45 protein-coding genes (1 of these 45 running past the window's edge) are annotated in these 57,671 nt (G+C 61.5%); 29 read left to right on the forward strand and 16 right to left on the reverse strand.

Annotation, left to right across the window (positions count from 1 at the left end):
• Positions 1-86: 86 nt before the first annotated feature.
• Positions 87-1,034, reverse strand: coding sequence for an alpha/beta hydrolase (locus ABI_RS21585; protein ID WP_040309830.1), 948 nt, complete (start codon positions 1,032-1,034; stop codon positions 87-89).
• A gap of 522 nt (positions 1,035-1,556) precedes the next feature.
• On the opposite strand from ABI_RS21585, the gene ABI_RS21590 reads away from it, so the two are divergent.
• From ABI_RS21590 to ABI_RS21615, 6 genes are all read left to right on the forward strand, one after another.
• On the forward strand, positions 1,557-2,582 hold the full coding sequence (locus tag ABI_RS21590) for an alpha/beta hydrolase (protein WP_006275201.1): 1,026 nt from the start codon (positions 1,557-1,559) through the stop codon (positions 2,580-2,582).
• Positions 2,579-3,112, forward strand: coding sequence for a DUF3237 domain-containing protein (locus tag ABI_RS21595; RefSeq protein WP_006275202.1), 534 nt, complete (start codon positions 2,579-2,581; stop codon positions 3,110-3,112). The genes ABI_RS21590 and ABI_RS21595 overlap by 4 nt, the downstream gene beginning before the upstream one ends.
• A gap of 123 nt (positions 3,113-3,235) precedes the next feature.
• Positions 3,236-4,792, forward strand: a complete 1,557-nt coding sequence (locus ABI_RS21600; RefSeq protein ID WP_006275203.1) for an alpha-N-arabinofuranosidase — start codon at positions 3,236-3,238, stop codon at positions 4,790-4,792.
• Positions 4,793-4,892: 100 nt separating this feature from the next.
• On the forward strand, positions 4,893-6,989 hold the full coding sequence (locus ABI_RS21605) for an alpha-L-arabinofuranosidase family protein (protein WP_006275204.1): 2,097 nt from the start codon (positions 4,893-4,895) through the stop codon (positions 6,987-6,989).
• Positions 6,990-6,998: 9 nt separating this feature from the next.
• Positions 6,999-9,650, forward strand: coding sequence for a glycoside hydrolase family 3 protein (locus ABI_RS21610; protein WP_006275205.1), 2,652 nt, complete (start codon positions 6,999-7,001; stop codon positions 9,648-9,650).
• A 3-nt stretch (positions 9,651-9,653) separates the two neighbouring features.
• The gene (locus ABI_RS21615; protein WP_006275206.1) at positions 9,654-10,535 is read left to right on the forward strand and encodes an alpha/beta hydrolase; all 882 of its coding nucleotides are present in this window, start codon (positions 9,654-9,656) and stop codon (positions 10,533-10,535) included.
• 24 nt (positions 10,536-10,559) lie between these two features.
• Here ABI_RS21615 and ABI_RS21620 read toward each other — a convergent pair whose 3' ends face one another.
• Positions 10,560-13,211: a glycoside hydrolase family 31 protein gene (locus ABI_RS21620; RefSeq protein ID WP_006275207.1), complete on the reverse strand. Its 2,652-nt coding sequence runs from the start codon at positions 13,209-13,211 to the stop codon at positions 10,560-10,562.
• A gap of 130 nt (positions 13,212-13,341) precedes the next feature.
• On the opposite strand from ABI_RS21620, the gene ABI_RS21625 reads away from it, so the two are divergent.
• The 8 genes from ABI_RS21625 to ABI_RS21660 all read left to right on the forward strand — a co-directional run bounded on the left by ABI_RS21625 (position 13,342) and on the right by ABI_RS21660 (position 27,771).
• Positions 13,342-14,352, forward strand: coding sequence for a zinc-binding alcohol dehydrogenase family protein (locus tag ABI_RS21625; RefSeq protein ID WP_040309832.1), 1,011 nt, complete (start codon positions 13,342-13,344; stop codon positions 14,350-14,352).
• A 17-nt stretch (positions 14,353-14,369) separates the two neighbouring features.
• Positions 14,370-16,241 (forward strand): glycoside hydrolase family 97 protein, encoded by a 1,872-nt coding sequence (locus tag ABI_RS21630; protein WP_006275209.1) that lies wholly within the window; start codon positions 14,370-14,372, stop codon positions 16,239-16,241.
• 598 nt (positions 16,242-16,839) lie between these two features.
• A complete protein-coding gene (locus tag ABI_RS21635) occupies positions 16,840-20,259 on the forward strand; it encodes a TonB-dependent receptor (protein WP_006275210.1) in 3,420 nt (1,139 codons plus the stop codon).
• 207 nt (positions 20,260-20,466) lie between these two features.
• On the forward strand, positions 20,467-21,102 hold the full coding sequence (locus ABI_RS21640; RefSeq protein WP_006275211.1) for a CC0125/CC1285 family lipoprotein: 636 nt from the start codon (positions 20,467-20,469) through the stop codon (positions 21,100-21,102).
• Between the two features lie 559 nt (positions 21,103-21,661).
• Entirely contained in the window at positions 21,662-23,203 is a 1,542-nt protein-coding gene (locus tag ABI_RS21645) for a tryptophan halogenase family protein (protein ID WP_040309833.1), read from the forward strand.
• A 3-nt stretch (positions 23,204-23,206) separates the two neighbouring features.
• Positions 23,207-24,691, forward strand: coding sequence for a tryptophan 7-halogenase (locus ABI_RS21650; protein WP_083811599.1), 1,485 nt, complete (start codon positions 23,207-23,209; stop codon positions 24,689-24,691).
• 3 nt (positions 24,692-24,694) lie between these two features.
• On the forward strand, positions 24,695-26,200 hold the full coding sequence (locus tag ABI_RS21655; RefSeq protein WP_006275214.1) for a tryptophan halogenase family protein: 1,506 nt from the start codon (positions 24,695-24,697) through the stop codon (positions 26,198-26,200).
• Between the two features lie 29 nt (positions 26,201-26,229).
• A complete protein-coding gene (locus tag ABI_RS21660; RefSeq protein WP_006275215.1) occupies positions 26,230-27,771 on the forward strand; it encodes a tryptophan halogenase family protein in 1,542 nt (513 codons plus the stop codon).
• 22 nt (positions 27,772-27,793) lie between these two features.
• Here the strand turns inward: ABI_RS21660 and ABI_RS21665 are convergent, their stop codons facing one another.
• Positions 27,794-28,573 carry an IclR family transcriptional regulator gene (locus ABI_RS21665; RefSeq protein ID WP_006275216.1) on the reverse strand — a complete coding sequence of 260 codons (780 nt, stop codon included), beginning with the start codon at positions 28,571-28,573 and terminating at the stop codon, positions 27,794-27,796.
• A 424-nt stretch (positions 28,574-28,997) separates the two neighbouring features.
• Here ABI_RS21665 and ABI_RS21670 point away from each other — a divergent pair, with 424 nt between their 5' ends.
• A complete protein-coding gene (locus ABI_RS21670) occupies positions 28,998-30,281 on the forward strand; it encodes an MgtC/SapB family protein (RefSeq protein WP_006275217.1) in 1,284 nt (427 codons plus the stop codon).
• 48 nt (positions 30,282-30,329) lie between these two features.
• Here ABI_RS21670 and ABI_RS21675 read toward each other — a convergent pair whose 3' ends face one another.
• The 5 genes from ABI_RS21675 to ABI_RS21695 form a co-directional block, all read right to left on the reverse strand.
• The gene (locus tag ABI_RS21675; protein WP_006275218.1) at positions 30,330-31,097 is read right to left on the reverse strand and encodes an SDR family NAD(P)-dependent oxidoreductase; all 768 of its coding nucleotides are present in this window, start codon (positions 31,095-31,097) and stop codon (positions 30,330-30,332) included.
• Positions 31,098-31,180: 83 nt separating this feature from the next.
• The gene (locus ABI_RS21680; protein ID WP_006275219.1) at positions 31,181-31,486 is read right to left on the reverse strand and encodes an ArsR/SmtB family transcription factor; all 306 of its coding nucleotides are present in this window, start codon (positions 31,484-31,486) and stop codon (positions 31,181-31,183) included.
• A complete protein-coding gene (locus tag ABI_RS21685) occupies positions 31,476-34,742 on the reverse strand; it encodes an efflux RND transporter permease subunit (RefSeq protein ID WP_040309834.1) in 3,267 nt (1,088 codons plus the stop codon). The genes ABI_RS21680 and ABI_RS21685 overlap by 11 nt, the downstream gene beginning before the upstream one ends.
• On the reverse strand, positions 34,742-35,755 hold the full coding sequence (locus ABI_RS21690) for an efflux RND transporter periplasmic adaptor subunit (protein ID WP_006275221.1): 1,014 nt from the start codon (positions 35,753-35,755) through the stop codon (positions 34,742-34,744). Before ABI_RS21690 ends, ABI_RS21685 begins: the two co-directional genes overlap by 1 nt.
• Before the next feature lie 16 nt (positions 35,756-35,771).
• The gene (locus ABI_RS21695; protein WP_006275222.1) at positions 35,772-36,104 is read right to left on the reverse strand and encodes a rhodanese-like domain-containing protein; all 333 of its coding nucleotides are present in this window, start codon (positions 36,102-36,104) and stop codon (positions 35,772-35,774) included.
• 270 nt (positions 36,105-36,374) lie between these two features.
• On the opposite strand from ABI_RS21695, the gene ABI_RS21700 reads away from it, so the two are divergent.
• From ABI_RS21700 to ABI_RS21710, 3 genes are read left to right on the forward strand one after another with little or no spacing between them, the layout of a single operon-like run.
• The gene (locus ABI_RS21700) at positions 36,375-36,512 is read left to right on the forward strand and encodes a YgaP family membrane protein (RefSeq protein ID WP_006275223.1); all 138 of its coding nucleotides are present in this window, start codon (positions 36,375-36,377) and stop codon (positions 36,510-36,512) included.
• Between the two features lie 7 nt (positions 36,513-36,519).
• Entirely contained in the window at positions 36,520-36,876 is a 357-nt protein-coding gene (locus ABI_RS21705; protein WP_006275224.1) for a carboxymuconolactone decarboxylase family protein, read from the forward strand.
• 60 nt (positions 36,877-36,936) lie between these two features.
• Positions 36,937-37,827, forward strand: a complete 891-nt coding sequence (locus ABI_RS21710; RefSeq protein WP_006275225.1) for a universal stress protein — start codon at positions 36,937-36,939, stop codon at positions 37,825-37,827.
• A 20-nt stretch (positions 37,828-37,847) separates the two neighbouring features.
• Here the strand turns inward: ABI_RS21710 and ABI_RS21715 are convergent, their stop codons facing one another.
• The 4 genes from ABI_RS21715 to ABI_RS21730 form a co-directional block, all read right to left on the reverse strand.
• The gene (locus ABI_RS21715; RefSeq protein WP_040309835.1) at positions 37,848-38,288 is read right to left on the reverse strand and encodes a hypothetical protein; all 441 of its coding nucleotides are present in this window, start codon (positions 38,286-38,288) and stop codon (positions 37,848-37,850) included.
• Positions 38,289-38,338: 50 nt separating this feature from the next.
• Complete coding sequence (locus ABI_RS21720; protein WP_006275227.1) at positions 38,339-39,475, reverse strand: acetate/propionate family kinase; 1,137 nt, start codon at positions 39,473-39,475, stop codon at positions 38,339-38,341.
• On the reverse strand, positions 39,472-40,413 hold the full coding sequence (locus ABI_RS21725; RefSeq protein ID WP_006275228.1) for a bifunctional enoyl-CoA hydratase/phosphate acetyltransferase: 942 nt from the start codon (positions 40,411-40,413) through the stop codon (positions 39,472-39,474). The genes ABI_RS21720 and ABI_RS21725 overlap by 4 nt, the downstream gene beginning before the upstream one ends.
• 70 nt (positions 40,414-40,483) lie before the next feature.
• Positions 40,484-43,006 carry a cation-translocating P-type ATPase gene (locus tag ABI_RS21730; protein ID WP_040309836.1) on the reverse strand — a complete coding sequence of 841 codons (2,523 nt, stop codon included), beginning with the start codon at positions 43,004-43,006 and terminating at the stop codon, positions 40,484-40,486.
• A gap of 272 nt (positions 43,007-43,278) precedes the next feature.
• Between ABI_RS21730 and ABI_RS21735 the strand changes: the two genes are divergently transcribed.
• From ABI_RS21735 to ABI_RS24000, 10 genes are all read left to right on the forward strand, one after another.
• Positions 43,279-43,935 (forward strand): sulfite exporter TauE/SafE family protein, encoded by a 657-nt coding sequence (locus tag ABI_RS21735; protein ID WP_157139048.1) that lies wholly within the window; start codon positions 43,279-43,281, stop codon positions 43,933-43,935.
• Positions 43,936-43,953: 18 nt separating this feature from the next.
• Positions 43,954-45,435, forward strand: a complete 1,482-nt coding sequence (ccoN, locus tag ABI_RS21740; RefSeq protein ID WP_006275231.1) for a cytochrome-c oxidase, cbb3-type subunit I — start codon at positions 43,954-43,956, stop codon at positions 45,433-45,435.
• 9 nt (positions 45,436-45,444) lie between these two features.
• Entirely contained in the window at positions 45,445-46,203 is a 759-nt protein-coding gene (ccoO, locus tag ABI_RS21745; protein WP_006275232.1) for a cytochrome-c oxidase, cbb3-type subunit II, read from the forward strand.
• A complete protein-coding gene (locus ABI_RS24650; RefSeq protein WP_006275233.1) occupies positions 46,200-46,349 on the forward strand; it encodes a cbb3-type cytochrome c oxidase subunit 3 in 150 nt (49 codons plus the stop codon). Before ccoO ends, ABI_RS24650 begins: the two co-directional genes overlap by 4 nt.
• Positions 46,342-47,232: a cytochrome-c oxidase, cbb3-type subunit III gene (gene ccoP / locus ABI_RS21750; protein WP_006275234.1), complete on the forward strand. Its 891-nt coding sequence runs from the start codon at positions 46,342-46,344 to the stop codon at positions 47,230-47,232. The genes ABI_RS24650 and ccoP overlap by 8 nt, the downstream gene beginning before the upstream one ends.
• A gap of 80 nt (positions 47,233-47,312) precedes the next feature.
• The gene (gene ccoG, locus ABI_RS21755; RefSeq protein WP_006275235.1) at positions 47,313-48,725 is read left to right on the forward strand and encodes a cytochrome c oxidase accessory protein CcoG; all 1,413 of its coding nucleotides are present in this window, start codon (positions 47,313-47,315) and stop codon (positions 48,723-48,725) included.
• Positions 48,700-49,203, forward strand: coding sequence for a FixH family protein (locus ABI_RS21760; RefSeq protein ID WP_006275236.1), 504 nt, complete (start codon positions 48,700-48,702; stop codon positions 49,201-49,203). The genes ccoG and ABI_RS21760 overlap by 26 nt, the downstream gene beginning before the upstream one ends.
• Position 49,204: 1 nt before the next feature.
• Complete coding sequence (gene ccoS / locus ABI_RS21765) at positions 49,205-49,354, forward strand: cbb3-type cytochrome oxidase assembly protein CcoS (protein WP_006275237.1); 150 nt, start codon at positions 49,205-49,207, stop codon at positions 49,352-49,354.
• Positions 49,351-51,528 carry a heavy metal translocating P-type ATPase gene (locus tag ABI_RS21770; protein ID WP_006275238.1) on the forward strand — a complete coding sequence of 726 codons (2,178 nt, stop codon included), beginning with the start codon at positions 49,351-49,353 and terminating at the stop codon, positions 51,526-51,528. The genes ccoS and ABI_RS21770 overlap by 4 nt, the downstream gene beginning before the upstream one ends.
• Before the next feature lie 57 nt (positions 51,529-51,585).
• A complete protein-coding gene (locus tag ABI_RS24000; protein WP_006275239.1) occupies positions 51,586-52,473 on the forward strand; it encodes a universal stress protein in 888 nt (295 codons plus the stop codon).
• Between the two features lie 215 nt (positions 52,474-52,688).
• Here ABI_RS24000 and ABI_RS21780 read toward each other — a convergent pair whose 3' ends face one another.
• The 4 genes from ABI_RS21780 to ABI_RS21795 form a co-directional block, all read right to left on the reverse strand.
• Positions 52,689-53,348 carry a helix-turn-helix domain-containing protein gene (locus ABI_RS21780; protein WP_006275240.1) on the reverse strand — a complete coding sequence of 220 codons (660 nt, stop codon included), beginning with the start codon at positions 53,346-53,348 and terminating at the stop codon, positions 52,689-52,691.
• A 91-nt stretch (positions 53,349-53,439) separates the two neighbouring features.
• Positions 53,440-53,778 (reverse strand): hypothetical protein, encoded by a 339-nt coding sequence (locus tag ABI_RS21785; protein ID WP_157139049.1) that lies wholly within the window; start codon positions 53,776-53,778, stop codon positions 53,440-53,442.
• A 45-nt stretch (positions 53,779-53,823) separates the two neighbouring features.
• Positions 53,824-54,438, reverse strand: coding sequence for a response regulator FixJ (gene fixJ / locus ABI_RS21790; RefSeq protein ID WP_006275242.1), 615 nt, complete (start codon positions 54,436-54,438; stop codon positions 53,824-53,826).
• Positions 54,438-55,934: a PAS domain-containing sensor histidine kinase gene (locus tag ABI_RS21795; protein WP_006275243.1), complete on the reverse strand. Its 1,497-nt coding sequence runs from the start codon at positions 55,932-55,934 to the stop codon at positions 54,438-54,440. The genes fixJ and ABI_RS21795 overlap by 1 nt, the downstream gene beginning before the upstream one ends.
• A 557-nt stretch (positions 55,935-56,491) precedes the next feature.
• On the opposite strand from ABI_RS21795, the gene ABI_RS21800 reads away from it, so the two are divergent.
• On the forward strand, positions 56,492-57,671 hold the 5' portion of the coding sequence (locus tag ABI_RS21800) for a CocE/NonD family hydrolase (protein ID WP_006275244.1). 572 nt of this gene lie beyond the right edge of the window; only the first 1,180 of its 1,752 coding nucleotides appear in the window; it begins with the start codon at positions 56,492-56,494; the stop codon falls past the right edge of the window.

The raw sequence follows: 57,671 nt of genomic DNA on the forward strand, positions 1-57,671 counted from the left end.
ACGTCAGTTTCCGTCGTCTTGTATGTCAAAAAAATCGGTGGCATGGCGGGCGTTACAACCGCCACGCCACCGCGCTACGGGGCTATTCAGCCCTTGGGCTTCATGTAGCCGTGCATGGTCATCCAACTCGCAAAGGCCTCAAACCAGCCGGTGCTGGTCGTTGTCTTCGGATACATGCCGAAACCGTGGCCGCCCTGTTCGTACAGGTGGAACTCGACCGGGCGCTTGGCCGCCTTCCAGCTATCGATCAGGCCGTAACCGGCATTGGCGAAGAAGGGGTCATCAGCCGCCAGAGCGATGAACAGGGGCGGTGCGTCAGCGGGAACGGTGACGGGCATCAGAGGGCCATAGATGTCGCCGATAAAGGCCGGCTTGGCGTCCTCGCCGTACAGCGCGGTCGATAGGGTCAGCATGGCGCCGGCGGAAAAACCGACCATGCCGATACGATCGGGATCGATGTGCCATTCCTTGGAGCGCGAACGCACCAGGGCGAACGCGGCACGGGAATCGGCGATCTGCGGCGCCAGCATCTTGGCAGGATCCTGCTGACCCGGAGGCGCTGGCGGACGGGCGCCAGGGGTGAACATCTGCTTCATCGACTCTTCGAACGCCACCGGGTCGGCCGGCGTCGGGTTGAGGCGGTATTTCAGTACGAAAGCGGCAATGCCCCGGTCAGCGAGCGCCTGGGCCACGTCCCAGCCTTCGTTTTCCATCGACAGGGTGCGGAAACCGCCGCCGGGCGCGACGATGACGGCAGCGCCGGTAGCCTTGGCTGGATCGGGCAGGAATGGGGTGAGGGTCGCCACCGTGACGTTACGGGCGAAGACGCTGCCGTACTGGCTGTGCCAGGCTTCGGGCGCCGTGGCGCCGGGCAGAGGACCGGTGTTCAGGACGATGGCGGTTGGTTGCGCCGGGATGGCGATCGGTGTCATTTTGTCGTCCTGGGCGCTGACGGGTGACGCCATCGCACAGATCAGGGCGATCGCGCCGGCGGCGACGCCGGCCTTCAACTGACGGAAAATGTTCGGTTTCATGGCATTTCCTCTCGTTTATTGTTTTTGGGTACTGCTTTCAGGCTCGGCACGGTGGTCGGAAGCCTGAGTCGTTGCGTACGCCTAACACTCGAAAAAAAAAAGGGCGCATCCGGAAATGCGCCCTGTGCTGTGCCCTGGAGAAGGGGCAGCAAGATCAGGAGCTAGAGGTACGAAAACACCTTGCTCTCTCGGGAGGAGCAAGAACATCGCCAACATATGTTAGCGGTCACACAGGCTAATATATCAGACAATTCTCGTCAATTGCCGTGGGGACGGTATATTGAAAAAAATCTCACGCAGCCAAGTGTGGTGCGATCGAAATGCGCCCAAAAGTAGTTTAACTTATTGAAAAATAAGATATAATAATGTATTATTGTCACGCCAAAAATTTTGCTAATGAAAGGGGGTGTCTCAAAAACGCCATTGCGTGCTTCAAAGTTGCGTTACGATCTAATTCCGCACTTGATTTCGCTTTGATATTGTCAGAGGAATTAAAAAACGAATAATTATAAGGGAGAACTAATGCGCCAGGTGCTTTTTGGCCTCTGCGCCGCGCTCATTGTCGGCGCGGCGGGCCCTGCCATGGCCCAGTCGGTACGCGTGGACCGGATCACGGTTCACAGCCAGGCCCTGGACGGGAATCTTGAAGGTAACACGGCAGAGCGCAGTGTCACCGTCTATCTGCCGCCGGACTATGACTCCAACAGCCAGAAGCGGTACCCGGTGCTCTACGCGCTGCACGGCTATTCGATCAACAATGACATCTGGTCCAAGGAGATCAAGGCGCCGGAGACAATCGACAGCGCCTATGCCGCCGGCGTTAAGGGCATGATCGTGGTGCTGCCCAATTCGCAGACCCGGCACAATGGCTCCATGTACTCCAGTTCCGCCACGACAGGTGACTTTGAGGGCTTCATCGCCACCGACCTGGTCGCCTATATCGACAGCCACTACCGCACCCTGGCGCAGCGTGAAAGCCGCGGCCTGGCCGGCCATTCCATGGGGGGGTACGGAACGGTTCGCATCGGCATGAAGCATCCCGAGGTGTTCAGCGCGCTCTACGCCATGAGCCCGTGCTGCCTGTCGGCCCGCGGCGCACCGTCACCCGAGGAAGGGCTGAAGCTGGAAGCCCTGAAAACGCCGGAAGAGGCGCAGGCCCTTGGCTTTTTCGTTCGTGCCACATTGGCCGTGTCGTCGGCCTGGTCGCCGAACCCCAACAAACCACCGTTTTATCTCGACCTGCCGACAAAGGATGGCGTGGCCCAACCCGATGTCCTGGCGCGCTGGGCCGCCAATGCGCCGCTGTCCATGGTGCATCAGTATATTCCGAACATGCGCCGCTATACCGCCATCGCCTTTGATGTTGGTGACCGCGACGGCCTGAAGACCGATACCGAGGCGCTGAGTGCTGCGTTGACGACCTATAAGGTTGCCAATAGCTTCGAACTTTATGACGGCGACCATGTCAGCGGCGTCGCTGACCGGTTCCAGAACCATGTCCTGCCCTTCTTCGCCAAGCACCTGGCCTTTGTTCCGGTCGGGCAATGAAGCGCGTCTTTAGGCCTTTACTGGCGGGTCTGGCTCTGGCCGGTGCCGTGTGGTCAGCACCGGCCTTGGCGCAAACGGATCCGCTGTCTCCGCGCCTGGAGTTCGCCTTCGAAGAAGTTGTGTTGCTGGGCGCAGGCGAAAATCCCGGCAAGACCCCCATGGGCGAGCGCTACATCATCCCCATTACCGGCGGGACATTTGACGGCCCCGGTGACGGTGGTGGGTTCAAGGGCATTGTTCGGGCCGGCGGTTGGGACTGGCAGTTGAAACGCGCCGACGGGTGCGTGTGGGCGACGGCGGATTATATGTTGCAGACCGACGACGGCGCCGTCATCAACGTGCGCAACCAGGGGCCAATGTGTCCGCCGAAGGAAGGGCAGGAAGGTGGCCAGATCTTTTTGACACCCGTCTTCGAAGCGCCGCTGGGCCGTTACGAATGGCTGAACCAGGCGGCCTTTGTGGCGCGCCTGGAGATCGTCACCCACGAAGGCAAGCCCGCCGTCCGCATTCGTTTCTACCGGGTGCGCTGAATGCCGCGAGACTCAACTATACTGTATCCGGCCCGCCGCATCTGGTAACGCTAACATCAGGCTGGCAGCAGCCGAAACGAAAAAGGCGCCGCTAAGCCGGTGCCGCAAACCTTGGGAGGTACTATGAAGTCCATTCTGTTGATGGCTGCCGTGTCGCTGGTGGCTTTGTCACTGCCGGCTCAGGCTCAGGACAGCGTAACGGTCACGGTTGACGCCGCCAAGCCGGGCGCCAAGATCGACCGGCGCATCTTCGGCCAGTTCGCCGAACACCTGGGCAGCGGCATCTATGAAGGCATCTGGGTCGGCAAGGACTCGGCCATCCCCAACACCCGCGGCATCCGCAATGACGTGGTCGCGGCGCTGAAGGCGATCAAGGTTCCGGTGGTGCGCTGGCCCGGCGGCTGTTTCGCCGACGAATATCACTGGCGTCGCGGCATTGGTCCGGAACGCAAGGCCATGATGAACGCCAACTGGGGCGGCGTGATCGAACCCAATACCTTTGGCACCGACGAGTTCATGGATTTTGCCAATCAGGTCGGCGCCGAAGCCTATCTCTCGGTCAATGTCGGCTCGGGCACCGTCGGCGAAGCCGCCGAATGGCTGGAATACATGACGGCCAATACGAAAGACGCCATGGGCGCCGAACGCGCCGCCAATGGTCATCCTGAACCCTACAAGGTGCCCTTTGTCGGCCTCGGCAACGAAAGCTGGGACTGCGGCGGCGGGATGACGGCGGACTTCTACACCAGCCAGATGAAGATGCATTCGCGCTTCGTCCGCAACTACAACCCGGCCGCGCCGATGCAGCGCATAGCGGTAGGGCCCAATGGCGGAAACACCGAATATACCGAAGCGGTGATGAAGGCCTATGCCGGCCGAAGCTGGGCGTGGAGCATCGAAGGCCTGTCGCTGCACCAGTACACCACCGGCGGTGGTTTCCCTGTGTCCCAACCGGCCACAGGCTTCACCGAAAAACAATACGCCGTCATCCTCAAGGACACTCTTGGGATGGAGGACCTGGTCAAAACGCACTCGGCGATCATGGACAAGTATGATCCGGAGAAGAAGGTCTCCCTGGTCGTCGACGAATGGGGCGCCTGGTACGTCGCCACCGCCGGCACCGATCCCGGCTTCCTGATGCAGCAGAATACCCAACGCGACGCCGTTCTGGCCGCGCTGAACATCAACATCTTCGCCCGCCACTCGGATCGCGTCCGCATGGCCAATATCGCCCAGATGATCAATGTCCTGCAGGCCATGATCCTGACCGATAAGGACAAGATGTTGCTCACGCCGACCTATCACGTCTTCAAGATGTACGTGCCGTTCCAGGACGCCACCTATATTCCGGTGACCTTCGATGCCGGGACCTACACCTACGAGGGCATCACGCTGCCGCGTGTCGACGCTGTGGCCGCCAAGGGCGCGGACGGTAAGCTCTATGTCTCGCTGACCAACCTCGATCCGAACAAGCCCGTCGATATCGACACCGCCTTCCTGGGCGTCAAGGCCAAGTCGGTCTCGGGCGAGACCCTGGCAGCGCCGAAGTTCGACTCCTACAACGACTTCGCCGCGCCCAACACGGTTGCGCCGAAACCGGTCTCGGTGAAGCTGAAGGACGGCAAGGCCGTGGTGCGGCTGGCCCCGGCCTCCGTCACCGTCCTCACGATCACCATGTAAGTGCAACGCCCCCGGTCGCCCGGGGCACCTTCCTCTATCCCTGTTTTCACGGACTTGCCGCGCCGAAAGCCGGCCTGTGTCCGAAATCGCGAGGTTATCCATGCCCCAAGATCCCATGCCCCAAGACAAGAATTCCTCCCTGTCCAGGCGCCAGGCCCTGATGACCGGCGCCGTCGCCGCCGCCTTCGCGGGTTTCCCCGCAATGGCTCAGTCCGGGGGCATCGCCTCGACCATCCAGGCTGGCCGCGAAGGCCCGGCCCTCAACCCGTTCCTGTATGGCGGCTTCCTCGAACACATCGGCAACCTGATTAATCACAGCCTGTGGAGCGAGGTGCTCGACGATCGGAAGTTCTTCCAGCCCATCAACTCGCAGCCGTCACCCAAGGCCGACGGCCCGGCGTCGCGCCGGCGCGACATGTTGAAATGGGTGCCGGTCGGCCCTGACAGCGCCGTGACCATGGACAAGACAGCGCCCTATGTCGGCGAACAGTCGCCGGTGGTGGCCCTGGCCGGCGCCGAACCTCGCGGTATCGCCCAGTCGGGCCTGAGCCTGGCGAAGAAAGACTATACCGGTCGCGTCGTCATCTCCGCTGACGGTTTGGCCGAACTCTCCGCCACCCTGGTCTGGGGCAGTGGGCCGGGTGACCGCCAGACCGTCAAGCTTGCGGCCGGCAACGCGTGGAGCACGGTGCCGCTGCGATTTTCCTCCCAAGCCGATACCGAGGAAGCGCGCCTCGAAATCACCGGCACCGGTACCGGAACATTCTGCATCGGCGCCGTCTCGCTGATGCCGGCGGACAATATCAAGGGCTTCCGCGCCGACACCATCGCCCTGATGAAGGAAGTTGATTGCAAGATTCTGCGCATCCCGGGCGGCAACTTCATCTCCGCCTACGACTGGAAGAACACCATCGGCTATCCGGACAAGCGCCCGCCGATCCTCGATCCGGTGTGGAACTTCGCCCAGCCGAACGATGTCGGCGTCGATGAACTGCTGCAGATGTGCCAACTGATCAACGCCGAACCCAGCTGGTGCGTCAGCACCGGCTTCGACGGCCCGCGCTCCGGCGCCGAACAGGTCGAATATGTCAACGGCGCCGCCGACACCGAATGGGGCGCCAAGCGCGCGGCCAATGGCCACCCGGAGCCTTATCGCGTCAAATACTGGAACATCGGCAACGAGATGTACGGCCACTGGCAGATGGGCCACATCCCGATGAAGCAGTACTTCGTCAAGCACAACATGTTCGCCGACGCCATGCGCAAGGTCGATCCGTCGATCTATATCATCGCGCCCGGTGGTTTCGCCGACGAGATGACGACGGGGCAGGGGATCTTCATCGAAGGCCAGCCCCAGGTCGAATTCGGTTCAGACCGCGACTGGGCTCACGGTATGCTCGCCAATTCCTGGGGCAAGTTCGACGCCCTGGCCACCCACGCCTATCCGCCGGAAAACAAGAAGTTCGACGTCAAGACCGGCAAGCTGTTTGACGTCGAACGGCCCCTGGTCGAATGGGCGCGCCAGCCCGCCAACCGCGTCCTCACCATGGTCGAATGCTGGGAGGAGTATAAACGCCGCTTCCCGGCGCTCAACGACGGCAAGGTCAAGGTCTATTTCGACGAATATGCCTACAGCTTCCGCCAGACCCTGAAGACCTGCCTGGCCATGGGTATGTGCCTGCACGAATTCTTCCGTCATACGGATTTCATCGACATGGCCGGCTACACCATGGCCACTGGCTGGATCGACGTCGATCGCACCCGGTCGGTCATCAGCGCCACCGGCCGAATGTACCAGATGTACAACCAGCATTTCGGCACCATACCCGTAGCCGTGACCGGCAATTCGCCGGTGCCGGCGCCGCAATATCCGGCCGGCGGCGACCAGCCGCGCGTCAATGCCGGTAGCGCCACCTATCCGCTGGACCTGTCCGCCGCCCTGACCGCCGACCGCAAGGCCCTGATCGTCGCCGTGGTCAATGCCACGGAGCAGGCCCAAAGCCTCAACCTGACTTTGGACGGCTTCAAGGCGCGCAAGACCGGACGATGCTGGAAGCTGACCGGCCACGGCGTCGAAGCGCAAAACCAGGTCGGCAAGGCGCCACAAGTGGTGATTGCCGAAAACACCTTCACCACCGCATCGGCGATCAAGGTCGCGCCGATCAGCGTCGAACTCTACGAATTTGCCCGCGCTTAGGGGAGCACCATGAAACGAAATCTTACGCACTACAGCCTGAACGCATCGGTCCTGGCTTTGCTCGTCTGCCTCTCGGCGCCCACCGCTCAGGCGCAGAATCCACTGGAGAGCCCGGCTTATCAGGACACCACCAAAACAGCGGAGCAACGCGCCGCCGACCTGGTGTCACGCATGAGCCTGGAAGAAAAGGCGGCGCAACTGATCAACGACGCACCGGCTATCCCGCGGCTTGGGGTGCGTGAATATAACTGGTGGAACGAAGGCCTGCACGGCGTCGCCGCCCATGGCTACGCCACCGTCTTCCCGCAGGCGGTCGGTATGGCCGCGACCTTCGACGAGCCCCTGATCCATAGGGTTGCCGACACGATCAGCGTCGAATTCCGCGCCAAATACGTCGCCAGCCGCCACCGTTTCGGCGGTTCCGACTGGTTCCGCGGCCTGACGGTGTGGTCACCGAACATCAACATCTTCCGCGACCCGCGCTGGGGCCGCGGCCAGGAAACCTATGGCGAAGATCCCTACCTGACGGCGCGCATCGGCGTCGCCTTCGTTAAGGGTCTGCAAGGCGAGGACCCGGTCTATTACCGCACCATTGCCACGCCCAAGCATTACGCCGTCCACAGCGGTCCCGAAGCCAGCCGTCACCGCGACAATATCAACCCGTCGCGCTACGACCTGGAAGACACCTACCTGCCGGCCTTTCGGGCAACGATCGTCGAAGGCAAGGCCGTGTCGATCATGTGCGCCTACAACGCCATCGATGGCCAACCGGCCTGCGCCAATGACGACCTTCTGGTCAAACACCTGCGCCAGGACTGGGGCTTCAAGGGCTTTGTGGTGTCCGACTGCGATGCCGTCGGCGACATCTATTACAAGACCTCGCACCATTACCGCCCGACCCCGGAAGAGGGCGTCACCGTGGCCTATCAGGCCGGCACCGACCTGATCTGCGGCAACGCCAATGAAGCCGACCACGTCGCCAGCGCCGTGCGCAAGGGCATTCTGCCGGAAAGCCTTGTCGATACGGCGCTCGTGAGGCTGTTCTCGGCGCGCTTCAAACTCGGCCAGTTCGATCCGCCCGCCCAGGTCTTCCCGGCGATCACCGCCGACGATTACGACACCCAGGCCAATCGTGACTTCTCGCAGCACGTGGCGGAATCCGCCATGGTCCTGCTGAAGAACGACGGCCTACTACCCCTGAAGTCTGAGCCGCGCACCATTGCGGTCATCGGTCCCAATGCCGATACAATGGACTCTCTGGTCGGCAACTATAACGGCGACCCGTCCCATCCGGTGACCGTGCTGGCGGGCATCAAGGCCCGCTTCCCCAACGCCACGGTGCGCTATGCGCAAGGGTCTGGCCTGATCGATCCGGTCATGACCGCCGTGCCCGACGACAGCTTTTGCCGCGACAAGGACTGCGCTGCCAAAGGCGTGACCGCCAGCCACTTCGCCTCGCCCGAAATGTCGGGTACGGCGCAAAAATCGGCTGCCGAAGCCGGTATTCACCAGGCCTGGAAGGGCGAACAACGCAGCGGCGCCGTGCGTTATGACGGCTACCTGACCGCGCCGGAAAGCGGCGAATATCGCTTCCGCTATGACGCCAACGGCGGCTATCGCATCTGGGTCAACGACAAGCTGGTCGTCGACGCCTGGCGCGTCGACTGGCGGCCGTCGATTGCGACCGGCGCTGTCCGGCTGGAGGCCGGCAGCCGCAACGCCATCCGTGTCGAATCCTTCCAGCGCCAGGCCGCCGGCGACGAAAAACTGGTCTGGAGCCTGCCGTCCGATACCGGCGCCCAGGAAGCTGTCGCCGCCGCGAAAGAGTCGGATCTGGTGATCTTTGTCGCCGGCCTGTCTCAGCGGGTCGAGGGCGAGGAGATGCGCGTCGAGACCCCGGGCTTCTCCGGCGGCGACCGTACCAGCCTGGACCTGCCGCCCGTCCAGCAGAAGGTGCTGGAACAGGTTTCTGCCACCGGTAAGCCCGTCGTACTGGTCCTGATCAACGGCAGTGCGCTCAGCGTCAACTGGGCCGATAAAAACGTCCCCGCCATTGTCGAAGCCTGGTATCCGGGCGGGCAGGGTGGGGCGGCCGTCGCGCGCCTGATCGCTGGCGACTTCAGCCCGGCCGGCCGTTTGCCCGTGACCTTCTACCGCTCGGCCGACCAGATCCCAGCCTTCACCGACTACACAATGAAAGGGCGGACCTACCGCTACTTCAAGGGGGAGGCGCTTTATCCCTTCGGCTACGGCCTGTCCTACACCAAATTCAGCTATGCCCCGGCGAAACTGTCGGCCGCCAAGGTGGCTGGCAATGGCGAGGTCACCGTCTCCGTCGACGTCACCAACTCCGGCGCCAGGGACGGCGATGAGGTTGTGCAACTCTACCTCAGCCATCCCGGCCAGAAGGACACGCCGATCCGCGCTCTGGCCCGGTTCGACCGCATCCACCTCAAGGCCGGCGAAACCAAGACGGTCACCTTTACCCTCGACAGCCGGGCGCTCAGCACGGTGAACGCCGACGGCTCGCGCTCGGTCAAGCCGGGCAAGGTCAATCTCTGGCTGGGCGGCGGACAGCCGGACCAACGCCCTGGCCTGGCCAAGGCGCCGGGTATCGCCACCACGCTTACCGTAACCTCCGCCCAGACCCTGGAGCCCTGAACCATGATTACCACCCTGAAAAGTACACTGATGATCGCGCTGGCCGCAGCCGGCATGGCCGGTCACGCCGCCGCGGAGTCCGGTCCCTATAAGGTCGTCGTCGAAGAAGACCCGACCCTGCCCGAACATGTAGTATACCGTCCCGCCGATATAAACGGCGTGAAGTCCGGCGCCTTGCCCGTCTATGTCTTTGGCAACGGCGCCTGCAGCCATGACGGCACCAGTTCGCGCAATCACCTGGCGGAAATCGCCTCGCACGGCTATCTGGTGGTCGCCCCGGGCATCATCCCGGCAAACCACCCGGCGCCAGCCGAGGAACAGCGCCAGCCGGGTCAGCTCAAGGCGTCGAATTCCGCGGAATCCCTGACCCAGGCCATCGACTGGGCGCTCAAGGAAAACGGCCGCAGCGACAGCCGCTACTATGGTCGGGTGGCGGCGGACAAGGTTGCTGCATCGGGTTTTAGCTGCGGCGGCTTACAGGCGATATCCGTCGCCAGGGACCCGCGCATTTCAACGGTTGTCGTTATGAACAGCGGGGTCTTCAATGACGGCAATCCCATTGCGGGCATTAATGTCAGCAAGGCCATGCTGGCCGATCTGCATGGATCGGTCATCTATGTTCTGGGCGGTCCAACCGACATTGCTTACAACAACGGCCGTGACGACTATAAGCGGATCAACCATATTCCCGCGGCCTATGTTGACATTCCCGTCGGCCATGGCGGCACCTATATGGAACCGAACGGTGGCATCGGAGCGGAAATCGTCACCGCCTGGCTGGACTGGAAGCTGAAGGGCGACGCGTCGGCGGCCGATAAATTCAGCGGCGAGAGCTGTGGCTACTGCGTCGACAAACGCATCATTTATGAAAAGAAGAACTTCTGACAGCACCCGCCTCTGGCCGAAAGATCAGAGAGTGATCGTCGTTCGGCGGCCGGTGTAGATGATCTCCACACCCTCACTCACGTCGAGCGGAGGTTGATCCGGTGAGACAAGATGGAGGCGGAAATGCCGTCGATCCGGCATGCCATCGAACCGGCCCGCGCGGGCGCCAATGGTCAGTTCTCTGCTGCTATCCTTCCAATTTATTGGAATTGTGCTGCACGCGCCGCTTTCGTAGCCATAGGTCAGGCCGTCGTCTTCATAGAGCGCGAACGTGCCGTCGCGGCCGGGGAAGACCAGGATATCGAGGACCTGACCGGTGATCTCCGCGGTGGACTGGACCGTCGGCCCCAGCGGCAGAACGGTTCCGGCGCGCACGTGAACGGGAATTTGCGCCAGAGGCGAGGGGACCTGATGGGTTTCACCGCCGCTGCGATGGGCGCCACTCCACAGGTCGTACCAGCCGCCGGGCGATGGGGGAAGATAGACCGGCCATTGTGTGGCGCCCGGTTCCAGCACAGGCGCCACCAGCAGTCCGGGGCCGAACATGTAGCTGTGTTTCTGGTCCAGGGCCTGCGTATCCGTGCGGAAGTCGAAGACCAGCGGGCGGATAAGCGGCATGCCCTGGCGGTGGGCGACCGCCGCCAGGCTGTAGATGTAAGGAAAAAGCCGGTAGCGCAGGTTCAGGTAGTCGCGCGCCACGCCTTCGACCGTCTCGCCGTAGCGCCAGAATTCCGTGTCGGTCATATAGCCATGCACGCGTTGCAACGGCAGGAAGGTGGCGTACTGGAACCAGCGGATGAAGCGCTCGTGATAGGCTGTGTCGGTGTATTGCGACGGTCCCGGCCGGAAGAAGCCACCGGCATCGACCGTCCAGTAGGGATAGCCGGCCGCCGCCATGTTCAATCCGGCGGGGATCTGCCGCTTCAGCGTCTCCCAGTCGTTGCCGATGTCGCCCGACCATGTGGCCGCCGCATACTGCTGCTGGCCCAGGAAGGCGGACCGCGTCAGGGTAAAGACCCGCCGGTCGGGATAGTCGCGGCGCTGGCCGTCAAAGACCGTCCGTGACACCTGCAACGGATAGGTCAGCCGGACGTGCTCGCCCTTGCCGACATGCGTCTGACGACCGACCAGGTCGTCGTTTTCCGGCTCGGTCGCATCCTGCCACCAGGCATCGATACCCAGGGCAGCCAGACGGGTGCTCTGGTTTTGCCAGTAGAAAGCTGACGCCTGCGGATTGAAAAAATCGATCCAGTCCGAGTCGGGGATATAGAAGCCGCGCGCCGCCATGGCCTGGCCCAGTTCCGCCTTGCGATCGACCTTCGACCATACCGACAGCATCAGCCGCATATCCATGCCGTGCAGGTCTTTCACCAGGCCGGCCGGGTCGGGATAATGGTCTTCATCGAAGCGCATGGCGTTCCAGCCATGCTTGCCCCAATATTGCCAGTCCTGCACCATGACGTCGACGGGCAGCTTGCGGCGGCGAAATTCCCGGGCATTGTCGAGGATTTCCTGGGACGATTTGAAGCGTTCGCGGCAATGGATGTAGCCATAAGCCCATTTGGGCATCAGCGGCGTTTCCCCGGTCAGTTGGCGATAGGTCGCCATGATCTGTTCGGCGTCGGGACCGGCGATGACGACGTAATCGATCGCTTGCGCCACATCGGACCGCCATACCGTCTGGTCGCGCACTGCGCCAAACGCCAGGGACGGCGTGTCGTCGGCATTGGCGATGACGCGGACCTTATGGCGGCCGGCGTCCAGGTTGGCCAGGAAGCTGGTGGTGGGCGGCAGCCATAGATTGGTCAGGTCGCTATAGACCTTGCCGTCGATCTCGACATAGTGGCGCGAGGCCATCTTGCGTCCCGTGTCGAGCTGGAAGGCAAAGCGGCCCGCGGTATCCAATTCGAATTCCTGCTCGAACACGGCCTCGGTTCGGGCGATGGTCGCATTGCCGGCGCCGGTGGTGACATTGACGACCTGTCCCTGGGCGTCGACCTCGACTCGGCTGAGTCGAACCTGACGGGACAACGGATTGAGGTCGCTCTTTCCGCCGTTGAGCCACAGGAGGCCATAGCCGCGGCTCGACAGGATGACCGGCAGGCTGATCTGGGTATTGACCTGGGTCAGACGGCGCGGCAGGTGGCGTAGATCGAGCGCGCCATCCTGGAAACAGCCGGTGCCGTAGATATGCTCGCCGGGTGGCGAATCAAACGCCTGCTCAGCGATGAAGACGTCTTCGTCGCCCAGCTTCGAGGGTGTGAGCCGCCGACCGCCTGGCGTTTCGTTGAGCAGAAGGTTGCCGTCCCGGTCGTAGAACCGCGGGCCGGCGGCGTCGATTTCGCACGCTATCGCCGGCAGTTGCAGGCGAATCCTTTCACCGGAGGTCTTTTGCCGGACTTTCGGGCGCCGCCGTTGCGGCAGAATCAGGGTGTCTGGAGCTGCGAGCGACCCTAGCCCAGGCCCGTCCCTGGGCCCGTCCTTGGGAACAAATCGCACGCGGAAGGCCGCATCGGTCAGGGCAAAGATCTGCAGAGTGCCGTCCGGCGTCACGGTGATGTGGTCAGGACCGCGGTCTTTCGGGCTTGACGCGTGGGCGCTGGTCGCTGCGACACCGAGGAGGGCAGCACCGCCCATCAGGACGTGGCGGCGCGCCGGCATACCGGAAAGTTTCATGTTTCACCCATAGTTTCAAGGCATTAGTAGTCAATAGGGACGTCGGTCCAGCATCATCGCAAGCCGGGTCTTGGCAATCTGCATTTTTCCTATATAAAAGTAAATTCCATATGGGTAAATGAATCGTCACATGCTGACCATCTCCTGCAATAAGCCTTTCGACCTTTCTCTGGCCGAACGTCCGGTTCCTGTCCGGCGCGACGGGGACGTTCTGGTGCGCATCCGCCGCATCGGTATGTGCGGCACGGATTTCCACATTTTTTCCGGCAATCAGCCCTACCTGTCCTATCCGCGCGTCATGGGCCACGAGTTGTCCGGTGAGGTCCTGGATGCCGACCCCGGCTCTCCTATCCGCATCGGGTCCACGGTGACGATCAACCCGTATTTGCGGTGCAAGACCTGCCATGCTTGCCGGCGCGACAAGCCGAACTGCTGCATGAACATCCGCGTGATGGGCGTCCATATCGACGGCGGCATGGCCGAATATGTGACGGTTCCGGAAGAGGCGATCGTTGACGTTGAGGGCCTCAGCTTTGACCAGGCCGCCATGGTCGAATTCCTGGCCATCGGCATGCACGCCGTCCGCCGTGGCGCTGTCACCTCGGCCGACCGGGTGTTGGTCGTTGGCGCCGGTGCGATTGGCGTCGGCGTGGCCTTGTTTGCCAAGATGACCGGTGCGGATGTGGTCGTAATCGACACCAATGGCGGCCGCCTGAAACGCGCCCGGTCGGTTTGTGCCGGTATCAAGACGACGTTAGCCGATGCCGAAGCCGACGCCTGGCTGAAGGAAGTGACCAATGGCGATTTCTTCGACGTCGTGTTTGACGCATCGGGCAATGCCGGCGCCATGCAAAAGGGTTTCGCTTACGTCGCCCACGGCGGACGCTATGTCCTGGTCAGCGTCGTCAGCAAGGATATCACCTTTTCCGATCCCGAGTTTCACAAGCGCGAAATGCAACTGATCGGCAGCCGCAACGCCACGAAGCATGACTTCCAGATGGTCATCGACATGATTCGCGACGGCGCCATCCCCACCGACAAGCTGCACACCCACTCATTGAACGCGGTCGACCTGCCTAGCCAGGTGCCGGAACTTCTCAAGACGCCCGACGACCTGCTCAAGGCCATCGTCACCATATAAAAAACGGAACAGGGAAGATGTTTGCATTCCTGGCGGTTGCCGCGGCAACCCAGATTGTCCTGTCGTCTCCGGACGGCAAGGTAGAATTGCGGATGGCGGCAGATGGTTCCGCCTTTACAGCCGCGCGAAACAGCGAAGAGGTGGCCTCCGGACATCCCGGCCTGCAACTGGCCGGGGCGCCGGAATTTTCAGATCTGGTGCTGATCAAGCAAACAACATTCAGTGAAAACCGCACGTATCAACTCACCGCGACCAAGGCGGATCACGCCCAGGACAGCTATAACGGCCAACGCCTGACCTTCCGCGAATCGGGCGGCCTGAAGCGCGAACTGTCGATGGAGGTGCGCGCCTATAATGACGGCGTCGCCTGGCGCTACCTCCTGCCGCAGGGCGCAGCCGTCTCCCTGGCGGGGGAAACAACGCAGTTTCGTCCGGCCGGGGACCCAAGCTGCCTGGTCTCGGAGTTCAGCGCGTCGCATGAAAATTACTGGAATTCCTTGCAAGTCTCGCAACTCGACCCCGCCAAGCTCTACGACTATCCCGTCCTGTGTCCGTCACCCAGCGGCAAGACTCATTACGCCATCGTCCAGGCGGGCCTGTCCGGCTATACCGGCTCGGCCCTGAAGCCGGCAGGCGGCGCCTTGACAGTCCAACTCTTCCCGCGCCAGAACGACAAACAGGTGGCGGTCAAATCAAACGACGGCCTGCAAAGCGGCTGGCGCGTGATCATGATGGGCGACCGGGCAGGGGACCTGATCGAATCGCATCTGATCGGCAACCTGTCGGCTCAGGCCACGGGTGATTTTTCCTGGGTCAAGCCCGGCATGGTGGCCTGGGATTGGTGGTCCGGCCCGACGGTCGGCGACAAACCGACCATGGCGCGCTATCGCCGCTTCATCGATTTCGCAGCCGAGTCGGGCTTTCCCTATTTCCTGATCGACGCCGGTTGGGCGCTGAACACCGGCCCGTGCTGCGCGGCTGATCCGCGCACCGACATTACTAAGGGCGAGGCCGGCATCGACATGCCCGCCCTGGCCGCCTATGCCGAATCAAAGGGCGTAGGCCTGCTTCTATGGGCCCACTGGAAACATGTCGAGCCGCGTATGGACCAGGTGCTGGACACCTATAAGGCCTGGGGAATCAAGGGCATCAAGGTCGATTTCATGGAACGCGACGACCAGGATATGGTCGCCTTCTATGAGCGCCTTGCGGCCGAGACTGCCAGACGCCAACTGTTGCTCGACATGCACGGCGCTTTTCCGCCCGTTGGACTATCGCGGACCTACCCCAACTACATAACTCAGGAAGGCGTGCTGGGGGCGGAATACAACAAGTTCCCGTGGGGCAAGGTGACGCCGTCGCACAATGTCCAGTTGGCCTATACCCGCATGCTGCTGGGGCCCATGGACTATACGCCGGGTGGTTTCCGCAATGCGTACCCGGAAGCCTATGCGCAGACTGAGGTGTTTCCATCCACCCGCTTTACTCGTGGTCAGGCCCTGGCGCAGTTCGTGGTGTACGACAGTCCGCTGCAGATGGTGTCGGACGACCCGGCGGCCTATGAAAACGCCGCCGGCTTCGATTTTGTCAAACAGGTACCGACGGCCTGGGACGAGACCCGATTCGTAGCGGGCACGCCTGATACCTACGTCGTCATTGCCCGCCGAAAAGGACGGACGTGGTACGTGGGCGCCCTGAACAATGAAACCGCGCGAATCATCGACATTCCGCTCGGGTTCCTGGCGCATGGCACTCACAAGGCTGTGATCTGGCAGGACGGCGAAACGGCGAATCACGCCGATCGGACAGAAAAGCAGCTATCTCGTGGAGACAGCGTCCGGGTCGAAATGGAACGTGGCGGCGGCGCTGTGCTGGTGATCGGCAACTGATCCATTCACGTCTTCGCTGAGTGCCGTCACCAGGATTGCGGATAACGACGAAATGGTACAAATTGGAAGCGCTTCCTAACGCTCGGAATGGCAAGGGTTTTTTGCAAAAAGTACGACTATTTATTCGCGCAATGTAGTTTTATCTGTAAAAGCTCTGGTGCGTTTCCGATGGTCTTGCTGGCCTGTAATGTGGCTATTACATGTCATTGCGTGGGTCCGCATTTCGAAAACCATCATAAATTTAAATAAAAACAATATTGTAATTCGTCGAATTTGGACACGCGCTCGTGCGAAATCTTGTCTTGACTCATACCAGATATGAAATGAAATGACCCATGCGAAACGAAAGTGTCGCAATCGCGCCACGGGGGTGACACAATCTTCAAAATTGTCCGACTTTTATACTTGAAAGTATGTGACCGCTATCATACCGTCGTTAGGTGTTTGCGAACCGGGTGGACGCGAAGGGCATGTGAAACGACATGCGGCCCGGAACGTGAGCGTTACAAGTAAGGTTGTTTAAGGCGCGTCCCTTTCCGGGGAGCATAAAATTACCTCGTGGCCCAAGTAGCCAGTTGAGGCAGGGAGACTAAATATCATGAAATCCAAAAGGGACGAATCCGTCCAAAATCAAGGCGTTGCCCGTCGTTCTCGTCTGAGCGTGGCGTTGCTCGGCTCGACGGCTCTGGCCGCCGCGCTTCTGTCGACAGCAGCTTTCGCCCAGGACGCAGCACCGGCCGCCGCCGAGGCCGCCCCGCCGGCCGATGACACCGTCGTCGTTGTTACCGGTATCCGTGGCGCGCTCCAATCCGCTTCGAGCATCAAGCGCAAGGCCTCGACCTTCGTTGACTCGATCACAGCTTCGGACGTTTCGGCTCTGCCGGACCTTTCGGTCGCTGAAGCCCTGCAGCGCGTTCCGGGCGTGACTGTCACGCGCTTCACGCTCGGCGGCAGCCCCGACTTCCCGTCGCCCGAAGGTCGCGGTAACCTGATCCGCGGTCTGGGTTTTGTGCGTTCGGAATTCAACGGCCGTGACGCTTTCTCGGCCAATGCCGGTCGTGCACTTGAATGGTCCAGCATTCCGCCGCAGCTCGTCGGCGGCGTTGACGTTTATAAGAACTCGTCGGCCGACTTGATCGAAGGCGGCATCGGCGGCACGATTAACCTGCGCACGCTGGAACCCTTTGATCGCAAGGGCTATTTTGCGTCCGTTTCGGCGGATTTCAACTATGGTGACCTGGCCAAGAAGTGGTCGCCATCCTACAACGCCATGATCGGCAATCGCTGGCAGACGGATATCGGTGAATTCGGCCTGATGGGCTCCTATTCGACCTCGAAGCTGCTGTCGCGGATCGAAGGCTGGCAGCAGCCTGCGCCGATCCCGCGCGTTATTGGCGCCAATGGCAACAGCACGGGCGAGCGTCTCACCCACGAGCCGCGGACGACCACTGACCCGATTGCCGGCGCCATGCTGGGTTTCCAGATGCGTACCAACGATGTCGATCGTAATCGTGACAGCTTCTATATCGCCGGGCAATGGAAGAATGACAATTCCCGCCTGACCGCCAAGTACATCCGTGTTGACAACGAGACCCAGGGCGTCGAGCGTACGCTCGAATCCTTCCCGGGCGGCAACAATAACCAGCTCTACTCCTTCAGCAATGCTGTGTACGACACGAGCTGGTCCACCCCGGCTCTGAATCTCTGTAACGACCCGAACGCTGACGCTACGCGCGGTCAGGACTACTGCGAAAAGACTTTTGCGACTACGGGCGGCCTGATGCAGTCCGGCCTGATCACCAAGGACGAAGATTCGTGGTTTGGAGCCTATGGTCTCCATATCGACGTTCTGTCGATCGGCAAGACTGAGAAGTCGACGACCGAAGACCTGAGCCTGAACTATAAGTGGCGTCCGACAGACCGCCTGTATGTCGAGCTCGACGCGCAGCAGACCAAGGCCACGGCCTCGGTTGACGAGCTGTGGGGCGGTACCACGACTTTTGCTATGGCCCAAATTGCGGCTGACCTTGACAACCCGCGTGTTCGTTTGACGATTGATCCGCGGACACGGTTCAGCGACGCCTTCAACGGCAACGGCGGTTATGTCTCTACGCCGATTACCGGCACGGACGATCCCAGCAATACGTTCTGGAAGTTCAACTCGCAGGGCCATCAGCGCGGCACCGGTGAATTGACGGCCTTCCGCGCCGATGTGCAATACGACTTCGAGGACAATGCCTGGTTCAAGTCGGTGAAGTTTGGCGTCCGTACGTCCGAGCGTAGCCAGGTCAACAAGCAAGCAGACCTGAACTGGGGCGGCATCGGACCGCGTTGGGGCAATGTCGGTCTCGGCACACTGGCAGCGATGGATTCCTCGCTGTATGAGAAGATGGATTTCGCTGACTTCTACCGCGACTCCGGCGTGCTGCAGACGGATCAGGGCGGCCAGACCAAGTTCGCGGTCATCAGTTCCGAACTGCTGCTCAATCCCGAGAAAATGCTGCGCTTCATGCAGGCCGATAGCCGACTGTCGAACCCCGATGGTACGCTGAAGACCAACTGGACAACGCAGCTGGATGAGAATTACCAGCCCATCTTTAATCCCGCGAACGTCTCAACCATTGTTGAAAAGACCGACAATGTCTATTTGATGGCCAACTTCGGGCATGACTTCGATAATGGCATGTCGCTCGACGGTAACTTCGGCTTGCGCTACACCTCGACCAAGCTGAATTCGGAAGGATTCCTCAGCTATCGATCGATCGACGCCGATCCGCAAACGGCCTCGACGACGGCCAATCCCCGGACACCGGATGCTGAAAGCCGTGACTCCGTGCAAGACTTCCTGCCGGAAACGACGAGTTTCATGTGCCCGGGACTGTCCGCGGCATTGACGCCAACTGAACAGGCTGCGCCACCCAATGGTGGCGGCTGGACGCCCGCCACAGCACGTTTCCGTGGCTGCCCGGAAGGCCAGATCGGCAAGTCCGAAGCGCAATCCGTCAACATCGACGACGAACACTGGCTACCTTCGTTCAACGTTAAGTGGAATTTGAACGAAGACATGTTGATCCGTTTTGGGGCCAGCAAGAACATCAGCCGTCCGAACATCCAGGACATGCGTGCCGGCCAACAAATGCGTGCCGTTACTGCCCGTTTGGCTTTCCCGGTCATCCCGAGATGTGTGCCCCAAGCCCCCGCAACGACCTGTACCGAGGATCCATTGTTCGGTGTTGACCGCGGTGCGTCGTCCTTCCAGCTGGAGCAAATGCGTGTCACGGGTGGTAACCCCAGACTTAAGCCGACGACCTCGATCAACTATGATCTGTCATGGGAGTGGTACTTCCAGGGCGGGACGGTTTCGACGGCCTTCTTCAAGAAGGAACTGAAGAACATCATCCAAAGCGGCGACGAGACGTTGGGGTCCATGACCCTCGATGGCAAGACGGTCAGCGTGGTCTATGGTGGTCTGGTCAACCAGGAGACAGCCGATATTCAGGGTGTCGAACTGGCCTACCAGCAGTTCTATGACTTCCTGCCGGGTTGGATGTCGCACCTCGGTATGCAAGCCAACTTCACCTATATCGACGCAAGCGCTGCTCCCCCGCCGCCCTTCGTCGACGCAGATGGCGATGGCACGCCTGACTCCTACGCCACCATCTATCGCTTTGGCGTCAACAACCTGCTGGGGCAATCCAAGTACATCCTCAACGTTGTCGGTATCTATCAGGACGACAAATGGGAAGGTCGCCTGGCTTACAACTGGCGCGATGAGAACCTGACCACCTACCGTGACTACATCACCGGTGGTCCGATCTTTAACTCGGCGGTTGGTTTCCTGGACGGCTCGATCAAGTACGACGTGAACCAAAAGCTTCAGGTGTCCTTGAACGCGTCGAACCTGCTCGACACCAAGAACAAGGCCGAAGCGCAAATCAGCGCAGATGGCCAACGCGTTGATCGCTTCAGCTTCCTGAACGACCGTCGCTTTGTTTTGAGCGTTCGCTACCAGTACTAAGTGCGCAACGCATGACGTCCGGCAAGGGGTGGGAAATACACCCACCCCTTGTTTGGTCATGTTGCGTACATATTTATGTTGAGTAGATGCGGGTAAGCGCCGCTCCGGGGGCCGGTTTGATCAGGCTGTCTGATCGAGCGTTTTATTCGGTGATCTGTTGCACGGCGGCCAAGGCCGCGTTGGCAGCAGGCGAGAAGGAATTCCACAATGAACAAATTTCTGACCATCGTGGCTTCGGCCATAGCCATAAGTGCAGTTGGCGGCCTGCCATCTGTCGCTATGGCGCAAGACTCTCTCTATCAGCCTGTCGCCTCAACGGGTGGTGCGGGTTACACGTCGGCCTCTATGGGCGATAATCGCTATGTTGTCGTCTTCACGGGCGAAGCGCGCACGAAGAAGGCCGTGGCGGCCAACTATGCCTTGCTGCGCGCCGCGGAATTGACGGCAGAATCCGGCTTTGAGTGGTTCGCCGTTCTCAGTTCCACGGTCAAAAGCATCGAGCAGGGCGGCGAAGATGATATTGCGTCGCGCACGGGCTCTTTCATGGGTAACACCATGTCCGCGACGGGCAGCGCCGGTGGATCGGGCACAGGTCCGGCTGGTGGCAATAGTGCCGGGGGCGGTGACGGCAATGTTCAGATGGGCCCTTCCACAGGCGGGTTCGGCGGCGGTGATGTTCCTCCGTCGGTTCTCGAACGTTGGAAGCCAAAGAAGGTCATTCAGGCGGCTCTGATTATCCAGATGGGCAGTGGTGATGAAGCCAAGTTCGACGGCGTCAAAAAACAGCCGGAAATCTTCGAAGCCAAGTCGACAATCGAAGAACTCCGCGCGTCCATGCAATAGGTCGGTGCTAAGTTTGTGCGCTAAGTCATGATAATGACTTGGCGCACGGCACTTCACGGGTCGCGCCAAGGTGTTTTGAGTATTGAATGTTGTCGTTGCGCTTCAGTGTGTAGTTCACGCAAGTTGTGATTGGCAAAATGGGCATTTAAATACTTTGTATGCGCGCCTCCAAATCTCAAAGTACAGTAGTTCATAAGTCTATTTATACATTATATTTGTTGACTTTGAATTTGTATGAGTTATAATGATTGTGGTTTCAATTCTTCTCCCGAAAAATTGTGCCAAAGCGATCGGGGGCGTCGCGCCCGAGAAACGCGGCGCCCTTATCACGTTTTCACCTGTCACATCGAAGCTATGAAACGGTCGCCGTGAGCTATATCCGGCGCGTAGTCGTGCTTGTGAGTCTCCCCCGCGCCAACCACAAGACGACACGTCGGTACACCGCAAGGACGGTGGCAGATTGACGCAATTGCTCATGATCTTGGTCGTTATGGCGCAATTCATTGTATAACTATATTCCAGGCCAGGCCCGACACTCTGGCGGAGAGGACACCGAGCAATGAGCGATAATCCCCAGGCAATTAAAAGCATATGCATTGTGGGCGGTGGTACGGCGGGCTGGATGGCGGCATCCGCCCTGGCGCACGAATTCAAGAGACTGCCGATCTCCATTACTCTGGTGGAATCCGACGAGATAGGCACGGTGGGTGTTGGTGAAGCCACCCTGCCTCACATCCGTAATTTCAATACAGCCCTCAACATAGACGAAGTCACCTTCATGAAGGCGACCGAAGCGACATTCAAACTCGGCATCGAGTTCTGCAACTGGGGCCGTATCGGCGACCGTTATATTCATCCGTTTGGCGACTACGGCGAAAAGATCGACGGCATTCCCTTCTATCAGCATTGGCTGCGCCTGCAGAAACTCGGCCTGGCCTCCCGTCTTGACGATTATGCCTTTCCGACCTCCATCGCCGAAGCCAACCGTTTTCGCCACCCCTCGACCGACCCGACCCGGATAGAATCGACCTACGGCTATGCCTATCAATTCGACGCGACACGCTACGCCGCCTTTCTGCGTCAGTTTGCCGAGGCGCGGGGCGTCGTCAGACGGCAGGGCAAGGTCGTTGATACGCGACTGGACGCCGAAACCGGGCATGTCGCAGCGCTGACGCTGGACAGTGGCGAGGTTGTAGCGGCCGATCTATACGTAGATTGTTCCGGTTTTCGCGGCCTTCTCATCGAGCAGGCGCTGAAAACGGGCTATGACGATTGGAGCCAGTGGCTGCCGTGCAATCGGGCCTTGGCTGTGCCGTGCGAATCGCGGGGCACTTTGACGCCGTTCACGCGCGCGACAGCCCTCGAAGCCGGCTGGCAGTGGAGGATACCATTGCAGCATCGCACGGGCAATGGCTACGTCTATTGCAGCAGTTTCATCAGCGATGAGGACGCCAGTCGCCGCTTGCTTGGCAATCTGGATGCGCCGGCCCTGGCCGACCCGCGTCAGCTCTATTTCACAACCGGCCGACGCAAGAAGTTATGGAATCGCAATGTTGTGGCCATCGGGCTTGCCGCAGGGTTCCTGGAGCCGCTCGAATCGACCTCGATCCATCTGATTCAGGAAGGCATCAGTGAGTTGCTGCATATCTTCCCCGACAAGAGATTTCTCCAATCCGATATCGACGAATATAACCGGCGCATGGGGGTGAATTTTGAACGGGTGCGCGACTTCCTTTTATTGCACTATGCGGCGACCCAGCGTGACGATACCGAGATGTGGCGGCATTTCCGCAACTTGAAACTTCCCGACAGTCTGGAAGAAAAAATCCAGATATGGCTTACGCGCGGGCAACTCATCCGCTACGAGTTCGGCGTTTTCCTGCCACCAAGCTGGGTTGCCGTCATGTTGGGACAGAACCTGTTACCGCGTCATTATGATCCGCGTGTCGACCGGATGGCGCACGATACCTTGGTCCAGAACGCAGAGGGCTTGCGGCAGAGGGTGAACGCCGCGGTGTCGGCAACACCCGACCATAAGGACTATATCCGCCAAATGGGGGCGGCGTCCGACACTGGCCCCCTGATCGCGCAGGCCGTTTAACCCATGGGAACATCTGATACATCGCCTGCGCAGACTGCGGGCCGTCACGTAGTGGTTTGCGGCAGTGGTTTGGCCGCTCAGCAGGTTTGCGCCGCCCTGGCGCCTTATCTTTGCGACGCGCTCAGCGTGACCTGGATTACGGGTATGTCGGGCGCGGATAGCGATATCGTTTATGGCAACCTCGCACCACCAACGGCCTACGATTTCAACCTGTCGCTGGGGGTCTCCGAACCGGACCTGATCCTGAACAGCGATACGACCTTCTCATACGGAACGCATGTCACGAACTGGGGCGCACGCAGGCTGAACTGGGTGCAGGCTTTTCATCAGCCTCTTCCGGTCCTCGAAGGGGCGACGTTCCAACACTACCTGACGCAACAAGGTCAGTCGGCTCTGGAGCCGTTTCTGGTATCGGCCATGGCGGCACGGCGCGGCGTCTTTGCTCACCCGCCGGAAGACCTTGCCCACCCGTTGTCGCGGGCGGAATACGGCTATCACTTTGACGCCGCGGCGTACGGCGCCCTGTTCGAGCTTGCCGCCGCTCGTGGCGGCGTGCGAAAGGTCGCGGCAGATATTTCCGCGATTGATGCCGTCGATGGCGTCATTAACGCCGTTCATCTGAGCAATGGCCAGACCCTGACGGCCGGTTTGTGGATCGACGCCACGGGGCCGCAAGCTATGCTTCTGTCGCAGATCGCCGGGGTGCGTCAAGGCACCCGGCGTCTGTGCTTCCATCTGACGCGCATGGAAACGGAAACGCCTGGCCCGGCCGTTACCACTATCAACGGTACGCCTTATGGCTGGCAGGCAAAGACGGCCTTGCGCACCTCAACGCTCATGCTGACGACCAGCGATCCAGACTCGGACCTGGAGGCCCAAGCCGCATTGGAGACGGCTCCGCTAAGGTCGGCGACCGTCGATATCTGCTGGCGCGACATGGCCTGGGTTGGCAACTGCGTTGGCATAGGTCACGCGGCCTGTGTGGCGGAACCCCTGACCATCGCGCCCATGCGCCTGCTTCAGCGAGATATCGAACGCCTGCTGCCCCTGTTGCCGGTTTCTGACGACCTGTCGGTAGAGCGCCGCGAGTATAATCGCCAGGCCTTGGCGGACTATGTCCATGCCGACCTGTTCACGCGCGCCCTATTCGAGACGCAACCCATGGACGGGGCTCCGTACTGGCGTGCCGCCACCCGGACACCTGCCGATGAACGCCTGGTACGCAAGATCGAACAGTTCGAAAGCCGCGGTCTGCATGTCGCTTTCGATCTCGAACCGTTCGGTCCGGAGGACTGGCTCACGCTTCACTACGGAATGGGGCGCAGTCCGTTGCGATATGATCGCACTGTTGATGGCGCGGACAGTGCCAGGATCAGGCAGTATCTCGAGACACTCCGCGGCAACATTGAGAATGCGGTCCGATCCATGCCACCTCACGCAAGCTATCTGAACGGTCTGACCAACTATCTTCGACAAACTAAAGGGTGAGGCATGACCTCGTATATAAAGAAGATCGTCATTCTGGGCGGCGGATCCGCGGGCTGGATGACGGCGGCGGCACTATCCAGCCAACTCGATCCGAAATTCGTTTCGATCACCCTGGTCGAGTCTGACCAGATCGGCACGATCGGTGTCGGCGAAGCGACCATCCCTGAGATCATCAATTTCAACCGTCACCTCGGCATTCGCGAAGACGAGTTCATGAAGGCGACCCACGCCACCTTCAAGCTGGGCATCGAGTTCGTCGACTGGGGGCGCAAGGGCGATGCCTATATACATCCGTTCGGCGGCCATGGCGTCGACATGAATGGTTACGAGTTCCATCAGTACTGGCTGCGCAGCCGTGCCGACGGCAATACGCATCCGATCGACGCCTACAGCATGTCCGCTGTTGCTTCCCGCCAAAACCGGTTTGACCTGCCGGGAACGACAAATTCTCCGCGCGGTCATATTCGCTATGCCTATCATTTCGATGCCACCCTGTATGCCCGTTTCCTGCGCACCTATGCGGAGGCGAGGGGCGTGCGCCGTGTCGAAGGCAAGGTCGAGGAGGTTCTGCAAGCGCCGGAATCGGGAGACATCACCGCGCTGAGGCTCGACACGGGCGAGACGATCAACGGGGAACTGTTCTTCGACTGCACGGGGTTCAGCGCGCTTCTGATCGGGAAGACCCTGGGTGTTGGGTATAATGACTGGAGTCACTGGCTGCCCTGCGACACGGCGCAGGCGGTGCCTTGCGCCCATGCCGGTCCGCTCTTGCCCTATACGCGCTCGACGGCCCGGACCGCGGGCTGGCAATGGCGGATCCCGACCCAGACCCGTACCGGCAACGGTCATATCTACAGCAGCGCCTTCATGGAGGACGACGAAGCCACCGCGATCCTGCTCGCCAATCTTGACGGCGAGGCCATGGCATCACCTCGTCAAATTCGCTTCAAGGCCGGCCACCGCCACGCCTTCTGGAAGAAAAATTGCGTCGCCATCGGCCTGTCGGCCGGTTTTCTTGAGCCACTGGAATCGACCTCGATCTACCTGATTCAGGAAGGCATCAGCCGCTTTATCGCGCTGTTTCCCGACGCTTCGCTGCCCGAGGTGGTGCGCAAGGAATATAACCAGCACATGCAGACCGAATTCGAGCAGGTGCGCGACTTTATTATTCTGCATTACAGTGCGACCGAACGCGACGATACGCCGTTCTGGAACTACTGCCGCAACATGAGCATTCCCGATAGCCTCAATCACAAGATCGAATTGTTCCGGACGGCGGGTCGGACCTACGCCTACAGGGAGGAGCTGTTCGGACGCCCGAGCTGGATTGCCGTGTTCCTCGGCCAGGGCATCATGCCGCGAAGCTTCGACCCTGTGATCGCCATGCTGCCGTCTGATGCCGTGAGGGACAGCCTTGACTCCATGCGTCAGGCCATGCACGCCGAAGCTGGCCGCATGCCCACCCACGCCGCCTTTCTGCAAAGCTACTGCCCCGCTGTAAGGGCCTAAATTTTTAGCGCCAACCGCAAAGCCACATCATGCAAGATCTGAGAATTCGCAAAGTTGTTATTGTCGGCGGGGGAACCGCCGGATGGATGGCGGCCGCCGGTATGTCGAAACTGCTGCCGGCCAACCAGGTCGCCTTCCGGGTTGTCGAATCCGAAGCCATCGGCACGGTCGGTGTCGGCGAAGCGACCATCCCGCATATCCTCTACTTCAACCGACTTTTGGGAATCGACGAGAACGAGTTCGTCAGAAAAACCAATGCAACCTTCAAGACGGGGATCGAATTCGTCAACTGGGGACGGCTTGGGCAGAGCTATATCCACCCGTTTGGCCCTTACGGCGCCCCAATGGACGGCATCCACTTCCACCATTTCTGGCTGCGTTATGCGGCCATGGGCAAGGCGCCACCGCTGGAGCGGTACAGCCTGATGATACAGGCCGCACGGGCCGCCAAGTTTCAGCGCCCGGACCCGTCCAAGGTCAATACCGCGCTCAGCCTTATTGCCTATGCCTTCCATTTCGATGCCAGCCTTTACGCGCGTTTGATGCGCGAGCACGCTGAGGCCCGAGGCGTGACCCGGACAGAAGGCCGTATCACAAATGTGGTCCAGGATCCGCACTCCGGGCACGTCCAAAACGTCGTCCTGGAAACGGGCGAGGTCATCGAAGGTGACCTGTTCATCGATTGCTCCGGATTTCGCGGGCTGCTGATCGAGCAGACTCTCAAGGCAGGCTATGATGACTGGAGCCACTATCTGCCGTGTGACCGTGCCGTTGCACGGGCATGTGAGAAGGTCGCTGATCCGATCCCCTATACGCGTGCCACGGCCAAGGCATCGGGCTGGCAATGGCGCATCCCGCTCCAGTCGCGAACGGGTAACGGCCATGTCTATTCCAGTGCCCACATTTCCGACGATGCCGCGCTGGACAGCCTCAATGCGGATCTGGATGGCGCCCCCCTCACGGAGCCGAACTTTCTGAGGTTTACCGCCGGCATACGAAAGAGCCCCTGGACGAAAAATGTCGTATCCTTGGGGCTGGCGTCGGGTTTCCTGGAGCCGCTGGAATCGACGTCGATCCACCTGATCCAGACGGCCATCGCCCGCCTGATGACCAATTTTCCAGACAAGACCTTCAACCAGCCGGACATCGATTATTACAACCGTCGAACTCGGCTGGAATATGAACAGGTCCGCGACTTTATCATTCTGCACTATAATGCGACTGCGCGCGACGATAGTCCGTTCTGGAACTATTGCCGGACGATGGAGATACCCCAGACGCTTGCAGACCGTTTGGCCATATACCGGGAGAATGCACGGCAATACCGACACGACAACGAACTGTTCAACGAGGTCAGTTGGCTGGCCGTCATGCAGGGTCAGAATATCGAGCCGAAGCGTTACCACCCGATCGCCGACATGATCTCGGAGGAGGAACTCGTGCGCCGCATGACTCATTTTGAGGACGACGTCACGCGGTCGCTTGCGACGATGCCCGGCCATCAGGCCTTTATCGACCAGCATTGCCGCAGCGCCGGGGGCTGTATTAAAAGCGCATCCCAAAACGTGTGACGCACTTGGGTTGAGAGGCGGTTTACGAGCGGATCGCGCCCAGTTCTTCCGAGATCTGGCGGCAGGTTTCCTGCAGCACGACGCGGGCATCATCGCGCTCCACTTTTTGTGTACCGTCGATCAACTGGAGAAACGGCACCGTCAAGGCCGCCACGGCGACACCGTTGCCACCGAAGATCGGATAGCTGATGTCGGTCACGCCCACTGTGCGCGCACTTTTCATCATCTCGTAGCCTCGCGCCCTGACTTTGCGCAACGTCGTCTCGAGCGCGGAATCCAGGCTGAGCGGGGGCACGGCACGGCCGTCGTTCACGGCGTCGAACGCCAGCAAGACATGGCCGGAACAGCTTGTCTCAAGGACAATCTCGGCACCGACGCGGACGGCGAAAACGGTGGGGCCCGGAGTCTGTTGCCTATGGACGATCATGCCACGTTCTGCGTTTCGGACAACCAGGTGACACGACTGTTCGATACGGTTGGCGAGGTCGCGCATGAAGGGGGCCGCAGTTTCGACCAGATCGTCGACCGGTGTCGCCTTAAAACCCATCTCCAGCAGACGGAGCGTCACGCGAAAACGGTCTCCCGGATGGCGCCGCAACCAGGCTAGTCGCTCCATCACCATGATCACGCGAAAAATCTCGCTGACCGAAAAGCCAAGTTTTCCGGCCATCTCCGTAATCGTCAGGCCGCGCGGAAACTCGGAAAGTAGTTCCAGGATTGTGAAGCCTTTTTCAAGCGCCGGCGCGCTGTAGACGGGCGCCTTTGTTGCGGTATCGTCAGGGATCTGGGACGAACTGGCCATGGGTGTGGAACTCATTAATTTCGACGACGATCATGCACGCAAGCAACTGCCTGACTCATCTTAGACACAAGCGGGTGCGGTATAGCAATAGGGCGCGAAGTCCTTGGCTGCAAGGGGTTTGGCAGGGGAGGGCACCGTCGAGACAAATGGAAGCGCGCCCATTCAGACCATGCCCGTTCGGTCCCGTCCGCCTATTCCGACCATCGGTACCCGCGACATCTTATGATCGCCGAATTTGCGCTGGATCAAGGTCCGCCGCCGTAGACGGAGGCAAGGTGGCGCCTGTGACCTGTTACCCCGTAGACTTTCGTAGCAAATCTGACGCGTCCGAACGGTGCAGGCGCCTGAATCCTTGTACGCGGAATCTGGTACGGGCGGCCCCGCTGGCCGTTCTGCATCTCACCCCCGTTGAGGCGCACGCAAGATGACCGTCTCCCTTGGCGCGCCCCTGGAGTCTTTTGAAGGTGTGGTCCTGGCCCTCGGCCTGGGTCTGCTGATCGGCATCGAGCGTGGCTGGTCGCGGCGTGACGACCCTGACGGTTCACGCGTGGCCGGCATCCGGACCTTTGGCCTGCTGGGGTTCGCCGGTGGCATAGCCGGAAGGCTGGCCGACGGATCGCAGGTACTGAGCGGAATTATTGTGATAGCGACCGCTGCGGCCCTGGTGACCGGATATGCCCGCCATGCCAGGGCCAGCGGGAATTTTAGCGCTACATCGACGATTGCCGGTCTGGTGACCCTGGCGGTCGGTCTGTGCGCCGGCCTTGGCGAGATGACGCTGGCTGCGATCTCGGCCGCCCTGATGACGGTACTGCTCTCGTCGCGGCGGCAACTCCATGGCTGGCTGAGTGGGCTGAACGAGTCAGAGGTGCAGGCGATTGCGCGCTTCGCGGTCATCAGCCTTGCCGTTCTTCCGCTGCTGCCCGATGCCGACTTCGGGCCGTTTGGCGCCTGGAATCCGCGGCATATTTGGATGGTCGTCGTTCTGGTATCGGGCCTGTCCTTCGCCGGCTATATGGCGGGGAAGCTATTGGGACCGTCGCGTGGGATCCTGGCAACTGCAGCCGCCGGAGCGGTGGTGTCTTCGACCGCCGTGACGGTCGCCCTGTCGAGCCGTATCCGTCATGGGGAGGGCCAGGAAGCTGTTCTGGTTGCAGGTATCGCCATTGCCTCTGCCGTCATGTTTTTGCGTGTCCTGATTTTGACAGCGCTGCTGGCGCCGTTCGCCTTGCCGAGCCTGGGCCTGCTGGTGGCGCCGGCTGCGATGACGGGCGTGGTATGCGCCGTCTGGCTGATCTGGCGGTCGCGGGCGGCGCCTGGCACCGTCTCTTCAGGCCTGGGGGTGCGTAATCCCTTCGATCTGTGGCCGGCCCTGTTCCTTGCCGCCCTGGTTGCCGTCCTGTCGCTGGCGGCCCGCTGGCTGTTGGCTGAGATCGGCGAAGCCGGTTTGGCCATCGCTCTGGCAATATCGGGCATGGTCGATGTCGACTCGGCGATTATCACCATGGGTAGTTTGCCGGACAATGCCTTGCCCGGCACGACGGCAGGCTTGATCCTGGCGGCACCCGTCATGCTCAACACCCTGGTCAAGACGGGGGTGGCTATCGTCACGGCCGGAGGGCGCAATGGCTGGCGCGCCGCCACGCCCTTGCTCCTGAGCCTGGCCGCGGGGCTGGCGGGGGCGCCATTCCTGTTCTGGCACCCCTGAAGCCTTTCCGCGCTGTTTAGCCGGGGGCGAAAGCGGGTTTTCGCAAGCTCAGCGCGCGGTATAACCGCCGTCGATCACAAGTTCTGAGCCGGTGATGAATTTGGATTCGTCGGAGGCGAGATAGACGACGCCCCAACCGATATCGTCGGCCTCGCCCATATGGCCGAGTGGGTGCAAACTGCCGACCGTCAATTTGAATGCCTCCGAATCCGTTTGGCTCTGTTCGGCAACACCGGCCACCATCGGAGTCCAGATATAGCCTGGATGAATGGAATTCACACGGATGCGGTCGGGAGCAAACAGCATGGCGTCGGTCTTGGTCATCAGCCGGACGGCGCCTTTCGAAGCGTGATAAGGCGGATTGTCCGGCGCGCCGATCAATCCATAGATGGAGGATAGGTTGATGATCGAGCCGCCGCCGGCCTGACGCATATAGGCGATGACGTGCTTGGTGCAGAAGAAGACGCCCTTGACGTTGACCGCCATGACGGCGTCCCATTCAGCTTCGCTGACCTGGTCCGTCGGTTTGGCCGTGCCGGCGATCCCGGCATTGTTGACCAGGACGTCGATCCTGCCCCACGTCGCTGCAATCGAAGCGAAGACGTCGGCCACTTGCGTTTCTTTGGCCGTATCCAGATGCCAGAAGCGGGCCTCGCCGCCTTCAGCGCGAATGGCGGCAGCGACCGCTTCGCCTTTTGAGTCTATGTCCGTGACCGCGACCCTGGCGCCTTCGCGCGCCAGGAGACGGCAGGCCGATTCACCCAGGCCCATGGCGCCGCCGGTAACGATGGCAACCTTGTGTGCGACTCTGTTCATGGTGGCTCATCCTTATGCGATTTAAGGATTGGAGCTTAGGTCGAGACCGTCTTCGGCGCCTTGATCGCGGTCAATGCCCGGGCTCACCCGCCATACAGCTCGCACAGCACATCGACGACGCGCCGGGCGCCCTGATCGGCAATCGAGTAATAGATGGTCTGGCCATCGCGCCGCGTTTCGACCAGTTCTTCGGCCCGCATCTTGGCCAGATGTTGCGATGTCGTCGATACCGACTGACCGACATAGTCGGCCAGGTCCGAAACACTGGCCTCGCCGTCGAACAACCGGCACAGAATTGACAGCCGATGCTCGCTGGCCATCAGTTTCAGCAGACGCGTGGCCTTGCGGATGTTCGGCGTCAGGCTGTCGATGTCGGCTTCAGCTTTCATGGTGTAGTTCCGTGGCCCGTTCCTTCATGACGATGTAGATGGCGGGTATGACCAGGACCGTCAACAGGGTCGAGGACAAAAGCCCAAACAGCAGCGATATGGCCAGGCCCTGAAAGATCGGGTCGGTCAGGATCACCGCCGCTCCGATCATCGCCGCCAGCGCCGTCAGCAGGATGGGTTTGAAGCGCGTAGCTCCGGCTTCGAGCAACACCTCGCGCAACGGCCGGCCGTAGCTTCCGTCCGGCTGTTTGTAGTGCCGGATGAAGTCGACCAGCAGGATCGAGTTGCGCACGATGATCCCCGCGAGCGCGATGAAACCGATCATCGAGGTCGCCGTAAACGGCGCCTGGAACAGCATATGGCCGATGACGATCCCGATCAGCGTCAGAGGTACGGGCGTCAGGATGACCAGTGGCAGCTTGAAGGATTTGAACTGAGCCACCACCAGGGCATAGATGGCCAGCAGGGCCACGCCGAAGGCCGCCCCCATGTCGCGGAAGGTGACCCAGGTGATTTCCCATTCACCGTCCCACAAGATGGTCGGGCGGGTTTCGTCGTCCGGCTGGCCGTTCAGCCGGACCACAGGCGTGGGCAGGCCGCCCCAGTCGGCTTTTTTGATCGCCGCATTGATGTCGAAAATGGCATAGACTGGCGCCTCATACTTTCCAGCCAACTCCGCCATGATCATGTCGGTATCGCGGCCGTTGCGGCGGAAACCGTGCGTCGATGTGGCTTCCTGACGCAGGGTGGTGACCTCGTCCAAGGCGACCAGTCGAATACCTTCTCCTGTCCGGGCAACAGCGACCGGCATGGCCAGCAGGCTGTGGCCGGGTGTGCGCTGGGACTGCGGCAGGCGTACGGCGATGTCCAGCGGATCGCGGCCTTCGCCACGGCTTACCTGGGCCAGTACCTGACCGTTCAGCAGCGCATTCAAGCTGGCATAGACCTGGCCATCGCTCACGTTCAGCGCTTCCAGTTGGGTGCGGTCGGTGACGACGCGGGTGCGCGGTGCCGCAACGCCGTAGGAATCATCGACATCAACCACATAAGGAATCGACTTGAAGATGCCTTTCAGTTTTTCGGCCACCTGACGACGGGTGGTGGCATCGGGACCGTAGACCTCCGCCAGCAAGGTCGCCATGACCGGCGGCCCCGGTGGCGCCTCGACCACCTTGAGCACGCCGCCGGCCGGCAGTGGCACGGCCTTCAGGCGCTCACGCAGGTCCAGGGCGATGGCGTGGCTGCCGCGATGGCGATGGTGTTTGGCCTGGAGTTGGACACTCAGGTCACCCTGTTCGGGGCCATTTCGGAAATAGTAGTGGCGTACCAGACCGTTGAAGTTGAATGGCGCCGCGGTCCCGGCATAGGTGTCGATGGCTTCGACTTCTGATAAGGCGGTGGTGATGCGCGCCGCCTGGTTCAGCACACGCTGAGTGGTTTCCAGAGTCGTGCCCTCGGGCAGGTCGGCAATGACCTGAAGCTCCGACTTGTTGTCGAAGGGCAGAAGTTTCACCGTTACCGTCTTGGTGGCAAACAGGGCGCAGGCCAGCAGCGTGGCGACCCCGACGCCGGCGAGAAAACGGCCGGCCGATCGCCGGTCCTTGATGACCGCCCCGGCCACCCGGCGGTACAGGCGCCCGATCAGGCCTTCGTGGTCGTGGCCGTGCGTCGGCAATGACGTTCCTGCAGGAAGGGTTTGGCCCGCAGGAAGGATTTGGCGCGCAAACCGGATCATCAGCCACGGCGCCAGGATGACGGCGACGAAGAAGGAGAAGATCATGGCGGCAGAGGCGTTGACAGGGATGGGCGCCATGTAGGGCCCCATCAGCCCTGAGACGAACAGCATCGGCAGCAGGGCCGCCACCACGGTCAGCGTGGCGATAATGGTGGGATTTCCGACTTCGGACACGGCATCAACCGTGGCCTCGGCCCGGCTGCGGCCGTCGTTCATGCCCCAATGGCGCGAGATGTTCTCGATCATGACGATGGCGTCATCGACCAGTATGCCGATCGAGAAGATCAGGGCGAACAGGCTGACCCGGTTGATGGTGTATCCCATCAGATTCGACGCGAACAGAGTCAGCAGGATGGTCGTCGGAATCACGATCGCGGTCACACCCGCCTCGCGCCAGCCAATGGTGAACCCGATCAGCACGACGATGGAGACAGTGGCGAGGCCCAGGTGAAAGAGAAGTTCATTGGCCTTTTCGTTGGCACTCTCGCCGTAGTCGCGGGTGACGGCGATGTCGACACTGGCCGGGATCAACGGTCCCTTGAGCGCTTCGACGCGCTTCAGAACGGCGCCCGAGACCACGACGGCGTTGGCGCCCTGACGCTTGGCGACGGCCAGGGAGACTGCCGGCGCCTGGGTCCATTCGCCGTGTTTCACTTGGCTGTAGCGGAAGACGTGGACCTGGTCTTCACGCGCCGCTTCGACGACCCGGGCGACATCGCGCACCAGGACGTTCTCGCCCGTGATCGATGGCACGGTGATCAGCCCGACCGCCTCGGCGGAAGGCAAGGTCTGGCCGGCGGTCACGGCGACCGCGCGGTTGTCGCTGCGCAGGCGCCCTGCAGGATAGGCGCTGCCGGCCGCCTTGACCGTCGACATCAGGGTGTCCAGCGCAACACCGCGGGCGCGCATCAGCGCGGCGTCCGGTTCAATACGGATTTCACGCGGGCGGCCGCCGGTCACGAAGGTCAGGCCGACATCGTCCACCTTCATCACTTCGGTCCGCAACCGCACCGCCAGGTCGTAAAGCGCCTGATCGGTCATGCGGTCGCCCGTGCCGGGGTGGGGGGACAGGGTCAGCACAAGGGCCGGAACGTCGTTGATGCCACGCACCTGGACCCGCGGTTCGGCCGTGCCCGACGGCAGGCGGTCGTAATTGGCGCGCAGCTTTTCGTGGATACGAACGGCGGCATTGTCGGGGTCGGTGCCGACGTCGAAGCGAGCGGTGACCAGAACGCTGTCGTCATCGACAAAGCTGTAGATGTGCTCAACGCCGGCGACGCTCTTGATGATGGCCTCCAGCGGCTTGACCACCCGTTCGGTAGCGTCCGGTGCCGCCAGCCCTGGCGCGGCGACCATGATATCGACCATGGGGACACTGATTTGCGGCTCTTCCTCACGTGGGATCGACATGACGGCCAGAAGCCCGACCAGAATGGCGACCAACAGAAACAGGGGCGTCAGAGGGGAGTTGAGGGCGGCTTTGGTCAAATTGCCCGAAATACCCAAACGGTGTCCGCTCATCACTGGCCTCCATAGGCAGCGAGGCGGTCACCGCTGTTCAGCCCGCCGATAATTTCAATCTGGGTGGCGTCATAGTCCGTCGTTTCCACCGTCGTTTCAACCACATGTCCATCCGGCTGGACCAGGCGGACATAGTCCAGGCCATAGCGGGTCTGAACATAGCTACGCGGCAGCACAACAGCCGGTCGCCGGCCCAGCCGAATATAGGCCGTGACCCTGGCGCCGATGGGCAGGTCCTGCAAGCCCGAAGGGGTGACATCGGCCGTTATCTGGCCAAGGCTAACCGACGGGTAAACCTGGGTGATGGTGCCGGAGGCGGTTCGGCCAGGAACCGATAGTTCGACCGTATCGCCGGGTTTCAAGGCACGACCCTGACCTTCCGGCAGCTCAATGCGCACCACAGGCTCGCCAGCCGTGATCGTGGCGACCGACTGTCCCATCATCACGACCGAACCCTGGGGGACGGGTGCACGCAGGATGCGACCGGAATCGGGTGCATAGATCGCACCCTCATTGCCATAGGCATTGCTGGCGGCGACCTGAGCGTGGGCGGCACGCGCCGACGCCTCGGCGGATTTATAGCCAGCCTCGGCCTGATCCAGTGCCGCTTGAGCATAGATGCCCTTGTCGAAAAGGGTTTTGACCCGGTTGTACTGCGCCCTGGCCTGGACGGTTTGAGCGTCGGCCGCGGCCGCCTGGGCGCTGTAGGCGCTGGTCTGGGGGGCGATCTTGCTGTCCTGGACCCGGCCAATCAGCTGTCCCTTCTGCACGACGTCGCCCTCACGCACACGCAGGTCGACCAGCGTGCCCGACAATCGCGCCGAGGCTTCGGCCATCTTGTAGCTGGTCAAGGTACCGGCGATGGGCTTGAGGTCATCGACCTCTGTTCGGGCGGCGGTGAACACGTGGCCGGCAGCCTTTTCGGCGACAGGCGGTTCCGGCTTGTCCCCGCAGGCGACCAGCCCCATAAGGCTGGCGGTCAGAAGCAGGGCGGGTAACAGACGGCGCGGCATGACAAAGTCTCCCAGGTTATCGAACGGTCGGCAGGCCGCTGGCCTTCCACGCACTCAGCCCGCCGGCCAGGTGATGGCTTACGGCGACACCGGCCTTGCGACAGGCGTCCAAGGCGCGCCCCGAGCGGACGCCCCCGGCGCAATGCAGGACGACGGTCTTACTGCCGTCAACCGGGAGTGATTTCGGGTCGAAACTCGACAGCGGCGCATTGATGGCGCCGGCAATTCGCTCCGCCTGATATTCTTCCGGTTCACGGACGTCGACCAGAAGGAAGTTGCCCTGGCGGAGGCCGTCGCGCACGTGATCCGGATCAAGGTTTTGCGTGGACGTTGAGGACAGATTGAACATGACGAACTCCGGGGGGCAAGAATGTATTTGCGTAATTAAGAATATGCGATAATATAAATATATCAATATGTCAACCGGCGCATGTGCGCAGGCGGCAAATATGAAACCTGTCATCCCCCCGGGTGCCCCCAACACGAACGTCAGGATCGAGTGGATGGCGCTCGATCTGATGGGCGCCCACAAGCTGAAAAGAGGAGACCAAGGCATGACCCTTGACCGCGCAATTATGGCCTTCGCAGGCCTCGTCGTTCTGACCGGCCTTCTACTGGGTTGGTTGATATCCCCTGGTGGTACCTGCTGTCGGCCTTCGCCGGCGCCAACCTGATCCAGGCGGCGATAACCGGCTTTTGCCCTGCCGCCATCGTCTTCAAGGCCCTGGGCGTGAAGCCCGGCACGGCGTTCAAATAGGTGCATCATGACCAAGTCCTATCCCGATATCACCAAACGCATCTCCACCGGCATCCGGTCGCTGCGCAAGGACATCCCGGACACTATGGCGGGGTTTTCCGCTCTGGCGACGGCGGCCACCAGGGACGGCGCGCTCGATAAGAAGACCAAGGAGTTGATTGCCTTGGCGATCGGCGTTGCGACCCGCTGTGACGGCTGCATCGGGTTTCACACCGAAGCCCTGGTCAAACTCGGGGCCTCCCGGGCCGAGGTCGAGGAATGCCTAGGCATGGCGATCTATATGGGCGGAGGTCCGTCGCTGATGTATGCCGCCGACGCCTTGCTGGCCTACGAACAATACGGCGGCGGACCGGCCATTGCTTGATCCGTATCAAGGTGATCTCCCGCGCCTCTGTCATTCTGTCGGCGGTCTATGGAGGTTCACATGTCCATCAAGTCGCTTCTTCTTGTCTTTGACGGCTACAACCACGATCTGCCCGCTCTGAATCAGGCTCTGTCCCTGACACAGCACAGCCGATCCCATTTGCGCGTTGTGCATTTTGCCGAACCGCCGATCCTGCCCGAAACCCTCGGGCTCGGCCTGTATGCCGGCGCGATCGCTGACGGCCCGGTCATAGATCTGCTCGAAGCCACCTCGCGCGAGCTCACGGACACCGCCCGCGCCCACACAGGCAGCCAATGTGTGCACCATGGTGTGCCTCTGCTCAGCGATGGCGAACCGGGGGTTATGGGCCAGGCGGCCGCCACCTTCCGGGTGGTGGTGGGTACCGCGGCCGATGCCCTGGCCCGCGAAGCCCTGGTAACGGATCTGGTCATCCTGAGTTGGGATAATCAGCCTCATGGCAATTTCGCGGGTGTGCTGACGGCACTGTTCGGAGCCGACCAGCCGGTGCTCCTGCTTCCGCGACATTCTGCGGTGACGGGTTACGCCGATGGCTTTGCACGCACGGTGGTCTTCGGCTGGGACGGCAGCCGCGCATCGGCCCAGGCGCTTCGCGAGGCCGTGCCGCACATGCTGCACGCCGACGAGGTTTTTCTGTTGCGCATCGCCCCGCAGCGCCAGGATGCCGACCTGGTCTCGGAGGAGGATCTTCTCGCCTACCTGCATAGCCATAGCGTCTCTGCCGACTTCGTACGCGCCGAGCGTGGCACCCGAACGATCGGTCAAGCCCTGCTGGAGGAGGCGCAGCGGCTGGGCGCGGACCTGCTGGCCATGGGCGCCTATGGGCATGGCCATCTGAGCGAGATGATCCTGGGCGGGGTTACGGACCACGTCCTCAAGCATGGCAGCCTGCCGTTGCTGCTGGCGCACTAGATCGGACAAATGAGCGTTTGTCAGTCCGCGAACGCGCGGAAGAGGCGCTGCGGTCCAAGAGCGGCGCGGGCGACGATCGGATCAACCGCATGGGACCAGGCTTCGAAAAGGCCACAATATATCCGGCTGGCATCGGCAACGGAGTCGGTCAGGTTTTCCAGGGATCGTTGCTGCAGGGTGAGAGCGTCGGCCAGGGTCCTGCACATCAAAGTGTCACGTGAAAGGGCGGTGAAACGGCCCACGGACGCCAGGCAGGCTTCGGTGGAAGACTTCCGGATGTCATCGATCCGCCGTGACGTCTCGTCGCTGGCGGCCATGGTGGCGGCAAGACCGTCGGCGTAGAGCGCCAGGCATTCCCCCGACATCTGGTTCAGACTATCGCTGGCGCGGCCGATCGTTTCGTTGATTTCGTCGGCGGCCGGCAAGGCGATGGCATTCAAAGGGCTGGGGGAGGCGGGCATGTGTGGAGCCTTTGCGGAGCAGGTGGATGATCGGACCTTTATGCGCTTTTTCACACGCAGGATGATTGATCCGGATCAAGGCGAAGTGACCGGCCTGAGAGCTGCGGGGCGACGTCGAGGGCCATTGCGCGCTCCTCGTCCGCTGGTATGACCAGGGTCCGAAACGGCGGCAGCCAGGCCAGCGCGGCGAGAATCCGCTCCCGCACCGGTGTCGCATTCTCGCCAATGCCGCCGGTGAACACCAGGCCGTCGAGCCCGCCCAGGCTGACCGCCATGGCGGCGATCTGCTGCGCCGTCTTGCGCGCGAAGTAGTCGAGAGCGAAGATAGCATCGGGTGACGAGCTTTCCAGCAGGTCCCTGACGTCGTTGCTAATGCCGGAAAGGCCTTTCAAACCGGAGTCCTGATACAGGAGACGTTCGACATCATCGAGGCTGAGCCCCAGTTCGCGCTGCATGTAGAGAACGGCTCCGGGATCGAGCGCGCCGCACCGGGTGCCCATCGGCAGGCCGTCCAGCGCGGTCAGGCCCATGGTCGTGTCGACGCTGCGGCCGTTCGCCATGGCGCACAGGCTGGCGCCGTTACCGAGGTGGGCGACGACGACACGGCCGCCATGGAGTTCCGGATGGTCAATGGCCAGCCTTCGTGCAATCCAGGCGTAGGACAAGCCATGAAAGCCGTAGCGGCGGACCCCTTTGTCCCGGATATGGGCCGGAAGAGCGAACGCGGTGGCCACGCGTTCTCGATGTGCGTGAAAGGCGGTGTCGAAACAGCCGAACTGCGCGAGGCCGGGATGCGATTCGGCCAGGGCATCGACCGCGGCCAGATTATGCGGCTGGTGCAGCGGCGCCAGAGGGATCAGGGTTTTCAAGACATCGAGAGTCGATGGATCGAGCTGCACGCATTGGTCAAGGTTTGGGCCACCGTGAACGATGCGATGGGCAGCGGCAGAGATATGGCAGCCGGCATGACCTTCCAGCCATTCCAGCATGAAGGCCACGGCATCGGGCATGTCCATGTCACGGCTCAGGGGGCGGTCATCCGTTTCGCCGGCCAGGCGCAGGGCTGGATTTCCACCGATACCCGTGATCTTGCCACCGCCCAGGACCGGCAGACCGTCCTGAAGACCGAACAATCGGAATTTCAGGCTGGATGAGCCGGCGTTGAGGGTGAGCAGGGCATCGCTCACTTGATCCGTCCCTGCCGCCGCGCGGCGGCCAGATACACGGCGCAGACGCATGACATCAGCCGCGTTGCCTGCGAATCGGCGCGGCTGGTCAGGATGATGGGCACCCGGGCGCCCAGCACAATGCCGGCCGCCTGGGCACCACCCAGATAGATCAGTTGCTTGGCCAGGGCGTTGCCGGTTTCGATATTGGGAACCAGGACGATGTCGGCGTCGCCGGCGACCTCCGACACGATGCCCTTGTCCGCAGCCGCCTCGCGGCTGATGATATTGTCATAGGCCAGCGGCCCGTCGATGATGGCGCCGGTAATCTGACCGCGGTCGGACATCTTGCACAGTGCTGCGGCATCCAGCGTCGACGGCATGTCTGCCGTGACGGTTTCCACCGCCGCCAGTACCGCCAGTTTCGGCGGCCGGTCCTCACCGAACAGGCTGCGCCACAGGGCGATGGCATTGCGGCAGATATCGGCCTTTGCCGCCAGGTCGGGCGTTATGTTGACGGCAGCGTCAGTGATGATCAGGGGTTTGGGATAGGTCGGTACATCCAACAGGTAGGCATGACTGATCCGGCGTTCGGTGCGCAGGCCTGAACCTGCGGCTACCACGGGCCGCAGCAGTTCGTCGCTGTGCAGGGCGCCCTTCATCAGGGCGTCTACCCGTCCGCTTGCCGCCAGCCCGACGGCCGTTTCCGCGGCGGCGTGGCTGTGCTCGGTATCGATGATTTCCCAGCGCGATATGTCGACAGCGCCAGCCGCGTCCCGGATGCGGGCCGCGGGGCCAATCAGGACCGGCTCGATCAACCCGTGCGAAGCTGCGTCCGCCGCTGCTTCAATCGCATCGCTGCTAACGGGATGGACGATGGCCACCCTGAGCCGCGGCAGGGTTTTGGCGCCGTCGAGAAGGCCGGCATAGGGGTGCTGTATCAAAATCTCATCTGGCATGGGGCAGGCATGGCACAGTGCGGCCCGGCGCGAATTGAGGTGTATCAAATCCCGTCGGCCTTGGGGAAGTTTATACCGGCCGGGATTTTCCGGGCAGGGCGCGGCGCAAGATAACCTTCGTCGCCTCCAACGCGACCAGGGCAACTCCCGCCAGCACGGCGGCAATCGCCAGATGGCTCAGGCCCAGCTTGCCGAAGTTCAGAGCATTGCGCGCCCAGGGCCACAGGAAGGCCAGGCTCAGGCCAGCCGTGACGGCGACAACGACGGCGGCCAGCATGGGATTCGGCCGCCGCAGCGCGGTCAGGATGGAGGCGCTGAACGACCGGTTGATCAGCGTCAGGCTGACCACGGCCAGGACCAGCGTAAGAAAAGCCGTTCCGCGCATGACGGTTTCGCCGGCGTCTTTCAGGATCAGGACGGGCGAAGCTACGAGAACGAACAGAATGGCGCCTTGAAAGACGCTCCACAGCAAGAGGGGCAGGGACAGGAGTGGGGCATCCGTGGCGGCCGGCGGTCGTTGCATGATGTCCTTTTCTTCGGGCTCATTCTCGAAGACCAGGGAACAGATAGGGTCGATCACCATTTCGAGCAGGGCGATGTGGACAGGGCCCAGAAGAATTGGGAGGCCAAAGATCAGAGGAAGCAGAGCCAGGCCGGCAATGGGGACATGGACGGCGACGATGAAACACATGGCCTTGCGCAGATTGTCGTGGATCCGGCGACCCAGGCGGATGGCCGTAACGATGGAACCGAAGTCGTCGTCCAGCAGCACAAGCGACGATGCTTCGCGCGCGACGTCGGTGCCACGGCCGCCCATGGCAATCCCGATGTGGGCGGTTTTCAGAGAGGGAGCGTCGTTCACGCCATCGCCGGTCATGGCCACGACCTCGCCCTGGCGCTTGAGCGCCTCGACGATGCGCAATTTTTGCTCTGGCGCTATGCGTGCAAAAATATTTGTGGCCCTTACGCACGCTGCCAGCGCCTCGTCATCCATCGCGCGCAGGACGTCTCCGGTCATGACGGCATTGCCGTTCAACCCGGCCTGTTGCGCTATGGCTCTGGCGGTGACGGGATAGTCGCCGGTGATCATGATCACCCGGATCCCCGCCCGCCCGGCTTCGGCGACGGCCTCCGCAACGCCCGCGCGCAACGGATCGGCCAGACCAACCAGGCCCATGAAGACCAGAGGCAGATCACGGTGTGACGGCGGCAGGTCGCCGCTCTCCAGGGTGGCGCTGGCGACGGCAAGGACGCGCAGCCCCTCGGCGGCCATTTCGTCGGCCTGGTTCAACAAGTGTCTCCGCGTCGCGGCGTCCAGACGGCACAATTCGGCGACGGCTTCCGGCGCCCCCTTGGTGGCGGCAACGAGCGAACCGTTGGTGGTCTGCCACACCTGGGTCATGGCCAGCAGATCGGGACGCAGGCCATAGGCGCGGAGCAGTTGCCAGTCCTCAACGGTGTTGTCATCGGTCACGGCCCCCAGACTGTGGCCCAGGGTATGAAAAGCCAGCTCCATCGGGTCGTAGGGCTCGCGATCGCTGGCCATCAAACCCATCAGCGCGAGGCGGGACATTTCCTGAGAGGGGGGTGTACCGGCGCCGGCCGCAGTCCAGCCTTCGCCGCTCGGTACCTGCATGCGGGCGACGGCCATACGGTTTTCGGTCAGGGTTCCGGTCTTGTCCGTGCACAGAACTGTGGCGGTTCCAAGAGTTTCGATCGTCGCGGCCCTCCGCGTCAGTACACGGGCACGGGAGATGCGCCATGCGCCCATGGCGATGAAAACCGTCAGAACAACGGGAAATTCTTCCGGCAGCATGGCCATGGCCAGGGCGATCCCGGCGAGAATTCCTTGCAGCCAGTCGTTGCGCAGAAAGCCATACAGGATAACCATCGTCAGACAGATCGCGCCGGCGCCGGTCGCGAAAAGGCGCACCAGCCGGCGCGTCTCTGCCAGAAGACGTGGCGGTTCTTCGGTGAGAGTGTTCAAGGTCGAGCCGATCCGGCCGATCCGGCTGGAAATGCCAGTCGCTGTCACGATGGCCAGGCCGGTGCCCCGTACCACCAGCGTGCCGGAATAGATGTCGGGAGTACCGACGGTCTTGTAGACCGGCACGGATTCGCCAGTCAGAAGCGATTCATCGACCTTCAGATCATGACTTTCGAAGAGATCGGCGTCCGCCGGTATCCGGCTGCCTTCCTCGACGACGATAAGGTCTCCCGGCACAACTTCGCGTCCGGCGATAATCTTGCGGACACCACCACGAATAACCAGAGCGCGAGGGCTGGTCAGGTCACGCAGGGCCGCCAGGACATGTTCGGTGCGGAACTCTTGTGTCACGGTGATAGCCATGGACAGACCGGCAAATATCAGCAGGATCAGAGCTTCGCCGGTATCGCCGAGCAACAGGTAGAGCAGTCCCGCCGCAAGCAAAAGCATCATCATCGGCTCACGGGCGACGGTGAGCACGATGCTGAGAAAAGCGCGCTTTTCCTTACTCGGCAGTTCGTTGAAGCCGTGCGTAGCGAGGCGTGCCGTCACCTCGGCGTCATCGAGTCCCGTCCGTAGAACGGGCGTGGGCGGTTTGGCGTTCATGGGTGGCCTCTGACTGGGGCCTTCGCCCCGGATTTCGACGACAGTTATGCCGTGTAAGCCGAAGGCGATCGAAGGTCATTGACCGGAGTCAATATGAAACAATAGCGGCGTGACGGCAAATTTGATCGTGATCAAATACCCACCCGGCGTTCCGTGCGACGGAAAGGTCGAATACGAAGCCGCCGAGTCGGGTGGCTGATTTGCCGGCGGCCTTTAAAGTGAATCTCCTGAGTTGGTTATATGATTGCGGATCGATCCTCGCGGCGGCAAATGTGCCGCTGGTCCTGGGTCTGTTCCTCGCCGGCCTGGCCGGGAGCCTGACTCACTGCACCACCATGTGCTCGACCTTTGTTCTTGGGCAGTCGGAAGCCATGACCGGCCGGGGTGTCATCGCCCAACTCCTGTTGCCCTACCATGCGGGACGGCTTGTGACCTATGCTGCACTTGGCGCTGCGGTTGGGTTTGGCTTTCACCTCGTCAGCGTTTCGCCGGCTTTCATCGTTATCCGCCATTTCCTTCTGACCCTGGTCGGCCTGACCTTCCTCGCAGTCTTTGCCGAACGCGCCCTGGTCCGGCTCGGGGTGACGCTGCCGTTAGTGCCCGTCTGGAAGCCGAAGTGCGCCGTTGGCGCGATGCGTCGCATTCGTACGACGCGCGGCCCGTTGGCGCGCTTCGGCCTCGGTGCCGCGTTGGGATTTTTGCCGTGTCCGATGGTTTTTGCCGCACTGATGGTCGTCGCCGCCAAGGCTGACCTGATCGGCGGCGCCATGGCCATGGCCGCTTTCGCCGCTGGCACCATGCCTGTCCTGATGGGACTGGGTGTGGCCGGCTTTCGTTTTCTCAACCAGCGTCCGCGCACCCGCCAGGCCCTTACCCTGGCGGCGCTCGGCGTCAACGGCGCGGTTTTGCTGACCCTTGCGTTCGGCTGAATCTTCAGGAGCCCTCACATGTCCACCGTCCAGCCCACAGCCGGAACAGATTTCCCGGCGCCGGTCGCGGCCGCGCCGCCACGCTACGACGAAACCATCCTCAAATACTTCACCATTGCCGCCATGTTCTGGGCGATCGCCGGATTTGCCGTCGGTGTCCTTCTGGCGTTGCAGATGGCCTTTCCGGCGTTCAATCTTGAGCCGTACCTGACGTTTGGCCGGGTGCGGCCGCTGCACACCTCAGCGGTTATTTTCGCCTTCGGCGGCAACATCCTGTTTGCCACCTCTTACCATGTGGTCCAGCGGACCTGTCAGACGCGGCTTTTCAGTACAAAAATGGCCTGGTTCCACTTCTGGGGTTACCAAGCCTTTATCCTGATGGCTGGGCTGGGCTACCTGTTCGGCGTTACGCAGGGCAAAGAATATGCCGAGCCGGAATGGTATGCCGATCTGTGGCTGACCGTCGTTTGGGTGGTCTATCTGGTGAATTACCTGATGACCCTGACGCGCCGTAAGGAAAAGCATATCTATGTCGCCAACTGGTTCTTTCTGAGCTTTATCGTCACCGTTGCCATCCTGCATCTGTGCAACAATGTCAGCCTGCCGGTGTCGTTCGTTGGGGTAAAGAGCTACTCGCTGTGGGCGGGCGTCCAGTCGGCACTGATCCAGTGGTGGTACGGCCACAATGCCGTGGGTTTCTTCCTGACCGCCGGTTTCCTGGGGATGATGTACTATTATGTCCCGAAACAGGCCGATCGTCCCGTCTATTCCTACCGCCTGTCGATCATCCACTTCTGGTCGCTGATCTTCATCTATATCTGGGCCGGGCCGCACCACCTGCTGTACACATCTCTGCCCGACTGGGCCCAGACCCTGGGCATGACCTTCTCGATCATGCTGTGGATGCCGTCGTGGGGCGGAATGATCAACGGCGTGATGACCCTGTCGGGCGCCTGGCACAAGCTGCGCGATGATCCCATCCTGCAGTTCATGATCATCGCCCTGGCCTTCTATGGCATGTCGACCTTCGAAGGTCCGCTGATGTCGATCAAGACGGTCAATGCCTTGTCGCACTACACCAACTGGACCGTTGGCCACGTGCATGCCGGAGCCTTGGGTTGGGTCGCTTACATCTCGTTCGGTGCCATCTATTACCTGGTGCCGCACCTGTGGAAGAAACCGGCCATGTTCTCCAAGGGCCTGATCTCCGTCCACCTGTGGATATCGACCGTCGGCATCGTGCTCTACATCACCTCGATGTGGGTCGCCGGCATCATGCAGGGCCTGATGTGGCGCGCCTATGATGAGATGGGCTTCCTGACCTATTCCTTCGTCGAAGTCGTCCAGGCCATGCATCCCTATTACATCATCCGCGCCCTTGGCGGCCTGCTGTTCCTCACCGGCGGACTGATCATGGTCTGGAACATCTGGCGCACCATCAACGAACCAAAGCCCCGCGTCGCACGCCCTGCCAAACCGACCCTGGCAGCGGCGGAATAGGAGGCCACAATGTTAGAATCGCACAAAAAACTCGAACGAAACTCGATCTGGCTGCTGATCTTCACGGTCGTCGCCGTCTCTATCGGCGGCCTGGTCGAGATCGTGCCCCTGTTTCGCATGCAGACCACGATCGAGCCGGTGAAGGGCATGCGTCCTCTCACTCCGCTGGAACTGGCCGGGCAGGACATCTACATCCGCGAAGGCTGTAACACCTGCCATTCGCAGCAGATCCGCCCGTTGCGCGACGAAGTGCAGCGTTACGGCCATTACAGCCTGGCGGCTGAGAGCATGTACGACCACCCCTTCGTTTGGGGTTCGGAGCGCACCGGGCCTGACCTGGCGCGGGTTGGCGGCAAATACTCCAACACCTGGCACCTGGAACACCTGAAGGACCCGCGCGCCGTCGTGCCGGAATCGATCATGCCGCGCTACAGCTTCCTGGCCAGCCGGCAGGTTCGCACCTGGGATGCCGGCGACAAGATGAAAGCGCTGGCGGCTGTCGGCGTACCCTATACCAAGGACCACATTTCTAACGCGGCCTTGGATCTGCAAATCCAGACCATGCCCGATGAAGACCCGACCGGCTTGCAGGAACGCTATGGCGCCAAGGTCGTGCCGCAGGACTTCGGTAGCGGCGACCCGGGCGCACCCACCGAAGCCGACGCCCTGATCGCCTACCTGCAGCAACTGGGCACCCATGTCGACTTTACGACCTACGACCCCGACTACGAACTGAAGCAGCAGCCGGAAAAGGAACGCGCGAAATGAGTCAATCGGATATCGCCCTCGCTGTCCTGGTGATCTTCACCGCCAGCTTCTGCGGCATCTGCGCCTGGGCGCTGTGGCCGGCAAACCGCGAACGCCTGAAAAGCTACGGGCTCATTCCCCTGAATGAGGACAAGAACCATGACTAAGGATCACAAGGGAGAAGGCAATCCGTCCGGTCCCGAGGTTGACGAAGTATCCGGCATCCAGACGACCGGCCACGAATGGGATGGTCTGCGGGAACTCGACAATCCGGCGCCGCGCTGGTGGTTGATTGTGTGGATGGTGTCGATCGTCTTCGCCGTTGGCTATTGGGTCATTTATCCGGCCTGGCCGACCTTGGGCGGTCACACCAAGGGGCTGTTTGGCTGGACGCAGTTCGAAAAGCTGAAAGTTGAGCAGGGCGAAATTTTTGCCCGTCAGCGCGAACATCGCCGCAAGTTCCATGCGGCCTCATTCGAGCAGGTCAATCAGGACCCGGCTCTGTTCGAATTCGCCCGAGCCGGCGGCGCGGTGGTTTTCAAGGAAAATTGCGTCGCCTGCCATGGCGCCGGCGGAGAAGGCCGCAAGGGCTATCCCAACCTGAACGACGATGACTGGCTGTTCGGCGGCGCGGTCGGGGATATCTATCGCACCATCCAGGTCGGGTCGCGCTCGACCCATGTCGATACCCATGCGGCGATGATGCCAGCCTTTGGCGCCATGCTGAAACCTCAGGAGATTGACGATCTGGCGACCTATGTTGGCAGCATGAATGCGAGCCAGCCGCCGTCAGTGGCCTGGACCAACGGCAGGGTGTTGTTTGAAACCAATTGCGTCTCATGTCATGGCGCAATGGGTGAAGGTAACCGTGCGCTGGGCGCCCCGCAATTGAACGACGCCATCTGGCTGTACGGCGGTGATCACGACACCCTGGTGCAATCCATCACCAAGTCGCGGGCGGGGGTCATGCCGGCGTGGGAGCAACGCCTGAGCGTTGACGACCAGCGGATGGTGGCCGTCTACGTCCATTCCCTGGGCGGCGGCGAATAGCGCGGTTTGATCCGGATCAAGGCAGCAAGGTCAGGGGCGGCGTACGTCTCCTGACCTGACGTCTCGAGTAACTGTATCCCATGGCCCAATTGTTTGAAAAGGCGGAGAAGATCTATCCCCGTCGTGTCTCCGGCACTTTCCGCAACCTCAAATGGGCCGCGATGATCGTGTTGTTGGGCATCTACTACGGTGCCCCCTGGCTACGTTACGATCGTGGACCGCATGTCCCCAACCAGGCCATTTTCGTCGACCTGGCCGGTCAGCGGGGTTATTTCTTTGGCATCGAGATCTGGCCTCAGGAGGTCTATCTCCTGGTCGGACTCCTGATCCTGGCGGCGATCGGCCTGTTCTTCGCGACCTCGCTGCTTGGCCGCGCCTGGTGCGGCTACGCCTGTCCGCAAACCGTCTGGACAGACCTGTTCGTCTGGGTCGAGCGCTTCGTCCAGGGCGATCGCAACGCCCGCAAACGGCTGGACGACGGTCCATGGACGCTGGAGAAGATCGGGAAAAAGACCCTGACTCACGCCATCTGGCTGGTCATTGGTGCCCTGACCGGCGGCGCCTGGGTTTTCTATTTCAATGACGCCCCGACCTTGGCGGAAGGCCTTGTTCACCTCGACCTGCCGGCGTCCGTTTGGTCGTGGATCGTCGCGCTGACCCTGTCGACCTATTTCATGGCCGGTTTTGCGCGCGAAAACATCTGCAAATATGTTTGCCCCTATGCGCGGTTCCAGTCGGCCATGTTCGACCGCGACACCCTTATCATCTCCTACGCCCACGAGCGCGGTGAGCCCCGCGGCAAGCACAAGCGCGGCGACAGCTGGGAGGGGCGGGGACACTGCATCGATTGCGATTCCTGCGTCGTCGTCTGTCCCATGGGCATCGATATCCGCAATGGACTGCAGTTTGACTGCATCTCGTGCGGCCTGTGTATCGACGCCTGCAACACCGTTATGGAAAAGGTCATGCTGCCGCGCGGCCTGATCCACTACGATACGGAAAACAATCAGGAACAGCGCTTCGGCGCCCTGCGTGCCGGCCAACTGCCGCCCAAGGGGCGCATGCGCTGGATTCGGCCGCGCACGGTATTTTACGCTGCGATCATGTCGTTGGTCGGCGCCCTGATGCTGGGGGCCATCCTGTTGCGCAGCGAGACCGACGTGAATGTCATTCATAATCGCTCACCGCAGTACGTCCGACTGTCCAGTGGCGATATTCGCAACAACTACCAGCTCAAGGTGCTCAACAAGACGCATTTTGACCGCAGCTATGACATTGCCGTCGATGGCCTTCGTCCGAAAAATATTGAAATGCTGGCCGCCGGCGACGTCAAGGTGTCGGCCATGGCGGTTCCGGCCAACACGGTCGGTGAATTTCGTGTGCAAGTGATAACCGCTCCGGTGGGCGCCGGTCGCACACCGGTGACCTTCCGCCTCATCGACCGCAGCACTGGAAAGGTGGCCAAACATGCCAGCTATTTCGTCCAACCCTGACCAGACACAGGCGCAGATCGACCGCCGCCGGGGCCGCTTCGTGCCGTGGATTATCGTCGCCTTCTATGTTGCCTTCATGTCCGGCTTCATGGCCTTCGTTGTCATCGCCTTCCACAATCCGCCCAATGAATATACCGCCGAGGCCTACGCCAAGGGGTTGGCCTACAATGAAACCCTCGCCAAGGCCGATGCCCAGGCGAAACTGGGGTGGCGTACCCAAGCCGTCTACAGCAAGGGGCACTTGGATGTTGCCTTGTCAGACAGTGAAGGCCGTCCGTTGGACGGCGCCCGCGTCCGCGCCTGGTTCGTCCATCCGAGCGTGAAGGCCCATGACCGCGCTTTCGACCTCCGCCCCGATGGCGCGGGTCGCTATAGTGTGGCGGCGGACCTGCCGGTAGAGGCCGTTTGGAAGGTGCATGTCACAGCCGAACAGGGCGGGCGCCAGTTCCAATCCATGATCATCGTCGAAGGACGCTAGTGTGGCCGTTTTCCTCATCCTGATTCCCATGGCCTTCTTGCTCGGCATTGCCGGGCTGGCGGCCCTGCTGTGGGCGCTGAACAGCGGTCAGTATGAGGACCTGGAAGGGCAGGCCGCGCGAATCCTCAAGCCCGACGAGGACGAAGCATGAACCTCGCCACAGACTTCAGCTGTTTTACCCATGAGGAAGACGGCCGGCGGTCCCTGTATATGCAGATCGAAGGCATGCGTTGCGCCACCTGTGCCTGGAAAATCGAGCAGGCGCTGACGGCGCATGCGGGCGTTGAGGCGCGCGTCAACTTCTCGACCCAACGCCTGCGCGTCACCTGGCCCGATACCGCTCCAGGGCACGCCGCCAACGATTTCGCCGGCGAAATCGAAGCCCTTGGCTTCCATGTGGCGCCGTTCGATCCGGACAGCCGTGCAGCGGCAGCGAAGGCCGAGGAAAGGGAACTCCTGACCTGCCTGGCGGTCGCGGCCTTCGCCACCGCCGCTATCATGTTGTTTGCGGACGCCCTGTGGTTCGCCCGCGATCTTGAAGGGCCGTCGCGCGACCTGATGCACTGGCTGATGGGTCTGATCGCTATGCCGGCGACTCTGTATTGCGGCCGGCCCTTTTTCCGATCGGCCCTGGGCGCCTTGCGTCACGGCCGTACCAATATGGACGTGCCGATCTCTCTGGCCGTGATCCTGGCCAATGCCCTGTCGCTGTTCGAGACCGTTCGCCATGGCCAGTACGTTTATTTCGATGCCTCGGTCATGCTGCTGTTTTTCCTGCTGATCGGCCGCTATCTCGACCTCAAGGCGCGCGGAAAGGCACGTGAAGCCGCCCAGGGCTTGCTCGCGATGCTGGAGGGCACGGCGCGGGTGATCAGAAACGGCCGCTCCGAAGCCCTGCGCATCCGCGACATCCGGCCCGGTGACACGCTGATTGTTGCAGCAGGAGAGAAGATCGCCGCCGATGGCGTTGTCGTTTCGGGGACTTCGGACATCGATACGCGGCTGGTTACGGGAGAGACCCTTCCGCGCCCGGCAACGGTCGGGGACCGGCTTTATGCCGGCATGATCAATCAGTCGGCGCCCTTGCAGGTCGAGGTGGCCGCGGCGGCCGACAACAGCCTTCTGTCCGAGATCGTTGCCTTGATGGAGAAGGCGGAACAGTCGCAAAGCGCCTATGTCCGGTTCGCTGATCGTGTCGCGGCCCTTTATGCGCCGGTCGTACACGTCCTGGCCCTGGCCACCTTCGTGGGCTGGGTTGTCTGGGGATATGTCGCCGGGCCCGCCGTGGCATGGGAAGAGGCCTTGCTGAAGGCGATGGCCGTTCTGATCATTACCTGTCCGTGCGCGCTGGGGCTCGCGGTTCCCGTTGTGCATGTGCTGGCCTCGTCGCACCTATTCGCCCGTGGGGTCCTTGTAAAATCGGGCAAGGGCCTGGAGGTCCTGGCAGGCGTTGACACAGTCGTCTTCGACAAGACCGGCACCCTTACGCGCGGTGCACCGCAATGGCTGAACCCCCATGTCCTGCCGGAAAAGGATCGCCGCCTGGCCGTAGCGATGGCGGCACACAGCCAACATCCCCTGTCGCAGGCGGTCGCCAGTGCCGACTATGTCGGAAGCCTCCCGGACATGACTGTGACGGACCATCCGGGCCAGGGTCTTGACGCTGTGTGTAATGGGGAAAGTCTGCGCCTGGGCAGCGGCGCGTGGCTCGGCGTCCCCGATAGTGGCAGCAGCCAGTTGGAACTGTGGTTTCGCCGGGGGCAGCAGCCGGCCATACGCCTGGCCTTCGCCGATGTCGAACGCAGCGATGCGGCCGACACCATCTCGCTTTTGAAACGCAGGGGCTTTCGCGTTCTCATGCTATCGGGTGACCGTCCTGCCGTGGCCGACGCCCTGGGCGTCCGCCTCGGTATCGACGAAGTTCGGGCCGGGCTGTCGCCGGTCGACAAGGTCGCGGCTATTGACACGCTGCAAGGCGAGGGCCGCAAGGTGTTAATGGTAGGCGACGGCCTGAACGACGCCGCTGCCCTGTCAGCAGCACAGGTGTCGATGTCACCGTCGAGCGGCATGGACATCACCCAAAATGCGGCCGATTTCGTCTATCGCGGCGAGGGCCTGATGTCGGTGGTAACCGCCATCGACATCGCCCGTCTGACCCGCGTTCTCGTCGCCCAGAACTTCGCTCTCTCGCTGGTCTACAACCTGGTCGCCGTGCCCGCGGCGATTTTTGGGTTTGTCACGCCGCTGATTGCAGCCATCGCCATGTCGAGCTCGTCCTTGGTCGTCGTCGCCAATTCTCTTCGCCTGAAGCTTTTTAAGGATTGATCCGGGTCAAGGCGTCGCCGGCAGATACCGTCATGCTCGGCCATAGGAGTTTCCCCTATGTCCGCCGTGTCGCCAAAACTGCGTCTTCATCTGTTCGGAGGCCACGCCCACGAACTCAATGCCCTGAGCCTTGCCCTGGCCATGGCGCGTCACGATGGTGCACACCTGCGTATCCTGCACATCGCCGAAACCCCTTTCCTGCCAGAGATTTCCGGCCTGGGGGCATATGGCGCCGGCGCTGAGGCGAATCTGCACGAGCCGGACCACGTCCAGTTGGCGCAGGACGCTGCTGCCTATGTCCGTGCCTACTGCTTGCACGAAAAGGTCCCCTTGTTGCGACCTGGCGACTCGCCCGTAGCCGGTCAGGCCAGCGCCGAATTCCGCAATGTGAGTGGGACGCCTGCCACGGTTGTGATGCAGCAAGCCCTGTCCTGCGACCTCGTGGTCAGCGACTGGAACCATCAGCCGGACGAAGATCTGTCGACAACACGTTCCGTGCTGTTTGGGGCGCGTCGCCCCATCATGCTCCTGCCGCGCCAGCCGCACCATCCCTTGTCCGTCTCGGGCGTAACCCGCGTTTTCGCCTTCGCCTGGGATGGTAGCCGTACCGCGGCGCAGGCCCTGCGTGCAGCCGTACCGTCGATGCAAAACGCCAGCGAGGTCTACATCCTTCATGCCATGACGGGCAGGGCGGCCTTGGATACGGTGGCGGCCGCAGATGTTTTGGCCTATCTGCGCAGCCACGGCATTTCGGCGACCTTTGTCCAGTGCGATCGGGGGGGCCGATCCGTGGGCCAGACCATCGTCGCGGAAGCCGAGGCGCGAAGCGTTGGCCTCCTGGCGCTGGGCGCCTACAGTCGAGGCCATCTCGCCGAACGGGTCTTCGGCGGTGTCACCCGGCATGTCCTGCGCCACGCCCGCCTGCCGTTGCTATTGGCGCACTGATCCTCAGTCCTAAGGATCATGCCTTTCGGATAGGGCGCATTGTAACACATGCCTGGATCAGCGACGCAAGTCTGAGGTCGGGTTGAACGAAAAAAACCGGCCGCTCCCGGGGGAAGGAACGGCCGGCGGATCCCCGTCAAACCACTTGGGGTGTGACGGGTCGGCCCGTCCGGCGCTCGAAGGTCAGGTATACGCCGGGTGGGTTTGCGTAAGCGTCAGGCGGTCAGATCTTCCAACGCGTCCCAGCGCAGGACCTGCAATTCGCGGGACGAGGTCAGGCGCAGAATTCGGGCTTCTTTCAGGCGTGTAAGGACGCGCGATACGGTTTCGATGGTCAGGCCCAGATAGTCGGCAATATCCGTGCGCGACATCGGCAGGTTGATCTGCGCCCGTCCGGTTTGCTCGCCATGGGTACCCTGGCGGTCGGCCATTTCTAACAGGAAGGCGGCGACACGGCCGGCGGCATCGTTCCGGCCGACGGTCAGCAGGTGATCGTGAGCATGGCCCAGGGACTGCATGGCCAGACGGTAGAGTTCACGCGACAGGTCGGCGTCTGAACTGGGCCGTATGGTGCGCAGACCGGTGGTGGTCACGGCATCCGCAAAGACGTGACGCGCAATGCCGGCTTCGAAGCCGAAGACGTCGCCGACCATATGGAAGGCGCAGATTTGACGGCGACCGTCGGCCAAAAGTCGGTAGACGCGAACCACCCCGAAGGCGACCTGATAGAGCGTGCCGGCCCGGTCGCCCTGGGCATAGATTTCACTTCCCGCCGAAAAGGTCGCCACCGGACCGTTCAGCGCCGGCAGATGGGCGACGTCGCCATCGCGGGGGGAAAGCGGGCGGGCCTGGGTGAGGGGGCTGGCGTCGAACATGTTGTCGTCTCCGAAACTACCCCGAGAAGGTGATCGGAAATTTGGCCGCGCGCTATTCGGTTATGTCCCTACGTACTCGCCCTACGGGATTCTACGTAGTCAGGGCCTGCTTCAGGGCATCAAGCAGGGAGTGGTCGAGCAGAGGCTTGCGGACCAGTGTCACGGACGGGGGCAGGCCGGACATGTCGGGATGGCTGGCAAGGACGACAGCGCGACGCTTCAGGGCGCCCAAACGCACGTCACCGGCGGATTTGCGATCAAGCGCCGAGTGGTCGATAACGACGGCATCGTAGGCCTGAGACGGTTCTTGCGGCGGCCACGCCGTGGCGGTCGCCACCCCGTAACCTTCCGCGGTCAGCATGAAGGCGAGGGAATGCAGCAGGGTCGCATCGGGTGCGACAACAAGTACATGTGAAAGCGGAGTGGCCATGGCGCCGAAATTACAGGCCCGAAAAGATGCCTGCATTGACTCCGGTCAAATCGGCTTTTTCGCCATTGTCAGCGTCATACGGACCAGTTCGGGCAGGCTTTTCGCCTGCATCTTGGTCATGATATTGGCCCGATGCACCTCAACCGTACGCGGACTTATCTGCAGGTCGTAGGCGATGGTCTTGTTGGGCAGGCCGGCGACGATCCCCGTCAAGATTTCGCGCTCGCGCGTTGTCAGTTGGCCCATGCGAAGCTGGATGGCCGCAGTATCGGGACCCTGGTCGCCGCGCGCATCGGCAGAGGCATTGGCGCGTTCGATGGCGGCGATCAGCACCGCGTCCTCGAACGGCTTTTCGATAAAGTCGATGGCGCCCGCCTTCATCGCCGCGACGGCCATCGGGACGTCGCCGTGACCTGTGATGACAATGGCCGGAACGTGCAGGCCTTTGGCAGACAAGGCTTCCAGCAATTCGACGCCGTTCATCTCCGGCATCCGCAGGTCGGTGACCAGGCAGGCGCCGGCTGTGTCGCCAATCGCATTTAGAAAGGCAGGACCGCCGTCGTGAGCACGTACCGCATAGCCCGCGCTCATCAGCAGGAAGGCAAGTGAAGCGCGCACCGGCGCTTCGTCGTCGACAATATGTACGATACGGTCGCTCATCATGACTCCTCAGCTTCGGTCATCAGGGGCAGGGTAAAGCGGAAGGTGGCCCCGCCATCGCTATTGCGGCGGACCTCGATCGTGCCGTCATGGGCTTCGATGATTCGCTTTGAAATAGCGAGGCCAATACCCATACCTCCGGGTTTGCTGGTGACAAAGGGTTGAAACAGTTGCGCCGCTACGTCTTCGGCAATGCCAGGACCGGTGTCGGCCACCTCGACCGCTACCATGTCCGGGCTCGCATCCAACGTGGTAAGGGTCAATTCGCGGCGTTCTGAAGTCCGCATGGCCTCCCCGGCATTGCGGATAAGGTTGATTAGCACCTGCTGAATCTGGACCCGGTCGATCAGCACCTGATCGGCTATAGCCTGATAGCCGAACACTGTCTTGATGCCTTTTTCCTTTGACCCTGCGAGGGCCAGGGCGGCAGCTTCCTCAATAATGGAGCGCAGGCTGTCCGGTCGCATCTCGGTCGTTCCATGGGTCGCCGATTGACGCAGGTGGTGAATGATCTTCCCGGCGCGCAGGGCTTGTTTGGCTGTTTCTTCCAGCGCAAAGCGGACAGTGCTTGCCGGCTCTGTCTCGACATCTTTCAGCAACCGGACACTGCCCTGGACATAGTTGGCGATGGCCGAAAGGGGCTGGTTCAATTCGTGGGCGAGGGTTGAAGCCATTTCGCCCAGTTCGTTAAGCCGCGACAGTCGCGCCAGTTCGCCGTGCAATTGTTCGAGTTGCGCCGTCGTGTCCTGGCGTTCTGTCAGGTCGCGGATGAAGCCGGTAAAATAGACCTGGCCACCGGATCTGAATTCGCCGACCGCCAGCATGATGGGAAAGGTTGAACCATCTGCGCGTTGGGCTGCGACCACGCGCCCCTTGCCTATGATGCGTTTCTCGCCGGTCGTCATATAGCGATGCATATAGGCGTCATGCTCGCCCTCGTAAGGTTGCGGCATGAGCATCTTTATATTTTTGCCAAGGACATCGACTTCGCTGTAACCGAACTGGTTTTCCGCGGCAGCGTTGAAGGAAATGATCAGACCACGGTGATCGATGACAATAGCGGCATCCGGGCTTGTCCGCAGTATGGCGCGGATCTGGGCCTCACGATCGCCCAAGTTCTGTTCAGCAGCAACGGTGCGACGACGGCTGCTGTGGACGAGTTCCAGCATACCGGCGATCAGACCGCCGGCCACCACATAGACCAGAATCAGACTGAGCGTGTCAGCCAGACCCGCCTGTGGTGCGGCAAATACAAGTGCGATCACCAGGGAAAGGCCGGCAGCGAGTAGTCCTGGCCAAAGCCCCCCCATGACGGCGCTGAGCAAAATCGCCGGGACCATTATGGCGAACGCCAGTCGACCGCCAATGAGCGGATCGAGAATACTGCGCAGACCCAGGGCAAGCGCGCTGCAACCAACAGCGAGCGCATAGGCCGGCCAGCCTGTGTACCGCCCTTCCAGCACATCCTGGTAAATCCGCTGCCAGCGGCCCTGCATCTGGGTCAAAACTCCACCTGATGGGTTCGCTCAGCCGATGGCTTTTGATCGGTATGGGTTCTGGTGATGATCAATGCGCGCCGGTGTTCGCTTGCCGGGAACCTGTCCATTGCCATTGCACCCTTCCGATTTCGATCGTAATCTGGAGTTCCGGATCTAAAACCGATTCAATCTCACTTCATGATACGTATGGACGGCTTTATCAAGGACACTTGGTGGGAGAACACAGGACCTTGTGTCGCACGGAATGGCAAGCCGGCGATAAGGTCAACGAACTTTGCGCCATTCCTGCTGAATTTGGCAGCTTTCGCTGGGTATGCGGTAACCGACGCATCCATTGACGTTGTACGTCAGCGCCACGTCCAGACGCCAGGATGCGTCGTTTTGATGATCATCTCAATACAAAATAGATATGAGCAATACTAAATAATGTGCATATTTAATATGCCGCATGTAAGAAGGTTGGGTCGCAATGAAAACCCAAGGCATTCGCCAGGCCCTGGAGCGAAATCCGATAACGGTTGCGACACATTTTTGAGATGAGGGGATGACCAGTGATGTACCGCCGCAAAACCTTCCTGACGCTGCTCGCGGGCCTGGCCGGCCTGTGTGTGCTGGTTTTCACTGCCTTCGCCGCCAAGGCCGACACGGCTTCTGCGGCGGACTATGTCCGTCAGTCACTCTACGTCCCGGTGCGCGACGGTACGCGCCTCGCCGTCAATATCTATCGACCGGCGGTCGATGGCCAGGCCATGACCGCAAAGCACCCGGTTGTGTTCGTGTTCACGCCGTATCGCGCCCGCTTTCGTAACGACAAGGGTGAGGTGGTCGAGACCGCATTGAACGACCAGCTTGCCTTGCAGTCCCTGGTCCGCGCAGGCTACGTCGTCGCTGTCGCCGATATTCGCGGCAAGGGCGCCTCCTTCGGCCATCGCCGTGGCTTCCAGGATCGTACCGAAGCCTATGACGGCTACGATCTGGTGGAATGGCTGGCGCGCCAGACCTACACGACCGGCGCTGTCGGCATGATCGGCTGCTCCTACTACGGCGGCACGACCTTCCACACGGCATCGACAGCGCCGCCGTCTTTGAAAGCTGTCTTCATCGGCGCCTCCGACCTCGATAAGTACAATTTCGTCCGCGCTGGCGGCATCACCGCCCAGTTCAACACCCGCCCGGATGAACCGCTGTCGGTCGATCTGGCCAGCCTGCCGGTCGATGCCGATCCCGACGGCAATCTGCTGCGCCAGGCGGTCGCACAGCACGCGCAGAACACCCCCATGGGGCCGCTGTGGTATGGGATGCCAAACCGTGACAGCATGTCTGCCTATACCGGCAATGCCTATTGGGAAGAGGTTGGCGTCTATAACTATCTTGACGCCATCCGAAAGGCGGGCATCGCCACCTATTTCTGGAGCAATTGGCAGGACGAGCCGACGGCCCAGACCCTGTTGGGCGCCAAAAACCTCGGCGGAAAGTTCCTGGGCGGACCAGGCAGTCATTGCGTGCCGCCGCCAGGATTCGACTTTACCGGCGAAATCACCCGCTATTTCGACCACTATCTCAAAGGTATCGACAACGGCATCGAGCGCGAACCACGCGCCACCTACTGGGTCGAGGGCCTGGACGGCAGGGGAGGCTATGTCCGTTCGGATCAATTGCCGGGCGTCCGGTCGCAAACCCTGTCCTGGTTCCTCACGGGTGACCGCAGCGGAACGGCGCAATCGGCGAACGATG

The organism is Asticcacaulis biprosthecium C19 (assembly GCF_000204015.1).
Taxonomy (GTDB): Bacteria; Pseudomonadota; Alphaproteobacteria; order Caulobacterales; family Caulobacteraceae; genus Asticcacaulis; species Asticcacaulis biprosthecius.

Bases quoted from the DNA above. Each gene is read 5' to 3' on its own strand.
- ABI_RS21585 (WP_040309830.1), bottom strand. From the start codon at position 1,034: ATGAAACCGAACATTTTCCGTCAGTTGAAGGCCGGCGTCGCCGCCGGC.
- ABI_RS21590 (WP_006275201.1), top strand. From the start codon at position 1,557: ATGCGCCAGGTGCTTTTTGGCCTCTGCGCCGCGCTCATTGTCGGCGCG.
- ABI_RS21595 (WP_006275202.1), top strand. From the start codon at position 2,579: ATGAAGCGCGTCTTTAGGCCTTTACTGGCGGGTCTGGCTCTGGCCGGT.
- ABI_RS21600 (WP_006275203.1), top strand. From the start codon at position 3,236: ATGAAGTCCATTCTGTTGATGGCTGCCGTGTCGCTGGTGGCTTTGTCA.
- ABI_RS21605 (WP_006275204.1), top strand. From the start codon at position 4,893: ATGCCCCAAGATCCCATGCCCCAAGACAAGAATTCCTCCCTGTCCAGG.
- ABI_RS21610 (WP_006275205.1), top strand. From the start codon at position 6,999: ATGAAACGAAATCTTACGCACTACAGCCTGAACGCATCGGTCCTGGCT.
- ABI_RS21615 (WP_006275206.1), top strand. From the start codon at position 9,654: ATGATTACCACCCTGAAAAGTACACTGATGATCGCGCTGGCCGCAGCC.
- ABI_RS21620 (WP_006275207.1), bottom strand. From the start codon at position 13,211: ATGAAACTTTCCGGTATGCCGGCGCGCCGCCACGTCCTGATGGGCGGT.
- ABI_RS21625 (WP_040309832.1), top strand. From the start codon at position 13,342: ATGCTGACCATCTCCTGCAATAAGCCTTTCGACCTTTCTCTGGCCGAA.
- ABI_RS21630 (WP_006275209.1), top strand. From the start codon at position 14,370: ATGTTTGCATTCCTGGCGGTTGCCGCGGCAACCCAGATTGTCCTGTCG.
- ABI_RS21635 (WP_006275210.1), top strand. From the start codon at position 16,840: ATGAAATCCAAAAGGGACGAATCCGTCCAAAATCAAGGCGTTGCCCGT.
- ABI_RS21640 (WP_006275211.1), top strand. From the start codon at position 20,467: ATGAACAAATTTCTGACCATCGTGGCTTCGGCCATAGCCATAAGTGCA.
- ABI_RS21645 (WP_040309833.1), top strand. From the start codon at position 21,662: ATGAGCGATAATCCCCAGGCAATTAAAAGCATATGCATTGTGGGCGGT.
- ABI_RS21650 (WP_083811599.1), top strand. From the start codon at position 23,207: ATGGGAACATCTGATACATCGCCTGCGCAGACTGCGGGCCGTCACGTA.
- ABI_RS21655 (WP_006275214.1), top strand. From the start codon at position 24,695: ATGACCTCGTATATAAAGAAGATCGTCATTCTGGGCGGCGGATCCGCG.
- ABI_RS21660 (WP_006275215.1), top strand. From the start codon at position 26,230: ATGCAAGATCTGAGAATTCGCAAAGTTGTTATTGTCGGCGGGGGAACC.
- ABI_RS21665 (WP_006275216.1), bottom strand. From the start codon at position 28,573: ATGGCCAGTTCGTCCCAGATCCCTGACGATACCGCAACAAAGGCGCCC.
- ABI_RS21670 (WP_006275217.1), top strand. From the start codon at position 28,998: ATGACCGTCTCCCTTGGCGCGCCCCTGGAGTCTTTTGAAGGTGTGGTC.
- ABI_RS21675 (WP_006275218.1), bottom strand. From the start codon at position 31,097: ATGAACAGAGTCGCACACAAGGTTGCCATCGTTACCGGCGGCGCCATG.
- ABI_RS21680 (WP_006275219.1), bottom strand. From the start codon at position 31,486: ATGAAAGCTGAAGCCGACATCGACAGCCTGACGCCGAACATCCGCAAG.
- ABI_RS21685 (WP_040309834.1), bottom strand. From the start codon at position 34,742: ATGAGCGGACACCGTTTGGGTATTTCGGGCAATTTGACCAAAGCCGCC.
- ABI_RS21690 (WP_006275221.1), bottom strand. From the start codon at position 35,755: ATGCCGCGCCGTCTGTTACCCGCCCTGCTTCTGACCGCCAGCCTTATG.
- ABI_RS21695 (WP_006275222.1), bottom strand. From the start codon at position 36,104: ATGTTCAATCTGTCCTCAACGTCCACGCAAAACCTTGATCCGGATCAC.
- ABI_RS21705 (WP_006275224.1), top strand. From the start codon at position 36,520: ATGACCAAGTCCTATCCCGATATCACCAAACGCATCTCCACCGGCATC.
- ABI_RS21710 (WP_006275225.1), top strand. From the start codon at position 36,937: ATGTCCATCAAGTCGCTTCTTCTTGTCTTTGACGGCTACAACCACGAT.
- ABI_RS21715 (WP_040309835.1), bottom strand. From the start codon at position 38,288: ATGCCCGCCTCCCCCAGCCCTTTGAATGCCATCGCCTTGCCGGCCGCC.
- ABI_RS21725 (WP_006275228.1), bottom strand. From the start codon at position 40,413: ATGCCAGATGAGATTTTGATACAGCACCCCTATGCCGGCCTTCTCGAC.
- ABI_RS21730 (WP_040309836.1), bottom strand. From the start codon at position 43,006: ATGAACGCCAAACCGCCCACGCCCGTTCTACGGACGGGACTCGATGAC.
- ccoN (WP_006275231.1), top strand. From the start codon at position 43,954: ATGTCCACCGTCCAGCCCACAGCCGGAACAGATTTCCCGGCGCCGGTC.
- ccoO (WP_006275232.1), top strand. From the start codon at position 45,445: ATGTTAGAATCGCACAAAAAACTCGAACGAAACTCGATCTGGCTGCTG.
- ABI_RS24650 (WP_006275233.1), top strand. From the start codon at position 46,200: ATGAGTCAATCGGATATCGCCCTCGCTGTCCTGGTGATCTTCACCGCC.
- ccoP (WP_006275234.1), top strand. From the start codon at position 46,342: ATGACTAAGGATCACAAGGGAGAAGGCAATCCGTCCGGTCCCGAGGTT.
- ccoG (WP_006275235.1), top strand. From the start codon at position 47,313: ATGGCCCAATTGTTTGAAAAGGCGGAGAAGATCTATCCCCGTCGTGTC.
- ABI_RS21760 (WP_006275236.1), top strand. From the start codon at position 48,700: ATGCCAGCTATTTCGTCCAACCCTGACCAGACACAGGCGCAGATCGAC.
- ABI_RS21770 (WP_006275238.1), top strand. From the start codon at position 49,351: ATGAACCTCGCCACAGACTTCAGCTGTTTTACCCATGAGGAAGACGGC.
- ABI_RS24000 (WP_006275239.1), top strand. From the start codon at position 51,586: ATGTCCGCCGTGTCGCCAAAACTGCGTCTTCATCTGTTCGGAGGCCAC.
- ABI_RS21780 (WP_006275240.1), bottom strand. From the start codon at position 53,348: ATGTTCGACGCCAGCCCCCTCACCCAGGCCCGCCCGCTTTCCCCCCGC.
- ABI_RS21785 (WP_157139049.1), bottom strand. From the start codon at position 53,778: ATGGCCACTCCGCTTTCACATGTACTTGTTGTCGCACCCGATGCGACC.
- fixJ (WP_006275242.1), bottom strand. From the start codon at position 54,438: ATGAGCGACCGTATCGTACATATTGTCGACGACGAAGCGCCGGTGCGC.
- ABI_RS21795 (WP_006275243.1), bottom strand. From the start codon at position 55,934: ATGCAGGGCCGCTGGCAGCGGATTTACCAGGATGTGCTGGAAGGGCGG.